The organism is Vineibacter terrae (assembly GCF_008039615.1).
Lineage (GTDB): Bacteria > Pseudomonadota > Alphaproteobacteria > Reyranellales > Reyranellaceae > Vineibacter > Vineibacter terrae.
This window is the reverse complement of the sequence record NZ_VDUZ01000002.1, coordinates 110,788-166,671: the sequence shown is the minus strand read 5'-3', so window position 1 is coordinate 166,671 and position 55,884 is coordinate 110,788. Positions and strand designations below refer to the sequence as shown.

Annotated in this window: 50 protein-coding genes (1 of these 50 only partly in view); 18 read left to right on the top strand and 32 right to left on the bottom strand. The window is 68.3% G+C overall.

Translation table 11 applies throughout. The annotated features are described in order from the left end of the window. Nucleotides 1-41: 41 nt before the first annotated feature. Nucleotides 42-971 (bottom strand): hypothetical protein, encoded by a 930-nt coding sequence (locus FHP25_RS02560; protein ID WP_147845321.1) that lies wholly within the window; start codon nucleotides 969-971, stop codon nucleotides 42-44. A gap of 21 nt (nucleotides 972-992) precedes the next feature. After that, entirely contained in the window at nucleotides 993-2,288 is a 1,296-nt protein-coding gene (locus FHP25_RS02555) for a class I SAM-dependent methyltransferase (RefSeq protein ID WP_147845320.1), read from the bottom strand. 104 nt (nucleotides 2,289-2,392) lie between these two features. Between FHP25_RS02555 and FHP25_RS02550 the strand changes: the two genes are divergently transcribed. From FHP25_RS02550 to rlmN, 3 genes are all read left to right on the top strand, one after another. Beyond that, nucleotides 2,393-2,959, top strand: coding sequence for an RNA methyltransferase (locus tag FHP25_RS02550; protein WP_147845319.1), 567 nt, complete (start codon nucleotides 2,393-2,395; stop codon nucleotides 2,957-2,959). A gap of 49 nt (nucleotides 2,960-3,008) precedes the next feature. Further along, nucleotides 3,009-3,545 (top strand): invasion associated locus B family protein, encoded by a 537-nt coding sequence (locus FHP25_RS02545; protein WP_147845318.1) that lies wholly within the window; start codon nucleotides 3,009-3,011, stop codon nucleotides 3,543-3,545. A gap of 139 nt (nucleotides 3,546-3,684) precedes the next feature. After that, complete coding sequence (gene rlmN / locus FHP25_RS02540; RefSeq protein WP_231712184.1) at nucleotides 3,685-4,839, top strand: 23S rRNA (adenine(2503)-C(2))-methyltransferase RlmN; 1,155 nt, start codon at nucleotides 3,685-3,687, stop codon at nucleotides 4,837-4,839. An 84-nt stretch (nucleotides 4,840-4,923) separates the two neighbouring features. Here rlmN and FHP25_RS02535 read toward each other — a convergent pair whose 3' ends face one another. Continuing rightward, nucleotides 4,924-5,292: a nuclear transport factor 2 family protein gene (locus FHP25_RS02535; RefSeq protein ID WP_147845316.1), complete on the bottom strand. Its 369-nt coding sequence runs from the start codon at nucleotides 5,290-5,292 to the stop codon at nucleotides 4,924-4,926. A 198-nt stretch (nucleotides 5,293-5,490) separates the two neighbouring features. Here FHP25_RS02535 and FHP25_RS02530 point away from each other — a divergent pair, with 198 nt between their 5' ends. From FHP25_RS02530 to FHP25_RS02520, 3 genes are all read left to right on the top strand, one after another. Continuing rightward, nucleotides 5,491-7,713 (top strand): molybdopterin oxidoreductase family protein, encoded by a 2,223-nt coding sequence (locus FHP25_RS02530; protein WP_147845315.1) that lies wholly within the window; start codon nucleotides 5,491-5,493, stop codon nucleotides 7,711-7,713. An 83-nt stretch (nucleotides 7,714-7,796) separates the two neighbouring features. After that, entirely contained in the window at nucleotides 7,797-8,081 is a 285-nt protein-coding gene (locus FHP25_RS02525; protein ID WP_147845314.1) for a CopG family ribbon-helix-helix protein, read from the top strand. After that, nucleotides 8,078-8,359, top strand: a complete 282-nt coding sequence (locus FHP25_RS02520; protein WP_147845313.1) for a type II toxin-antitoxin system RelE/ParE family toxin — start codon at nucleotides 8,078-8,080, stop codon at nucleotides 8,357-8,359. The genes FHP25_RS02525 and FHP25_RS02520 overlap by 4 nt, the downstream gene beginning before the upstream one ends. Here FHP25_RS02520 and FHP25_RS02515 read toward each other — a convergent pair. From FHP25_RS02515 to FHP25_RS02505, 3 genes are all read right to left on the bottom strand, one after another. After that, complete coding sequence (locus tag FHP25_RS02515; RefSeq protein ID WP_147845312.1) at nucleotides 8,356-9,396, bottom strand: class I SAM-dependent methyltransferase; 1,041 nt, start codon at nucleotides 9,394-9,396, stop codon at nucleotides 8,356-8,358. The genes FHP25_RS02520 and FHP25_RS02515 overlap by 4 nt on opposite strands. Before the next feature lie 81 nt (nucleotides 9,397-9,477). Next, a complete protein-coding gene (locus FHP25_RS02510) occupies nucleotides 9,478-10,356 on the bottom strand; it encodes an RNA polymerase sigma-70 factor (RefSeq protein WP_147845311.1) in 879 nt (292 codons plus the stop codon). Then, nucleotides 10,349-10,603 (bottom strand): hypothetical protein, encoded by a 255-nt coding sequence (locus FHP25_RS02505; protein WP_147845310.1) that lies wholly within the window; start codon nucleotides 10,601-10,603, stop codon nucleotides 10,349-10,351. The genes FHP25_RS02510 and FHP25_RS02505 overlap by 8 nt, the downstream gene beginning before the upstream one ends. 217 nt (nucleotides 10,604-10,820) lie before the next feature. On the opposite strand from FHP25_RS02505, the gene FHP25_RS02500 reads away from it, so the two are divergent. After that, entirely contained in the window at nucleotides 10,821-12,083 is a 1,263-nt protein-coding gene (locus tag FHP25_RS02500) for an argininosuccinate synthase (RefSeq protein WP_147845309.1), read from the top strand. A gap of 20 nt (nucleotides 12,084-12,103) precedes the next feature. Beyond that, nucleotides 12,104-12,745 carry a rhomboid family intramembrane serine protease gene (locus FHP25_RS02495; protein WP_147845308.1) on the top strand — a complete coding sequence of 214 codons (642 nt, stop codon included), beginning with the start codon at nucleotides 12,104-12,106 and terminating at the stop codon, nucleotides 12,743-12,745. A gap of 2 nt (nucleotides 12,746-12,747) precedes the next feature. Here the strand turns inward: FHP25_RS02495 and FHP25_RS02490 are convergent, their stop codons facing one another. The 4 genes from FHP25_RS02490 to FHP25_RS02475 all read right to left on the bottom strand — a co-directional run bounded on the left by FHP25_RS02490 (nucleotide 12,748) and on the right by FHP25_RS02475 (nucleotide 20,483). Then, the gene (locus FHP25_RS02490) at nucleotides 12,748-13,746 is read right to left on the bottom strand and encodes an LLM class flavin-dependent oxidoreductase (RefSeq protein ID WP_147845307.1); all 999 of its coding nucleotides are present in this window, start codon (nucleotides 13,744-13,746) and stop codon (nucleotides 12,748-12,750) included. A 207-nt stretch (nucleotides 13,747-13,953) separates the two neighbouring features. Then, a complete protein-coding gene (locus tag FHP25_RS02485) occupies nucleotides 13,954-15,606 on the bottom strand; it encodes a thiamine pyrophosphate-binding protein (RefSeq protein WP_147845306.1) in 1,653 nt (550 codons plus the stop codon). Nucleotides 15,607-15,626: 20 nt separating this feature from the next. Continuing rightward, the gene (locus tag FHP25_RS02480) at nucleotides 15,627-16,859 is read right to left on the bottom strand and encodes a CaiB/BaiF CoA transferase family protein (RefSeq protein WP_178133225.1); all 1,233 of its coding nucleotides are present in this window, start codon (nucleotides 16,857-16,859) and stop codon (nucleotides 15,627-15,629) included. 135 nt (nucleotides 16,860-16,994) lie between these two features. Then, nucleotides 16,995-20,483 (bottom strand): PAS-domain containing protein, encoded by a 3,489-nt coding sequence (locus tag FHP25_RS02475; RefSeq protein WP_178133224.1) that lies wholly within the window; start codon nucleotides 20,481-20,483, stop codon nucleotides 16,995-16,997. 179 nt (nucleotides 20,484-20,662) lie between these two features. Here FHP25_RS02475 and FHP25_RS02470 point away from each other — a divergent pair, with 179 nt between their 5' ends. Next, complete coding sequence (locus tag FHP25_RS02470; RefSeq protein WP_147845303.1) at nucleotides 20,663-21,388, top strand: response regulator; 726 nt, start codon at nucleotides 20,663-20,665, stop codon at nucleotides 21,386-21,388. Here the strand turns inward: FHP25_RS02470 and metE are convergent. From metE to FHP25_RS02450, 4 genes are read right to left on the bottom strand one after another with little or no spacing between them, the layout of a single operon-like run. Next, nucleotides 21,361-23,706: a 5-methyltetrahydropteroyltriglutamate--homocysteine S-methyltransferase gene (metE, locus tag FHP25_RS02465; RefSeq protein WP_147845302.1), complete on the bottom strand. Its 2,346-nt coding sequence runs from the start codon at nucleotides 23,704-23,706 to the stop codon at nucleotides 21,361-21,363. The two genes, FHP25_RS02470 and metE, sit on opposite strands and share 28 nt — an antisense overlap. Before the next feature lie 26 nt (nucleotides 23,707-23,732). Beyond that, nucleotides 23,733-24,662, bottom strand: coding sequence for a methylisocitrate lyase (prpB, locus tag FHP25_RS02460; RefSeq protein ID WP_147845301.1), 930 nt, complete (start codon nucleotides 24,660-24,662; stop codon nucleotides 23,733-23,735). A 23-nt stretch (nucleotides 24,663-24,685) separates the two neighbouring features. Beyond that, entirely contained in the window at nucleotides 24,686-25,849 is a 1,164-nt protein-coding gene (gene prpC, locus FHP25_RS02455) for a bifunctional 2-methylcitrate synthase/citrate synthase (protein WP_147845300.1), read from the bottom strand. Nucleotides 25,850-25,860: 11 nt separating this feature from the next. Next, nucleotides 25,861-27,399, bottom strand: coding sequence for an MmgE/PrpD family protein (locus tag FHP25_RS02450; protein WP_147845299.1), 1,539 nt, complete (start codon nucleotides 27,397-27,399; stop codon nucleotides 25,861-25,863). Nucleotides 27,400-27,561: 162 nt separating this feature from the next. On the opposite strand from FHP25_RS02450, the gene FHP25_RS02445 reads away from it, so the two are divergent. Continuing rightward, the gene (locus FHP25_RS02445; protein WP_147845298.1) at nucleotides 27,562-28,980 is read left to right on the top strand and encodes a short-chain fatty acyl-CoA regulator family protein; all 1,419 of its coding nucleotides are present in this window, start codon (nucleotides 27,562-27,564) and stop codon (nucleotides 28,978-28,980) included. 111 nt (nucleotides 28,981-29,091) lie between these two features. On the opposite strand, the gene FHP25_RS02440 is transcribed toward FHP25_RS02445, so the two are convergent. Continuing rightward, nucleotides 29,092-29,793: an NnrU family protein gene (locus FHP25_RS02440; RefSeq protein WP_147845297.1), complete on the bottom strand. Its 702-nt coding sequence runs from the start codon at nucleotides 29,791-29,793 to the stop codon at nucleotides 29,092-29,094. 63 nt (nucleotides 29,794-29,856) lie between these two features. Here FHP25_RS02440 and nudB point away from each other — a divergent pair, with 63 nt between their 5' ends. After that, nucleotides 29,857-30,297 (top strand): dihydroneopterin triphosphate diphosphatase, encoded by a 441-nt coding sequence (nudB, locus tag FHP25_RS02435; protein WP_147845296.1) that lies wholly within the window; start codon nucleotides 29,857-29,859, stop codon nucleotides 30,295-30,297. Between the two features lie 2 nt (nucleotides 30,298-30,299). Here nudB and FHP25_RS02430 read toward each other — a convergent pair whose 3' ends face one another. Further along, a complete protein-coding gene (locus FHP25_RS02430) occupies nucleotides 30,300-31,190 on the bottom strand; it encodes a hypothetical protein (RefSeq protein WP_147845295.1) in 891 nt (296 codons plus the stop codon). 160 nt (nucleotides 31,191-31,350) lie between these two features. Here FHP25_RS02430 and FHP25_RS02425 point away from each other — a divergent pair, with 160 nt between their 5' ends. Beyond that, nucleotides 31,351-32,748 carry an aspartate aminotransferase family protein gene (locus FHP25_RS02425; protein WP_231712183.1) on the top strand — a complete coding sequence of 466 codons (1,398 nt, stop codon included), beginning with the start codon at nucleotides 31,351-31,353 and terminating at the stop codon, nucleotides 32,746-32,748. Nucleotides 32,749-32,909: 161 nt separating this feature from the next. On the opposite strand, the gene FHP25_RS02420 is transcribed toward FHP25_RS02425, so the two are convergent. Together FHP25_RS02420 and FHP25_RS02415 are read right to left on the bottom strand one after the other, a co-directional pair. Next, nucleotides 32,910-33,689 carry a 2-keto-4-pentenoate hydratase gene (locus tag FHP25_RS02420; RefSeq protein WP_147845294.1) on the bottom strand — a complete coding sequence of 260 codons (780 nt, stop codon included), beginning with the start codon at nucleotides 33,687-33,689 and terminating at the stop codon, nucleotides 32,910-32,912. A 5-nt stretch (nucleotides 33,690-33,694) separates the two neighbouring features. Further along, nucleotides 33,695-35,464, bottom strand: a complete 1,770-nt coding sequence (locus FHP25_RS02415; RefSeq protein WP_147845293.1) for an acyl-CoA dehydrogenase family protein — start codon at nucleotides 35,462-35,464, stop codon at nucleotides 33,695-33,697. Nucleotides 35,465-35,588: 124 nt separating this feature from the next. On the opposite strand from FHP25_RS02415, the gene FHP25_RS02410 reads away from it, so the two are divergent. Continuing rightward, nucleotides 35,589-36,569 (top strand): LysR substrate-binding domain-containing protein, encoded by a 981-nt coding sequence (locus tag FHP25_RS02410; RefSeq protein ID WP_147845292.1) that lies wholly within the window; start codon nucleotides 35,589-35,591, stop codon nucleotides 36,567-36,569. A gap of 19 nt (nucleotides 36,570-36,588) precedes the next feature. Here the strand turns inward: FHP25_RS02410 and FHP25_RS02405 are convergent, their stop codons facing one another. After that, nucleotides 36,589-38,202 carry a YifB family Mg chelatase-like AAA ATPase gene (locus tag FHP25_RS02405; protein ID WP_147845291.1) on the bottom strand — a complete coding sequence of 538 codons (1,614 nt, stop codon included), beginning with the start codon at nucleotides 38,200-38,202 and terminating at the stop codon, nucleotides 36,589-36,591. Nucleotides 38,203-38,284: 82 nt separating this feature from the next. Next, a complete protein-coding gene (locus tag FHP25_RS02400; protein WP_147845290.1) occupies nucleotides 38,285-38,635 on the bottom strand; it encodes a hypothetical protein in 351 nt (116 codons plus the stop codon). Between the two features lie 450 nt (nucleotides 38,636-39,085). Between FHP25_RS02400 and FHP25_RS02395 the strand changes: the two genes are divergently transcribed. After that, nucleotides 39,086-39,733, top strand: a complete 648-nt coding sequence (locus tag FHP25_RS02395) for a YcbK family protein (protein ID WP_178133223.1) — start codon at nucleotides 39,086-39,088, stop codon at nucleotides 39,731-39,733. Between the two features lie 122 nt (nucleotides 39,734-39,855). Next, nucleotides 39,856-40,446 carry a YcbK family protein gene (locus tag FHP25_RS02390; protein WP_147845288.1) on the top strand — a complete coding sequence of 197 codons (591 nt, stop codon included), beginning with the start codon at nucleotides 39,856-39,858 and terminating at the stop codon, nucleotides 40,444-40,446. A 4-nt stretch (nucleotides 40,447-40,450) separates the two neighbouring features. Here FHP25_RS02390 and FHP25_RS02385 read toward each other — a convergent pair whose 3' ends face one another. After that, the gene (locus tag FHP25_RS02385; protein WP_147845287.1) at nucleotides 40,451-41,179 is read right to left on the bottom strand and encodes an MORN repeat-containing protein; all 729 of its coding nucleotides are present in this window, start codon (nucleotides 41,177-41,179) and stop codon (nucleotides 40,451-40,453) included. An 89-nt stretch (nucleotides 41,180-41,268) separates the two neighbouring features. After that, entirely contained in the window at nucleotides 41,269-41,598 is a 330-nt protein-coding gene (locus FHP25_RS02380; protein WP_178133222.1) for a putative quinol monooxygenase, read from the bottom strand. Nucleotides 41,599-41,761: 163 nt separating this feature from the next. Between FHP25_RS02380 and FHP25_RS02375 the strand changes: the two genes are divergently transcribed. Both FHP25_RS02375 and FHP25_RS02370 read left to right on the top strand, forming a co-directional pair. Beyond that, nucleotides 41,762-42,109, top strand: coding sequence for a hypothetical protein (locus tag FHP25_RS02375; protein WP_147845285.1), 348 nt, complete (start codon nucleotides 41,762-41,764; stop codon nucleotides 42,107-42,109). Nucleotides 42,110-42,220: 111 nt separating this feature from the next. Continuing rightward, complete coding sequence (locus FHP25_RS02370; RefSeq protein ID WP_147845284.1) at nucleotides 42,221-43,051, top strand: type I restriction enzyme HsdR N-terminal domain-containing protein; 831 nt, start codon at nucleotides 42,221-42,223, stop codon at nucleotides 43,049-43,051. 457 nt (nucleotides 43,052-43,508) lie between these two features. Here the strand turns inward: FHP25_RS02370 and FHP25_RS02360 are convergent, their stop codons facing one another. The 8 genes from FHP25_RS02360 to FHP25_RS02325 all read right to left on the bottom strand — a co-directional run bounded on the left by FHP25_RS02360 (nucleotide 43,509) and on the right by FHP25_RS02325 (nucleotide 52,314). Next, nucleotides 43,509-43,772 (bottom strand): type II toxin-antitoxin system prevent-host-death family antitoxin, encoded by a 264-nt coding sequence (locus FHP25_RS02360; RefSeq protein WP_147845282.1) that lies wholly within the window; start codon nucleotides 43,770-43,772, stop codon nucleotides 43,509-43,511. A gap of 78 nt (nucleotides 43,773-43,850) precedes the next feature. Further along, a complete protein-coding gene (locus tag FHP25_RS02355) occupies nucleotides 43,851-44,876 on the bottom strand; it encodes an ABC transporter ATP-binding protein (protein WP_147845281.1) in 1,026 nt (341 codons plus the stop codon). Next, on the bottom strand, nucleotides 44,869-45,864 hold the full coding sequence (locus FHP25_RS02350) for an ABC transporter ATP-binding protein (protein WP_147845280.1): 996 nt from the start codon (nucleotides 45,862-45,864) through the stop codon (nucleotides 44,869-44,871). Before FHP25_RS02350 ends, FHP25_RS02355 begins: the two co-directional genes overlap by 8 nt. 165 nt (nucleotides 45,865-46,029) lie before the next feature. Further along, nucleotides 46,030-47,736 carry an ABC transporter substrate-binding protein gene (locus tag FHP25_RS02345; protein ID WP_147845279.1) on the bottom strand — a complete coding sequence of 569 codons (1,707 nt, stop codon included), beginning with the start codon at nucleotides 47,734-47,736 and terminating at the stop codon, nucleotides 46,030-46,032. A gap of 76 nt (nucleotides 47,737-47,812) precedes the next feature. Further along, nucleotides 47,813-49,531, bottom strand: coding sequence for an ABC transporter substrate-binding protein (locus tag FHP25_RS02340; RefSeq protein ID WP_147845278.1), 1,719 nt, complete (start codon nucleotides 49,529-49,531; stop codon nucleotides 47,813-47,815). Nucleotides 49,532-49,596: 65 nt separating this feature from the next. Next, nucleotides 49,597-50,496 (bottom strand): ABC transporter permease, encoded by a 900-nt coding sequence (locus FHP25_RS02335; protein ID WP_147845277.1) that lies wholly within the window; start codon nucleotides 50,494-50,496, stop codon nucleotides 49,597-49,599. Then, complete coding sequence (locus FHP25_RS02330) at nucleotides 50,496-51,452, bottom strand: ABC transporter permease (protein ID WP_147845276.1); 957 nt, start codon at nucleotides 51,450-51,452, stop codon at nucleotides 50,496-50,498. Before FHP25_RS02330 ends, FHP25_RS02335 begins: the two co-directional genes overlap by 1 nt. 1 nt (nucleotide 51,453) lies before the next feature. After that, nucleotides 51,454-52,314, bottom strand: coding sequence for a GntR family transcriptional regulator (locus FHP25_RS02325; RefSeq protein WP_147845275.1), 861 nt, complete (start codon nucleotides 52,312-52,314; stop codon nucleotides 51,454-51,456). Nucleotides 52,315-52,604: 290 nt separating this feature from the next. On the opposite strand from FHP25_RS02325, the gene FHP25_RS02320 reads away from it, so the two are divergent. Continuing rightward, a complete protein-coding gene (locus FHP25_RS02320; protein ID WP_178133221.1) occupies nucleotides 52,605-53,822 on the top strand; it encodes a CaiB/BaiF CoA transferase family protein in 1,218 nt (405 codons plus the stop codon). Here the strand turns inward: FHP25_RS02320 and FHP25_RS02315 are convergent. After that, nucleotides 53,819-55,345, bottom strand: a complete 1,527-nt coding sequence (locus FHP25_RS02315; RefSeq protein ID WP_147845273.1) for an acyl-CoA carboxylase subunit beta — start codon at nucleotides 55,343-55,345, stop codon at nucleotides 53,819-53,821. The two genes, FHP25_RS02320 and FHP25_RS02315, sit on opposite strands and share 4 nt — an antisense overlap. Then, on the bottom strand, nucleotides 55,345-55,884 hold the 3' portion of the coding sequence (locus FHP25_RS02310) for a Bug family tripartite tricarboxylate transporter substrate binding protein (protein ID WP_178133220.1). 423 nt of this gene lie beyond the right edge of the window; only the last 540 of its 963 coding nucleotides appear in the window; its start codon lies off the right edge, out of view; the stop codon is at nucleotides 55,345-55,347. The genes FHP25_RS02315 and FHP25_RS02310 overlap by 1 nt, the downstream gene beginning before the upstream one ends.

Sequence of the window (55,884 nt, the reverse complement as noted above, 5' to 3'; positions counted from 1 at the left end):
GCATCCGACCGGGCCCGCGTCCACGGACGCGGGCCCTTTTCTTATCGCGCTGCCCTCAGTCTTGCCCACATAAGCCACAGCGCTGCGGCCAGGATCAGGGCTGTGCCCACCCACTCGCCGGCGCTGAGGCGTGGCGGGTCGACCCATCCGGCGCGGCTTGCGCCGAGCTCGATGACGATGACGAACACCGGCATCAGCATCAGCGCGATCAGGTAGGCCTGGGTGCCGACATGCCGCAGCGTGTAGAAGGTGAGCCACTGGCCGGGGCCACGGAACACCAGCCCGGTCACGATGCCCCAGGCCCATAGCAGCGGATTGCCGAAGGCATCGCCGCCGGCTGCCCACGGCGAGCGCATGAGGCCCACGGCGCCGGCCAGGCTCCACGCTACGATCAGCACCATCGATGTGATGATGAGCGTCTCGGCGGTGAACCGGCTGCGCTCGGCGACGCTGTCGCTGCGGTTGCGCGGATGCTTCTCGACGGCCAGCGCCGCCACCACGACGCCGATCTCCGACGCCAGCAGCCAGAGCGCGCCGTAGTAGGCCGTGTCCGGCACGAGGCAGAGGATCAGCACGCTCAGGCCCAGCGCCAGCAGGGCCAGCGCCGCGCGCTCGCTGTGCGGCGGCACGATGCGGTGCACGACCAGCGTCGCCAGCGCGCCCATCAGGACGTTGGCGGTCGACAGCAGCGTGCTCTGCGTCGCCATGAGCCAGCCCAGCGCTGCCGACGAGGCGCCCGTGACGCCGACCCGCACGATGCCGTAGCTCACCATCCAGGGCGTGAAGAGCCCGCGCCAGTCGCCCGGCGCCTTGCGGCCCAGCCAGAAGATGACGAGACCGCCGACCAGGAGCTGCACCAGCGTGTAGGCCCACGGGTCAAGACCGGCGCGCGAGATCACGAAGCGCGTGATGACAAGGTAGAGCGCCCACAGGACAGCCGTGGCGAGGGCGATCGTGAAGGCGCGCGGCATCGCGAGGGCGGCGGGTCGCCGTCAGGACCGGAAGCGCAGCAGCAGGTGGTTGATGCCGTTCAGCACGACATAGAGCTGCTCGAACTGCTGATGGAACTCGTCCCACACCGGCAGTCCGCCGCGCATGGCCATGGACGTGTAGATCTCGGCGATGCTCTTGCGGCCGTCGACCTGGGCCACGATCGCGCTCGCCAGCGGCGGCAGTTGCGCGCGCCATGGAAAGCCGTCGAGGTTGGCGACCAGCGGCGTGCCCGGCCGCAGGCCCTGCGCCAGGGCCTGGGCGTCCATCTCGCGCAGAACCGGGATGGCCGACGTGTCCTCCGGGCGTGCCACCGTATCGTAGCCCGCCTTGGTGGCGTAGAAGACATGGATGCGCAGGTTGTTGGCCAGCCGCTCCGCGAAGGTGGCGCGCTCCAGGAAGGGCAGGGCGGCGAGCTCGCGGCCGATCTGCGGATCGCTCATGTAGGTGGTCGGCTCGTAGCGCATCGGCTCCATGAACGCGACCAGCCGCAGGCCCGCCCGGCGGGTCATGTCGGCGATCTGGGGCACCGTGTAGGCCCTGTCCTGGCTGTGCAGCAGCAGGTCGTAGAGCGCCGCATCGTTGCCCGACAGGTGATCGTTGAGGAATGTGTTGCGGCGGAACAGGTTGGTGGGCGGCAAGAAACGGATCAGCCGCTTGGCCAAGGCCAGCCGCTCGGCCGGGGGGGTGCCGACCGGTGCCAGGGTCCGCAGCATGTCCTGCATGGGATAGACGCCGCTGCGGCCATATTCGCCGTACAGCATCATCCCGATTCCACCTTCCGGCGCCAAGGCGGCGGCCAGCGCATCGAGGCCGGCCTGGGGATCGGGCAGGTGATGCAGCACCCCCGTGCAGTCGATGTAGTCGAACGGCCCAAGTCCGAGCGACGGGAGGTCCAGCAGCGAGCCGGTCATGAACCTCACGTTGCGCAGGGCGCGCGCCTGGGCCCGCGCCTCGGCGATGGCGCGCGATGCCTCCGAGATGTCGAGGTAGATGATCTCGGCCGGGCATCTGAGATCCTGGAGCTGCTGCGCCAGCATGATGCAGGCATCGCCCGTGCCACCGCCGGCGATCAGCGCCCGGAACGGCTGCCGATAGTCGCGTCGCCCGGCATAGAGATAATGGTTGATCTCCAGCACGTGGCTGGGGGTGCCTACCACCAGCCGGCGGGCCTCGTCGGCCGGGTCGCGCGGCGGGTACGGCATCGCCTCGTACTGGGCGCGCACCGTTGCGTCGGCCTTCACCGGCGGGGGCGCTGCATTGGCAGGCGGCGCTCCGATGGTGACGTCATTACTCATGATGTGGATCGGCTCGACGAACGTCCAGTGCCTGTCGCGCGCGCCGCGGACGTGCTAAGCGCGCAAGCAAATCTACAACATCTTGTGCCTCAATCTGGCGAGTGATGAAAGGCTATTTCGGCATCGGCGTGGAAGGCGTCAGCAAGGCGATGAACGTGGGAACCCTGTTCCGCACGGCCCACGCCTTCGGGGCCAGCTTCGTCTTCACGATCAATGCCCAATACCGGCGTCGGGACGGCGGCCATGCCGACACGTCCGATACGCCAGGTGCCGTCCCGACCTATCATTTCGCCAGCGTCGAGGAGTTCTGCCTGCCCCAGGGGTGCCGCCTGGTCGGGATCGAGATCACGGATGACGCGATCGAGCTGCCCAGCTTCCGTCATCCGCGGCAGGTCGCCTACGTGCTGGGTGCCGAGCGCGAGGGATTGTCACGATCGGCGCAGTCGTTGTGCGATTTCGTCGTCAGAATTCCAACCCGGTTCTCGGTCAATCTGGGCGTAGCTGCCGCCATCATCATGTATGACCGCCTGATCAGCCTGGGACGCTTCGCTGATCGCCCGGTGGCCGCAGGCGGGCCCGAGGCGCCGCTGCCGCCACCGGTTTTCGGTGAGCCCGTCTGGAAGCGACGGCAGCGCCGCAAGATGCGCGCTGCCGGCGAGAGTGGTTTGTGAAACTGCACCCTTGAGCTATGATTCCGCTATGAAATTTCGAGATTCCTTGATGTTGGCGTTGCTCCTGCCGTCGCTGCTGGCTGGGTCCGCTGCCTGGGGCCAGGCGCCCGCGGCGGCGCCAGCCGAATCGCCGGACCTGCCGCGCAAGCTGGAGGACTACGGCGACTGGCGCGCGCTGGCGGCCGGCGGTGACGATGATCGCACCTGCTATGTGACCCAGAAGGTGATACCGGCGCCGCCCGAGGGCCGTGCCAAGGATCGGCCGCTGCTTTATGTCACCCATCGGCCCGGCAAGAACGCGCTCAACGTTGTTTCCTATTTTGCCGGCTACGCCGTGAAGCCTGACAGCGACGTCGAGCTGGATTTCGGTTTCGCCAAGTTCCGGCTCTTCGCCCAGGAAGGAAGCAACGGCGCCTGGTCGCCCAATCCCGAGGTCGACGGGCGGATCGTCGAGTCCATGCGGGCCGGCGCGACGGTGACGGTGCGCGGCATCGACGAGGCCGGCCGTGACATGGCCGATACGTTTTCCCTGCAGGGCTTCACCGCCGCGTTCTGGCGCGCCACCCAGGAATGCCGGATCCGGTAGAGCCGGCGTCGCCGCGATGTCCGTGTCCTTCCCGCAGTGTCCTTATGGACCGCGTCGATCGATATCCCGCCGACCTTGAAGGCAAGCGCATCGCTGGTCGAGGTTGCGGATGTTCGGCCGGAGGCCTATCTGTCCCGCCATGTCCGCCCTTTCCGCCGAGCCTGTGTCGATTCTGGAGCCGCTGCGCCGCAACGATCTGCGGCCCAACCTGATCGGCTTGAGCCGGGCTGAGCTGAAGGCGCTGCTGGCCGAGCATGGCCTGGAACCGTTCCGGGCCGGCCAGATCTGGCACTGGGTCTATTGGCACGGCGTGCGCCAATTTGCCGCCATGAGCACCATCGCCCGCGCCACGCGCGAACGGCTGGAGGAGCTGTTCGTGATCGAGCGGCCGCAGATCGCGGTCGAGCAGCGGTCGGTCGACGGCACCCGCAAATGGCTGCTGCGGCTGGCCGACGGCAACGAGGTCGAGTGCGTCAACATCCCGGAGGCGGACCGTGGCTCGGTCTGCGTGTCGAGCCAGGTCGGCTGCACGCTGACCTGCAGCTTCTGCCACACCGGCACCCAGCCCCTGGTGCGCAACCTGACCCCGGCGGAGATCGTCGGCCAGTTCATGGTGGCGCGCGACAGCTATGGCGAATGGCCGACGCCGATCGAGACCACGCGCATGCTCAGCAACATCGTCATGATGGGCATGGGCGAGCCGCTCTACAATCTCGACAACGTGGCCAAGGCGCTGCGGATCGTGATGGACGACCAAGGCATCGCGCTCAGCAAGCGGCGCATCACGCTGTCGACGTCGGGCATCGTGCCCCTGATCCCCAGGGTCGGTTCCGAGCTCGACGTGAACCTGGCTGTGTCGCTGCACGCCGTCACCGACGATGTGCGTGACGTGCTGGTGCCGGTGAACAAGAAGTGGCCGATCGCCACGCTGCTCGAGGTCTGCGCTGCCTATCCCGGCGCCAAGAACAGCCGCCGCATCACCTTCGAGTACGTGATGCTCAAGGGAGTCAACGACAGCGATGCCGATGCCCGCGAGCTGGTGCGGCTGCTGAAGCCGATCCATGCCAAGGTGAACCTGATCCCGTTCAATCCCTGGCCCGGGGCGCCTTACGAGTGCAGCTCCAACAACCGCATCCATCGCTTCGCGGAGATCGTCAACGCCGGCGGCCTCTCGGCGCCGGTGCGCACGCCGCGCGGCCGCGACATCCTGGCGGCCTGCGGCCAGCTCAAGAGCGAGAGCACGCGTGACCGGCGCACGCGGGTGCGCGACGTCGAGGCGCGGGCCGGACTCTAGCGAACGCGGCCGCTGCGAGCGGCGCGCTTCGTCCAAAGGTCGTGAGGAGGAGGCGGACCGGGCATCCGCCTCTTCCTCTGTTCGCTAGGCTGCGCCGGCCGGCACCTGGTCCAGGAAGCCGGTGACCTGCTGCAGGCGGCCGCTGTCGACCACGGCGAAATCGGTGCCCTTGACCAGCGCGTCGCCGCCCTCGGGCGCCAGCGCCCACGAGAAGCGCACGCGGTCCTGATAGGCATCGACCTTGCCGGCCAGGCTGAAGCGGTGGCCGGGGAACTTTTCCTGCACCGCGGCGATCATCGCGTCGATGCCGGCATGGCCGTCGCTCTTCATCATCGGGTCGAGATAGCTTGCACCTTCCGTCCAGGTCCGCGCGATCAGCGCGCGGCGGCGTGTGGTATCGGTCTCGTTCCAGATGGCGATGTATCGGTCGACCAGGTCGCTGAAGTCGCTCATGTCAGGCTCCATCGGTTGGGGCACCGCCGCCGTGGCCGTCGGCCGTGCGTGGCGCCTGACCGCAACATCGGCAACCGGCGGCGCCCTCTCAATTCTCTTGCCGGTAATCGGACCGCATCTGCGTCTTGATGATCTCGCACGTAATCGCTTTCGTGCGTCGAAGCGGTCATGCTCGTGGCGCCGCTTGAGGGAGCCCCGATGATGACCACCACCGAGACCGTCGCCCATCGCGTCTGTCCCGTTTGCGAAGCCTGCTGCGGGCTGGAGCTGCGGATCGCGGACGGCAAGGTCACGTCGATCCGCGGACACGACGGCGACGTGTTCAGCCGCGGTTACATCTGCCCCAAGGGGGTGGCGCTAAAGGACCTGCACGAGGATCCCGACCGTCTGCGCACGCCGCTCGTCAAGCGCGATGGGCGTTTCGTCGCCGTGAGTTGGCAGGAGGCGTTCGCCGAGATCGATCGCCGCCTGCCGCCGATCCTGGAGAAGCACGGCCGCAATTCGACCGCGCTGGTGATCGGCAATCCAACCGTGCACCAGGTCGGGCTGATGCTCTATTTCCCCCGCCTGGCCAAGGCGCTGGGCTCGCGCAACATCTACAGCGCCTCGACGCTGGACCAGATGCCCAAGCAGCTGTCGTCAGGGCTGATGTTCGGCCACTGGCTGTCGATTCCGGTGCCGGATATCGAGCGATGCGACTTCCTGCTGATCCTGGGGGCCAATCCGGTCGTGTCGAACGGCAGCCTGTGGACGGTGCCGGACTTCCGCGGCAAGGCCAAGGCGCTGCGCGAGCGCGGCGGCCGCATCGTGGTGGTCGATCCGCGCCGCACCGAGACCGCTGCCATGGCCGACCAGCACTTGTTCATCCGGCCCGGCGGCGACGTCTTCCTGCTGCTGGGGCTGGTGCATACGCTCTTCGACGAGAAGCTGGTGCGGCTCGGCCGGCTGGCGGCGCATGTCGCCGGATTGGATGACGTGGCTGTGGCGGTCGCCGGCTTCGCGCCCGAGCGTGTGGCGGCGCGCTGCGGCATCGATGCCGCGGCGATCCGTGACCTCGCGCGCCGGCTCGCCGCGACCGAACGTGCCGCGGTCTATGGTCGCCTCGGCACCTGCACGCAGTCCTATGGCACGCTGGTCAGCTGGCTGATCGATGTGCTGAATGTCCTCACCGGTCATCTCGACGAGCCGGGTGGCGCCATGTTCCCCAAGGCGCCGGCCTTCGCCGCCAACACCACCGGCAAGCCGGGCAGCGGCCGCGGCATCGCCACGGGGCGCTGGGCCAGCCGCGTTGCCGGCGCGCCGGAAGTGTTCGGCGAGCTGCCGATCACATGTCTCGCGGAGGAGATCGAAACCGGCGGCGACGATCAGGTCCGGGCCTTGATCTCGGTCGCCGGCAATCCGGTCCTGTCGGCGCCCAACGGCGCGCGGCTTGCCGCTGCGCTCGACCGGCTCGAGCTCATGGTCAGCTTCGACATCTATCTCAACGAGACGACGCAGCACGCCGACGTCATCCTGCCCGGGGCCTCGCCGCTGGAGGAGATGCATTACGACATCGCCTTCCCGCAGCTGTCGTATCGTAACCAGGCGCGCTTCAGCGCGCCGGTCTTCGCGCGGCCCGACGGCCAGCTTGCCGAATGGCAGAGCGTGCTGCGCCTGACCGCCATCCTCCAGGGCAAGGGTGCCGATGCCGATATCGGCCAGCTCGATGACGAGCTGGTGGCCGACGATGTTCGCCGCATGGCCGGCCCGCAGGCAGAGATGGTGCTGCGCGCCGTCGCGCACCTGAAGGGGCCGGAGCGGCAGATCGACCTCGCGCTGCGCGGCGGGCCCTACGGGGACCTGTTCGGCCTGAAGCCCGAGGGGATCAACCTGGCCAAGCTCAAGGCGGCGCCCGGAGGCATCGACCTCGGACCCCTGGCGCCGCGCCTGCCGGAGCTGCTGCGCACGCCCTCGGGCAAGATCGAGCTGGCGCCGGGCATGCTGCTGCTCGACCTCCAGCGGCCCGCGGCCGACCTGGCGCGACCGGTGCCCGAGCTGGTGATCATCGGCCGCCGGCAGGTGCGCTCCAACAACAGCTGGATGCACAACCTGCCCATCCTGGCCAAGGGACCCTACCGCTGCACGGCGCTGGTCCATCCGCAGGATGCCAGGCGTTTGGGATTGCGCGCCGGCCAGCCGGCGCGCATCACGAGCGCCAACCGCGCGATCGAGGTGCAGGTCGAGGTCAGCGAGGAGATGATGCCGGGCGTCGTCAGCCTGCCGCATGGCTGGGGCCATGACCGGCCCGGCGCGCGGCTGACGCTGGCGGCCCAGCGCCCGGGCGCCAATCTCAACGCGCTGCTCGACGACAGCCAGCGCGATCCGCTCTCCGGCAACGCGGTGCTGAGCGGCGTGCCGGTGCAGATGATGCCGATAACGTAGCTTTCAGCGGCTCGGATGGCCTCGACAGCGTATTCCGACCATACTAGGATGTACACATCTGAACACAGATGATGTGCGCTCCCATGTCGGATACAACGACGGTCACGGCCCGCCTGCCGAAGGCGCTTGATGTAGAGCTCAAGAAGATCGGCAAGCGTTACCGGCGCAGCCGGTCGTTCCTGATCGCCGAGGCTATCAGTGGCTTCGTTGACATGGAAAAGTTGCGGCAGGCGGCGCTGGAAGAAGGTCGCGTCGCTATTCGGCGCGGCGCCTATGCCGAGCATGATGAGGCCGAAGCATGGGCTCGATCACTCGGGTCAGCCGAGCCGAGACCACGCCCTGATCGCAAGAGAAACCGCGCCGCATGAGGGTGATATGGTCGAGTCCGGCGCTCGACGATATCGAGGCAGCACACCGGTATGTATCCCGCGACAACCCGGTCGCCGCGAAGCGCTTGGTCGAGAGGATTTTCAAGGCCGCTGCCCGGCTCAAGGATCTTTCCGAAATGGGGCGCACCGGTCGAAATCAGGGAACGCGCGAGCTGGTTGTCACCAGGACACCGTATGTCATCATGTATGAGTTCGGTGACGAGCGCGTCGAGGCGCTGCGTGTGATGCACGGCGCACGGCGCTGGCCGGTTGACTAATCGGCGACGTCCTTGCTGAAGACCATCACCCGCGAGAGGAAAGCCAGCTCGGTCGTCACCGTCGTCAAGCCGTGCGCCGCGAACAGGGCGTCGGGGTCCGATGTGACCCAGTCGGTGAAATACGGCTCGTGGAAGTAGTATGGAAAGAGGTCGAACAACCCTTTCCAGGCCGGCAGGTCGGCTTCGAGCGCTGAATCGACGATGATGGCCTGGCCGTCGGGCTTCAGCACGCGGGCGATCTCGGCCACGACGGTGCTGCGCACCTTCTTCGGCAGCTCGTGGAACAGGAACGACGACGTCACGATATCGACGCTGGCGTCGGCGAAAGGCAACGCCTCGGCGGCGCCCTCGACCCATTTCAGCCGGCCGGAGGCGCCGATGGTGCGCCGGGCGTGGTCCAGGTACGGCCGGCTGAGATCGAGTCCGGCGATGCGCAGCCCGGGGAAGGCGTGGTGGATGAACCCGGGCAGCCGGCCGGTGCCCGTCCCGACATCGAGCAGGCGCGCGGCGCGCTGGTCGCGGCCATCGAGGAAGGTGGCGATCGGCTTGAGGGTGCGGCGGCGCATCACGTCGGCGGCACCGGTGAACAGGGTCTCGACCTGGGTGTCATAGACCTCGGCCGACTCACCGGTCAGCCAGCCACCGCTCTGGTAGTGGAAGTTCTGTCGATAGTAGCGGGGCAGGTGGTCATGCGCCGGATCATGGTTCGGCTCGTCGTTGACGCCGGCGTGACGACGCTGGTCGACCTGCCGCAGATCGCGGAAATAGGCGGCGCTGCGGCGCAGCCATGCCACGGGGTCAGGGTCCAGCACGGGGGGCCGCGGGACAAGGCCGGCAGCGATATCGCGCCATTCGCGCTCGAACAGCTGCCGCATGTCGCGCAGCAGCGCCTGCCGGTCGGGAAAGGGGCCCACCGGAAAGTCGGGCCTGGGCATCGGCTTGAGCTGGCGCCTTCCGGCGGCGTAGTGCGCCAGGAACCAGCCGACTCGCGCCGTCTGGCCGGCGGCATACGTGACCCGGTCGAGCAGGGTGGCCATCGCGCCTCCGATGCAAAGCCTCCTTTCTATATAGCGTCGATGGCGCCTGACCGCGATGAGGCTCCGGGCCGCAGCCGACCGTCACGCCATCGGCGGCAGGTGCCGCAGCTTGTCGGGGTTGCGCACGATGTAGACGCCGGCGACGCGGCCATCGACGATGTCAAGCGAGAAGGTGTGGCGCGGCGTGCCGTGCACATAGCCAACCAGGCCTGGCATGCCGTTGATGCGGACAGGCCGGAGCTGAAGATCGGCTGGCTGCTTGCGCATGATACCGAGGATGAAGCGCATGACGCGGTCGGCGCCGACGATGACGTTGAGCGCCGACCGCACCTTGCCGCCGCCATCGGTCCAGGCCTCGGCGTTGAAGGCCAGCAGGTCCATCAGCGCTGCGCGGTCATGGGCGACGCAAGCCTGCAGGAAGCGCCCGGCCAGGCCGTCGGCTGCGGCGCGGTCGGGCGCGAAGCGCGGCCGCGCCTCCTTCAGGTGCTGCCGCGCCCGCGACACCAGCTGCCGGCAGGCGGCTTCGCTCTTGTCGAGCGCGCGGGCGATCTCGGTGTAATCGTGCTCGAACGCCTCGTGCAGCAGCCAGGCAGCGCGTTCCGACGGGCTGAGGCGCTCCAGCACGACCAGGAAGGCCAGCGACAGCGTGTCGTCGAGCGCCGGCGAGTCCTGGGTCTCGACGATCATCGGCTCGGGCAGCCACGGCCCGATATAGGCGGCCCGTTCCGTGCGGACACGACGCAAGCGGTCGATGCAGATGCGGGTGCAGGCCGAGACCAGCCATGCTTGCGGCGTGCGCACGGTGCTGCGGTCGGTCCGGTGCCAGCGCAGGTAGGTGTCCTGCACAGCATCCTCGGCATCACCGAGCGTGCCCAGCATGCGGTAAGCCAGTGCCCGCAGGCGCGGCCGTTCGGCCTCGAATGTGGCGGCCGATTCGTCAGCAGCGGCGAGATCAGGCATCGGCGACCTCCATTGCCGCCGGCAGGCCGAGCATCGCCGCCGTAAGGGCGATGCCCATACCGGCCACGAAATGCGCATCGTACGGCCCCGTCACCACGACGACAGGCATATGGGCATACCACAGCAGACCCGCCGCCAGCATGGCAGGTGCATTGAGCCCGGGCAGGGCTGGCAGGAGGCAGGGCGCGACCCGGCGCCCAGGCGGGGGCGGCATGGGCGGCGCGGCGGGCCGGTCGATCGTGGTCACGGCAGGTCTCCAGATCCTCTGACCGCCAGACGATTCAGGCCGGCCACCTGTGACATCGCCACGGCGGCCGGCCCGGGCCGTCGCAAGGTGTTGATTTCATGTCAGATTTCGCCGCTTGCCCCGATCGGGCCGCCGCCTATACTCCGCCCGCTTCGCCGGCCGGGCCAAAGCGGTCCGGAACCTGCATCATCCGGCACCTGCTGCCGCCCGAGAGGTCATGACCGTGTCTGTCCAGTACGCCGGCCCCCACAAGCGGGGCGACATCAAGAAAGTCGTGCTTGCCTATTCCGGTGGCCTGGACACCTCCGTGATCCTGAAGTGGCTGCAGACGACCTATGGCTGCGAGGTGGTGACCTTCACCGCCGACCTCGGCCAGGGCGAGGAGCTGGCGCCGGCGCGCAAGAAGGCCGAGCTGCTGGGCATCAAGCCCGAGAACATCTTCATCGATGACGTGCGCGAGGAGTTCGTGCGCGACTTCGTCTTCCCGATGTTCCGCGCCAACGCCCTCTACGAAGGCCAGTACCTGCTCGGCACGTCGATCGCGCGGCCGTTGATCGCCAAGCGCCAGATCGAGATCGCGCGAGACGTTGGCGCTGACGCGGTCTGCCATGGCGCCACCGGCAAGGGCAATGACCAGGTGCGCTTCGAGCTGGCGTACTACGCGCTGAAGCCGGACATCAAGGTGATCGCGCCGTGGCGCGAATGGGAGCTGACCAGCCGCACCAAGCTGCTGGAGTTCGCCGAGAAGCACCAGATCCCGATCGCCAAGGACAAGCGCGGCGAGGCACCGTTCTCGGTCGACGCCAACCTGCTGCACTCCTCGTCCGAGGGCAAGATCCTCGAGGATCCCTGGCAGGAAGCCGACGAGATGGTCTACCAGCGCACCATCTCGCCCGAGGCGGCGCCGGACAAGGCCACGTACATCACGATCGATTTCGAGAAGGGCGACGCCGTCGCCATCGACGGCGTCCGGCTGTCGCCGGCGGCGCTGCTGACCAGGCTCAACGAGCTGGGCAAGGCCAACGGCATCGGCCGGCTGGACCTGGTCGAGAACCGCTTCGTGGGCATGAAGAGCCGCGGCATCTACGAGACGCCGGGTGGCACCATCCTGCATGCGGCGCATCGCGGCATCGAGAGCATCACGCTGGATCGCGGGGCGGCGCACCTCAAGGACGAGCTGATGCCGCGCTATGCCGAGCTGATCTACTACGGCTTCTGGTACTCGCCCGAGCGCGAGATGCTGCAGGCGCTGATCGATCGCAGCCAGGAGAACGTCACCGGCACGGTGCGGCTGAAGCTCTACAAGGGCCATGCGGTCGTGGTCGGCCGCAAGTCGCCCCAGTCGCTGTACAGCATGCAGCACGTCACCTTCGAGGAGGACCAGGGCGCCTATGACCAGCGCGACGCCGAGGGCTTCATCAAGCTCAACGCGTTGCGCCTGCGGCTGCGCGCCGTGGGCCAGGGCGGCCCCAAGACCTGAGCGGCGCAGAGGTTCGCTCCGTGCCGTTCGACCAGCGCGACCAGCCGCCGCCACGGGGCGAGCCGGCGATCAACCTGCCGCCGATGACGCTCGGCCTGATCGTCGTCCTGCTCGTCATCCACCTGCTGCGCCAGACCCTGTCGGTCGAGACCGACGAGTCGCTGATCCTCGCCTTCTCGGTCGTGCCGGCCCGCTATTTCGGCGACGCGCCGGCCGACGGGCTGTCGCTGCTGCTGGCGCCGCTGGCGCACATGTTCCTGCATGCTGACTGGGCCCATGTCGGCCTCAACGCCGCGACGCTGGCCGCCTTCGGCGCGCCGGTGGAGCGGTTCCTGGGCAGCGCGCGCTACCTGGCCTTCTACCTGATCACCGGCCTGGCCGGCGCGGCGCTGCATGCCGCGATCTATCCCGACTCGATCGATCCGATGCTGGGCGCGTCGGGCGCCATCAGCGGCCTGTTCGGCGGGCTGCTGCTGCTCATGCGCGAGCGCGGCCGCATGAACGCGCTGATTCCCTTCGCCATCCTGTGGGTCGTCCTGCAGGTCGGGCTGGGCTTCTTCGGCTCGACAGCCGGCGGCGATCGGATCGCCTGGGCCGGCCATGTCGGCGGCTTCGTCGCCGGCCTGCTGCTGATCCGTCCCCTGGCCGGCTGGCGGTGGTGACTTCACGCCAGGCGCGGCACCACCTTGTCGGCCAGCATCATGAACGTGTCGTGGCTGAGCGGGGCGCACATCAGGTAGTTCAGGCCGATCTCGGCCTGTAGCGCCTGGATGCGGTCGACGACCGACTCGGGCGTGCCGTGGATCACCACCTCCTTGAGGTAGAACTCCACCGGGTCGAGGCCGCCGTAGCGGCGCTCGACGTGCATGGTCTTGGCCTTCTGGTGCTGTGGCCCGGCATAGGCGTCGACCAGCCAGGCGGCGCCGCGGCGGGCGATATCGGCGGCCTTCTCGCGCGTGTCGGCCAGCGCGATCAGCCGGGCCATGGGAATGTCGCGGTCACCCAACGTGAAGCCGGCCGCGCCGAGCTGCTCGGCATAGCGGCGGCGCTTGCGTCCCAGGTCGTCGATCGAGGAATGCGGATCCATCAGGATCGACAGGCCGCGGCCGGCGGCCCAATCGATCGCCGGGTCGGAGGTCGCCGCCACCCAGGTCGGCGGATGCGGCTGCTGCAACGGTTTGGGCAGCAGCTCGACATTGTCGAACCGGAAATAGTCGCCTGCGAAGCTGAAGCTGTCTTCGGTCCAGGCCCGCAGCACGATCTCGACGGCTTCCCGGAAGCGTGCCGCGCTCTCTTCCGGCGGGACACCGAAGGCGTTGAACTCGGTGGTCGAGAAGCCACGGCCGGCGCCCCAGTTCACGCGTCCGCCGCTCAGCACGTCGAGCAGCGCCACTTCTTCGGCCAGCCGCAGCGGGTGGTATAGCGCCGCCAGCGACACGGCCGTGCCGATGCGCAGGCGCTTGGTGCGCGCCGCCGCCAGCGTGCCCATCATGTGCACCGATGGGCAGACGCTGAAGGTGCTGAAGTGATGCTCGGCCAGCCACACGGCATCGAAGCCGGTGCGGTCCATGATCTCGATGCGCTCGAGCGCCCGCTTGTACACGGTCGGCAGCGCCACCCGCCGTTCCGGCCAGCTGAAGAACTGCAGGACCCCGATTTTCATGGAAAGCGCTCCTCCATCCCCTCTCCGCCCACGAAGTGGGGGGAGAGGGTGGGGCCCATCGCGAAGCGATGGGAGGGTGAGGTGGGCGCTCGTATCGAACCCGGTCTTTCCAACGAAGACCACGTGGTCCCGCAACCCACCTCACCCTCCCATGCCTTCGGCATGGGCCCCTCCCTCTCCCCCCGCTGCGCGGGTGGAGAGGGGAGTTCACGTCGAATAGTCCGCGAAGCGGGCCGTGTCGGCGCGGGCACGGTAGTCGGTCTTGACGTTGACCACGGCCACCATGCCTGAATCGACCTTCTTCTGCGCGCGCTCCAGCGCCGGCCGGATCTGGTCGGGCTGCTCGACATATTCGCCGTGGCAGCCCAGCGCCTCGGCCATCTTGTCGTAGCGGGTGTAGCCCAGGTCGCGGCCGGGCTTGTCGCGGTTCGGGTCGGCGGTCCAGCCGCCGTTGAGGCTGATCACCACCAGCACCGGGATGCGGTGGCGCACAGCGGTGTCCAGCTCCATGGCGTTCAGCCCGAACGAGCCGTCGCCGTGCACGACGATCACCTGCTTGTCGGGCTTGGCGACCTTGGCGCCCAGCCCGAACGGCAGGCCGACGCCCATGGTGCCGAACGGCCCCGAGTTCAGGCGATGGCCCGGCGCGAAGGTCGGCATCGACTGGCGCCCGAAATTGAGGATCTCCTGGCCGTCGACGACCAGGATCGCGTCGCGCTGCATGAAGTTCTTGATCTCGTCGCACAGGCGCAGGGGATGGATCGGCGCCTCGTCCATCGGCTTATTGGCGCCGGGCGCGCCGCGCTTGGCGGCTTCGCCGTCGGCCAGCTTCTTGCGCCACGGCGCGAAGCGCTCGGCGTCGATGCGCTTGTCGATATCGCCCAGGAGCTGCTGCAGCACCATCTTGCAGTCGCCGACGATGCCGATATGCACCTTGCGCGGCGACGAGGCGATCTCGTCGGCGTCGATGTCGATGCGGGCGATCGTGGCGTTGGCGGCGAAGCGCGGCGGCGCGGCATGACCGATGATGTAGTTCATGCGCGTGCCGATCACGATGATCAGGTCGGCCTCGCGGAAGGCCGCCGACCGCATGGTGAGGAACGACAGCTTGTGGTCGTCGGGCAGCACGCCGCGGCCCTGCGGCGTGGTGTAGAACGGGATGCCGGCCTTCTCGACCAGCTGGCGCAACTCGTCCCAGGCCCGCGACCAGATCACGCCGCTGCCCGACAGGATGATCGGCTGCTTGGCGGTGGCGATCGCCTCGGCCAGCCGCGCCACCTGGCCGGGCTCGCCCATCGGCCGCGCGTTGAGCAGCGGCCGGCCGCTGAGGCTCCAGTCGACCTGCTCCTCGGGGATCTTGCCGTAGAGGATGTCGCCCGGGAAATCGAGGTAGACCGGGCCCGGCTTGCCGCCCATCGCCTTCTGGAAGGCGATGTTCACCTGCTCGGGGATGCGCTTGAGGTTGTGCACGCGGTCGGCCCACTTGGTGCACGGCTTCATCAGCGCCACCTGGTCGATCTCCTGGAACACCTGGCGGCCGAACTGGCCGATCGGGGCGGAGCCGCCGATCGCCACCACCGGCGCGCAGTCGATCAGCGCGTTGGCGATGCCGGTGGTCAGGTTGATGACGCCGGGGCCGCTGGCCGCCATGCACACGCTGGGCTTCTGCAGCAGGCGGCTGTAGGCCTGCCCCATCAGCGCCGCCGCCTGCTCGTGGCGCACGTCGATCGGCCGGATGCCTTCCTTGATGCACGAAGCCTCGGCCAGAAGCATCGGCCCGCCCATGAGGAAGAACAGGTCCTCGGTGCCTTCGTTCCTCAGCGCCTTGGCCAGGATCTCCGATCCGGTCAGCTCGGCCATGTCCGGGTCTCCTCGTCTGGTTAGATCACGCCGTCCCGGCGCAGCCCCTTCACATCGTCGGCGCTCAGGCCCAGCCAGGCGCCCAGCACGTCACCGGTGTGCTCGCCCAGCAGCGGCGCCGGCTTCACCGGCGGCGGCGCGCCGTCATGGCGCACCGGCCAGGCCGGCATCTTGAACGGGCCGCACGCGGGGTGCTGGATCGTCTGCATGATGCCGCGCTTCTCGAAGCTGGGGTCGTTCTGCAGCTCCCCGGTATCGAGCACGGCGCCGGCCGGGATGCCGGCGGCGCCCAGGATGCGCATGGCTTCGTTCTTGTCGCGTTGCCGGGTCCACGCCGAGATCATCTCGTCGATCTGTGGCTCGTGTTCCGTGCGCGCCAGGCCGGTCTCGTATTGCGGGTTGCCGATCAGATCCTCACGGCCGATCACCTGCAGCAGGCGGTGCCAGTGCGCCGGGTTGGCGCGGCTGGTGTAGATGTAGACGTAGTCGTTGGGGCCGCCCGGCTTGCAGGGATAGATGCCGCAGGGCGGATTGCCGCCCGATGCCAGCTTGGCGCCGGCCCGCTCGGCGGGGCGGCCGGACGTGGCCTGCGCGGCGAAGCAGACGCGGATGTAATGCAGCATCGCGTCCTGCATCGCGATCTCCAGGCGCTCGCCCTGGCCGGTGCCCTTGCGGCGGTACAGCGCGCCCAGCACGCTGATGGCCAGCAGCATGCCCGTGCCCGTGTCGCCCAGCGTCGCGCCCGGCTTGACCGGCGGCCCGTCGCGCTCGCCGCTGACGCTCATGATGCCGCCGCAGGCCTGCGCGATCATGTCGAAGGCGAGATTGTCCTCGAACGGGCTGCCGGTGCCGAAGCCCTTCACCTGGGCGTAGATGATGCCGGGATTGACCTTGCGGATGGCGTCGTAGCCCAGCCCCAGCCGCTCGATGGCGCCTGGGGCGAAATTCTCGACGAAGACATCGGCCTTGCGCGCCAGGTCGTTGACCAGCGCGATGCCGCGTGGGCTCTTGAGGTTGAGCGTGATCGATTTCTTGTTGGCGTTGAACAGCAGGAAGTACCAGGAATCCTGGCCCGGGCCGCTGCGGAACGACGTGCGGCCGGGATCGCCGCCCTTCGGGTTCTCGACCTTGACGACCTCGGCGCCGAGCCAGGCCAGGGCCTCGGTGCAGGATGGGCCGGCCTCGAACTGCGTGAGATCCAAAATCCGCACGCCGGCCAGGCAGCCGGTCGTGGCGCTGCGCGCATCAACCATGGGCCGTTCCTCCGTGCGAGGCGCTTGGTGGCCTCTGTCACGGCGCGAGCGTGGCATCGCCGCGCACGCGGCGGCAACCTGTGATTCCGCCTTGCTCGTTCGCAGGGATTGCAGGGCGGAAGGCCGGGTGTTTCGTCAGATGTGTGCCGATTCGCTGGCCAGCGCCGCATGCACGCGCGGCCATTCCGCGGCGATGCTCGCCACCAGGTCGCGGCAATCCTCGCGCCGGCCGGCACGGGCCTCCTGCTCCAGCGCCGCTGCGAGATCGCCCAGCGCCGTGGCGCCGCCGGTGCGCGCCGCGCCCTTCAGCTTGTGCGCCGTCTCGGCGACCGATGCGAGGTCTTCCGCCGACCACTGGGCGTCGATATCGGCGACCAGCCGCGCGGCGCTGTCGCGGAAGCGCGCGGTCATGCGGGCGATCATCACCGGGTTGTCACCGAACAGCCTGCCCAGGGCGGAGCGGTCGATGATCTCCGGCGCGTCATCCGCCGGCGCCGGTGGTGCGCCCCTCATCCAGCGATCCAGCGCCGCGCGCAGCCGCTCGAGCGTGAGCGGCTTGGTGAGATAGTCGTCCATGCCTGCCGCCAGGCACCGCTCGGCCTCGCCCTTGAGCGCGTTGGCGGTCAACGCCACGATCGGCGTGCGTATGCTCTCGCGGCGTCCGGCTTCCTCGGTGCGGATCTGCCGGGTCAGCTCGAAGCCGTCCATGTCGGGCATATGGATGTCGGTCAGCACCAGGGCGTAGTCCCCGCTGCGCCACTGCGTCAGCGCCTCGATGCCGTTGCGCGCCAGGTCGACGCCGACGCCGAGGATGTCGAGCTGGCCCGCCAGCACCTCGAGGTTGACGTCGTAGTCGTCGACCGCCAGCACCCGGCCGACAAGACGGCCGGGTGAAGCGCCCGAGTCCGCATCGGCCGACGGCTCGGCGGCCCGGGAGCGATCCGCGGGCCTGCTGACGTCGGCATCGACCACAAGCGTGGCCGTGAAGGTCGAGCCGTGGCCCGCGACGCTGCTCACTGTCACATCGCCTCCCATCAGTTGTGCCAGCCGGCGCACGATCGAAAGGCCCAGCCCTGTGCCGCCGAAACGGCGTGTGGTGGAGCTGTCGGCCTGGGCGAAAGGCTGGAACAGGCGCGCCACCTGGGCGGCATCCATGCCGATGCCGCTGTCCGTCACCGACAGCGCGAGCGTGACCGGCATGCCGTTGCCGCCATCCGTGCGCGCCGTGACGCGCACGCCGCCGATCTCGGTGAACTTGATGGCATTGCCGATCAGGTTGTACAGGATCTGGCGTACGCGGGTGGGATCGCCGATCAGCCCGTCGCGGCTGCCGGGCTCGATGGCGGAGGTGAGGCTGAGGCCCTTGCGCTGGGCCTGCACGCGCAGCGTGTCGCCGGTGCCCTCGACCAGGGCGCGCAGGCCGAACGGCGTATGCTCCAGCTCCATGCGCCCGGCCTCGATCTTGGAGAAGTCGAGCACGTCGTCGATGATGCGCAGCAGCGCCGTGGCCGAGGTGCGCACCGTGCCCACCAGCCGGCGCTGCCGTTCGCTGAGCGCTTCCCGTTCCAGGAGCTCGGCCGAGCCCAGCACGCCGTTCATCGGCGTTCGGATCTCGTGGCTCATGGTGGCGAGGAAGGTCGACTTCGCCTGGTTGGCCGCCTCGGCCTCGTCGCGGGCATGCTGCGCTTCCAGCTCACTCTGCTTCAGCGCCGTGACGTCGCGCTGCACCATCAGGGTCTCGCCGGTGGCCAGCGGCTTGATCTGGTACTCGATGAAGCGGCCATTGCGCAGCTGGCGCAGCTCGCGGGCACCGCCGGGTGCGTTGAACGCCCGCAGCCGGGCCTCGATGGCGGCCTCGACCTGCTCCGGTGTCATCTCGCCCCAGTCGCCGCGCGCGGCCTGGAAGAGGAACGTGTCGCGCAGCGTCGGCTGGTTGACGATGATCTCGCGCGTCAGGTCGTGGAAGGTGAGGATCGACTCGTTGACGAAGATCCATTTGCCGTCCTGGTCGTACAGGGCGACGCCGTCGGTCATGTTCTTGACGACGGCGTCGACCATCCCGCGGGTGCGCAGGGCATCGGCACGTGCCGCCTCGGCCGCGTCGCGTGCCTGCTCGGCCGTCCCCTTGGCCCGGGCCAGCTCGACCTCGCGGGCCTTGAGCGCCGTGATGTCGCTGACGGCCAGCACGACATTGCCCAAGGGCGTGCGCGACGCCGCGTAGCGCACCCAGCGCCCATCCTGCAGGGCGCCCTCGAACGGCCGCTTCGGATCCGACAGCTCGCGATGCCACCATGCGACCCAGCGGTCGCCGGTCTCGCCTTCGCTGACGCCCGGCGCCACGCCGCGGCGAACGGCTTCCCGCAGCACGTCGGCCAGGGGCGTCCCGGCCTCGCGCACGTTCTCCACGCCCGGCAGCACGGAAGCGAAAGCGTCGTTGACGACCACCATGCGCAACGCCGGATCGAGCACCGCCACGCCGACGGGCAGGGCGGCAATGGCGTCGCCGATCTCGGCGCGCGCGCGCTCCGCCTGGGCGCGCGTGGTGGCCAGCTCGGCCTCGCGCTGCCTGGCGTGGGTCAGGTCGGTGACCAGCGTCACGATGGCGCCGTCGCGTGTGGCGTGCTTCGACACCCGCACCCAGCCGCCGGCGGCGGTCGCCATCTCGCGGTCGCTGTCGCCGCCGCGGTGCAGAGCCAGCATCTGCTCGAACCATGCGGCATCGCGTGCCGGCATCCCGGGCCGGGGCGGCGGCAGGGCGCGCAGCAGGTCGGCATAGGTCATGCCCGGCCGCACGGCGTCGCGCGGCAGCGCCGCCAGGGCCGGGTAGGCGTCGTTGCACGTCACCAGCCGGTCGTCGGCATCGTAGAGCGCGAAGCCCGACGGCAGGGCGCGGATCGCGTCGTCGAGCTGGCGCTGCGCCTTCTCGGCCGCCTCGCGCGCCGCCTCGGCCTCGTTGCGGGCCGCCGTCAGGCTTTCCGCCAGCAGCTCGTAGTTGAAATCGCGGATGATGACGCGCCGTTGCGCGGCCTCGAGGCGGCGCGTGAAGACCGGCAGGGTGAGGATGATCAGCAGGATGCCGCATACCGCGTTGACGTCGCCGACGAAGCTGCGATGGATCACCACGAAGGGCAGCAGCGGCAGCACCAGGGCCAGCATCAGCGACTGGCTCGCCGGCGGGTGGTGCGAGCGGCTTGGAATGTCGGCGATCAGGAACAGCATCGCCATGAGGCTCCAGACGATCTGGGCGCCCTGGTTGCCGAAATGGATGGCGGCGATGCCGACCAGGCTCCAGGCGATGCCGACACTGGCGTTGTACAGCGTGAAGATCCGCCCGAACCGCCAGGCCGCTGTCTCGTCCTTGATCGCCAGGCCCATCACGATCAGTCTGTCCAGCCAGACGGCCACCGTCAGGCGGACCGCGATCAGGCCGGCCGTGACCCAGATCGGCACCGTCGATGCCAGATAGACCACGCCCAGCGCCCACATCACGATGGGGGCATAGCGATAGGGCGCCATCTTGGCGGCGATCCGGCGCTTGAGCTCGATCGTGACGCGCGGATCGTCCGGCGCCAGCGGCTGGGGGGGTGATATGGGGGTCGCGTCGGGCGGAACGGCGCCGTGCATGCTTGATATCCTCGAACGGCCCATCCTGCCGGGGGTGGGTTTCACCAGCGTATCGGCGCGCAGCCGAATTGTTGCGTGTGTTTCGCGGGCACCGCGCCGGACCTCTTTTCCACGGGTGTGCGGCCTTTCCTTGATCGGCGCGCCAGCCCTGCGGCAGGATGCGGACCCGGGGGAACAACATGACAGCACGCGGCAAGGATACCCGCCCACATATCATCGTCGTCGAGGACGAGGCTTTTCAGCGCGAGACGCTGGTCGAGTACCTTGATGCCAACGGCTATCGTGCCTCAGGCGTCGAAGCCGGTGCCGCGCTGCGAAAGCTGGTCGAGAAGGACCCGCCGGCGCTGGTGCTGCTCGACCTGCGGCTGCCGGGCGGCGAGGACGGTTTCGCGCTGGCGCGCTGGCTGCGGGAGCGCAGCGCCAAGGTCGGCATCGTCATGGTGACCGCCAGCGGCGATACGGTCGACCGGGTGGTCGGGCTGGAGACGGGAGCCGACGACTACATCGCCAAGCCGTTCGAGCCGCGCGAGCTTCTGGCGCGCGTGAAGGCGGTGCTGCGGCGGGCGGGCGGCGCCTCGGCCGCGACCGGCTCGCCGCGGGTGCGGATCGGCCGCTGCCTGCTCGACCTGGAGACGCGAACCCTCAAGGCATTGTCGGGCGAGGACATCCCGCTACGCGCCGGCGAGTTCGAGCTGCTGAAGCTGCTGGCGCAGAACCCGAACCGGGCCCTGACACGCGACTGGCTGCTGGAAACCGTCAGCCACCGCGAGATGGATGTATTCGACCGCGCCATCGACATCCGCATCCTGCGGCTGCGCCGCAAGGTCGAGATCGACCCGGCGCGGCCGACCTCGATCCGGACCGTGCGTGGCGCCGGCTACATGTTCGTGCCGCCCGACGACTGAGCTGCCCGCAGGCGGTGGGCGGCGGCGACCATGTTGACGAGCGCCGGCCGCACCTCCTCCCAGCGGCGGGTCTTCAGCCCGCAATCGGGATTCACCCAGATCTGCCCGGCCGACAGGCGCTCCTGGGCCCTGTCGAGCAGAGCGGCCATCTCGTCGACCCCGGGCAGGCGCGGCGAGTGGATGTCGTAGACGCCGGGCCCGATCTCGTTGGGATAGCGATAGCTCGTGAAAGCCTCGAGCAGCTCCATCTTCGAACGCGACGTTTCGATGGAGATGACGTCGGCATCCATCGCCCCGATCGAGTCGATGATGTCGTTGAACTCCGAGTAGCACATGTGCGTGTGGATCTGCGTGGCATCGCCCACGATGGACGCTGCGAGGCGGAAGCACGCCACGGCACTGTCGAGATAAGCCTTCCAGTGCGCCCGGCGCAGCGGCAAACCCTCGCGCAACGCCGGCTCGTCGATCTGGATGACCCGGATGCCGGCCTGCTCCAGGTCGGCGACCTCGTCGCGCAGCGCCAGCGCGATCTGCCGGCAGACCTGGTCGCGTGGCAGGTCGTCGCGCACGAACGACCATTGCAGCATCGTGACCGGCCCCGTCAGCATGCCCTTGACCGGCCTGCGAGTCAGCGACTGGGCGTAGCAGGTCCAGGCGACGGTCATCGGCGCCGGCCGGAACACGTCGCCGAAGATCACCGGTGGCCGTACGCAGCGCGAGCCGTAGCTCTGCACCCAGCCATGCCTGGTGCAGGCATAGCCTGCCAGCCGCTCGCCGAAATACTGCACCATGTCGTTGCGCTCGAATTCACCATGGACCAGGACATCGATGCCGATCTCTTCCTGCCAGCGCACCGCGGCCTCTGTCTCCTGGTGCAGAAACGTGTCGTAGGCGGCATCGCTCATCGTGCCCTTCTGATGCGCCGCGCGCGCCTTGCGCACCGTATCGGTCTGCGGGAAGGAGCCGATCGTCGTCGTCGGGAAGTGCGGCAGGCCCAGCTGGGCCTGCTGCCGGCGGCGGCGTTCGGGATATGGCGAGTGGCGATGCGCCATGTCGGGCGTTGCCTGCGCCAGTCGTGCCGCGGCCGTCCTGTTGTGGATCCTGGGCGAGGCGCGTCGTGCCGCGGCGGCGCGGCCCGATGCCTCCAGGACCTCCCGCACGGCGCCGCGACCCTCGGACAGCGCGCGGCCGATGATGCGCAGCTCATCCATCTTCTGGACCGCGAAGGCGAGCCAGGACTTGAGCTCAGGGTCAAGCGTCGTCTCGAGCTCCAGGTCGACCGGGACATGCAGCAGCGAGCAGGATGGCGCGACGATGACGCGGTCGATGCCGCGCTGGTCCACGATCGGCGCGATCCGGTCGAGGATCGCGGCCAGATCGGCGCGCCAGACGTTGCGGCCATCGATCACGCCCAGGGACAGCACGAGATCCGCCGGCGCCTGGGCGATTGCGCGGTCCAGGTCCTGCGCGCCGCGCACGAGGTCGAGGTGCAGGCCGCTCACCGGCAGGCGCAGCGCCGTATCGAGGTTGCCGTTCAGTCCGCCGAAATAGCTGGTGCACAGGATCCGCAGCGGCGGCGCGGCGCGCGACAACACGTCGTAGGCGCAGCGCAATGCCGCGCGCGTGGCATCGTCGAGATCGAGCGCCAGGCATGGCTCGTCGATCTGGACCCAGTCGGCGCCGCTGGCGGCGAGTAGCCGCAGGACTTCGCTGTAGACCGGCAGCAGGCCGGGCAGCAGCGCGAGTGGATCGAGGCTCGCATCGGCGCTCTTGCCCAGCTTCAGGAACGTCACCGGGCCGATCAGCACCGGGCGCGTGTGGAAGCCGAGCGACTGCGCTTCGCGGAATTCGTCGATCGACTTGGTCGAGGCCAGGGTGAACGCCTGGCCCTTCGAGAACTCGGGCACCATGTAGTGGTAGTTGGTGTCGAACCACTTGGTCATCTCGAGCGCCGCGGCGCCGGCGTGTCCATGTCCACAGGCATCGGCGCTCGCGACCGCGCGGCCGCGGGCCAGGGCGAAATAGGTGTCGAGCGACACGTTGCCGCCGGCCCAGCCGTAGGCAGCCGGGATGGCGCCGACCATGGCGCTGGTGTCGAGCACGTGATCGTACAACGAGAAATCATTGCTCGGGATGTGTGTGATGCCGAGCGCATGCTGGCGTGCCCAGCTTGCGGCCCGCAGGCCCGAAGCGGCATCCAGCAGCGCGGTGGCGCTGGTGCTGCCCGCCCAATAGCTTTCCAGCGCCGCTTTCAGCTCGCGGCGCGGGCCGATGCGCGGCACCCCGAGGGTGCTGACAGGAACGGAAGATGAGGACATCGCTTACCCCTGTTGCGGCGGTGCTTTTATGTCGGCGTGCGTTGCGGCATGCCCAGCGGCACGACCGTCTGGACAATGGACGCATCCAGCGCCTCGTAATCGTGCAGCCCCACCAGCGCATAGAGCTCGGCGCGCGTCTGCATCGCCTCCAGCATCGCCTGCGTACCGCCGTCGCGCCGGATCGCGGCGTAGAGCTTTTCCTGCGCCTTGTTGGCGACGCGCAGCGACGACACCGGCCAGATCACCATGCGGTAGCCCATGGCCTCGAACTCGCCGGCCGTGAAGAAAGGAGTCTTGCCGAACTCGGTCATGTTGGCCAGCAGCGGCACGCCGGGCAGCGCCTGCGCAAACGCCCGGAACATCTCGGCGTTGGTCAGCGCTTCGGGGAAGATCGCGTCGGCGCCAGCCTCGACGTAGAGGCGGGCGCGCGCAATCGCGCCATCCATGCCTTCGCTGGCGACGGCGTCGGTGCGCGCGATGACATGGAGGTGGCGTCGTGCCTTGACCGTGGCGGCGATCTTGGCGGCCATGTCGCGGGCATCGGCCAGCCGCTTGTCGTTGAGGTGCCCGCACTTCTTGGGCAGCAGCTGGTCCTCGATATGGACCGCCGCGGCGCCCGCGTCCTCGAAGCTGCGCACCATGTGCATGGCGTTGAGGGCTTCGCCGTAGCCGGTGTCACCGTCGACCAACAAGGGCAGGCCGCTGGCCCGCACCACCTGCCGGATGAAGAGGCAGACCTCCTCGATGGTGATGATCCCCAGGTCGGGCAGGCCCATCGAGGCGGTCATCGCCGCGCCTGACAGGTACGCGGCCTCGAAGCCGGCAGCTCTCGCCTGCAGCGCCGCCATGCCGTTGTGGGTACCCGGAATCTGGACGATGCCCGGCCGGCCCAGCAGCGCCCGGAAACGCGCGCCCGCGGGTGCATCGGGCAGGTCGGTGGCAACGAGATACGGCATTTGGTGCTCCCTGGTTCTGTTGTTCATGCAGCGCGGTCCTTGCCACGCTCTGCGATCGGCACGAAGGGCCGGTGCTCCGGCCCGACATAGTTGGCGGACGGGCGGATGATCTTGTTGTCTATGCGCTGCTCGACGATGTGGGCACACCAGCCCGATGTGCGGGCGATCACAAAGAGCGGGGTGAACATCGCGGTCGGCACGCCCATCATGTGGTACGAGACGGCGCTGAACCAGTCGAGGTTCGCGAACATCCGCTTGGTCTGGGCCATCACGGCCTCGATGCGATCGGCGATCTCGAACATCCTGGGGGCGCCGGCCTCCAGCGACAATCGCCGCGCCACTGTCTTGATCACCGTGTTGCGTGGGTCGGCGACGGTATAGACCGGATGGCCGAAGCCGATCACGACCTCCTTCGCCGCGATGCGGCGCCGGATATCGCTTTCCGCCGCGTCGGCGTCGTCGTAGCGCTTCTGGATGTCGAACGCGACCTCGTTGGCGCCGCCATGCCTGGGGCCACGCAGCGCGCCGATCGCGCCGGTGACGGCCGAATAGACGTCCGCGCCCGTACCGGCGATGGCGCGCGCCGTGAAGGTCGAGGCGTTGAACTCGTGCTCGGCATAGAGGATCAGGGACGTGTGCATCGCCTGGACCCAGCTTTCGCGGGGACGCTGGCCATGCAGCAGATGCAGGAAGTGGGCCGCGATGCTATCGTCGTCGGTCTCGACGTCGATCGTGCGCCCGTGATGCGCGTAGTGGTGCCAGTAGAGCAGCATCGATCCGAGGCTGGCCATCAGGCGGTCGGCGATGTCGCGCGCGCCGGCATGGCTGTGATCGGGGGCCTCGGGCAGCACGCAGCCCAGCGCCGAGACGCCGCTGCGCATCACGTCCATGGGATGCGCCGCGGCGGGGATCGCCTCCAGTGCCCGCTTCACCGCCGCCGGCAAGCCCCGCAGCGCCCTCAGCTTTGCCTTGTAGGCCGCAAGCTGCGCCTGGGCCGGCAGCGTACCGTGCACCAGCAGATGGGCGATCTCCTCGAACTCGCACCGCTCGGCGATGTCGAGGATGTCGTAGCCGCGATAGTGGAGATCGTTTCCGGACCGCCCGACGGTGCACAGCGCGGTGTTGCCGGCCGCGACGCCCGACAGAGCCACGGATTTCTTCGGGGTGGGGCTCTTATGGTCTGCCATGATCTGCTCCGCTATCCGGTGATGCCGTCCAGCGTGTGCCAGTCGAAGATGCCGCGAGCATGAGCCCGTCCGAGCAGGTCCGGATCGACGATGAAGCTCAGCTCGAGCAGCTCATCGGCTGCCAGGACCGGCAGGCGCGCGACGGCGCCGAGGAAGCGGTCCTGCTCGGCGCTCGAGATGACGCCGGCGGCCAGGGTGCGGAACTTGTCGATGTAGTTCTGGCGCGTGAACGGCCGCGCGCCCAGCGGGTGCGCGTCGGCGACGGCAATCTCGTCCGCGATCACCGACCCGTCGTCCAAGACCACCTCGGCGCGGCCGCCGAACGCCTTCTCGTTCGGGTCGGGGCTGTGGTAGCGCCGCGTCCAGGCCGGATCCTCGACCGTGCGGATCTTGTGCCAGAGCGCCACCGTGTCGGGTCGCGCCGCGCGCTCGCGGGCATACGAACGTTCATGGTGCCAGCCGCCGTCCTGCAGCGCGACCGCGAAGATGTACATGATGGAATGGTCCAGCGTCTCTCGGCTGGCGTTCGGGTCCATCTTCTGCGGGTCGCCCGCGCCTGTGCCGATCACGTTGTGGGTGTGGTGGCTGGTGTGGATCACGATCTCGCGTACCCGCGATAGGTCGCCCAGCCGCGGCCCGAGGCGCCGCGCGAGGTCGATCAGCGCCTGGCTCTGGTACTCGGCCGAATGCTCCTTGGTGTAGGTCTCCAGGATCGCGCGCTTGGGTTCGCCGGGTTCGGGCAGCGGCACCTGGTACGCGGCGCCCGGACCGCTCAGCAGCCAGGCGATGACCCCGTCCTCGCCTTCATAGATCGGCGAAGGTGCGCCTTCGCCGCGCAACGCGCGGTCGACGGCCTCGACCGCCATCTTGCCGGCGAAGGCCGGGGCGTACGCCTTCCAGCTCGAGATCTGACCCTTGCGCGACTGGCGTGTCGTCGTGGTGACATGCAGCGCCTGCTGCACGGCCTGGTAGATCGTCTCGACCGGCAGATCCAGGACAGTGCCGATTCCGGCGGCTGCCGCCGGTCCGAGATGGGCGATGTGGTCGATCTTGTGCTCGTGCAGGCAGATGCCTTTGACGAGGTTGACCTGGATCTCATAGGCCGTCGCGATGCCGCGCAGCAGCGCCGCGCCGCTGCGGCCGCAATGCTGCGCCACAGCCAGCACCGCTGGGATGTTGTCGCCGGGATGGGAGTAGTCGGCGGCGAGGAACGTATCGTGGAAGTCGAGCTCGCGCACGGCCACGCCATTGGCCCATGCCGCCCATTCCGGCGATACGCGGCACGATGCCCGTGGTGAGAGCCCGAACAGCGTCGCGCCGGGGCGGCCAGGATGCGCTGCCGCCTGGGCCCGCGCGCTGGCGACGGGGCGGCGGCTGATCGCCGCTGCCGCAACCGCGGCATTGTCGATGATCCGGTTGCCGATCATGTCGATGACGTCGTCGGCGACCGGCACCGGGTCGGCCGCGACCTCGGCGATCCTCCACGCGAGCTGCGCTTCGCGTTTCAGCTTCTCGACGGATTTGTGTGTGCGGATCGTGTGAAGTTTCACGTCATGCCTCGTCGATCGTGCTGACAGGCTATCTGAGTGATCTTACCTGCCGCTCTGATTTGCAATATCCGCAGCCGGTGGTAGATTGGAACAGGCGGAATGGTGCGAGTTTGCGTACATTTCAGTGTGAGTTTGCGAAGTTTGTGAAATCGGCCGGATGCGATGCGCAAGACGTTCATGGGCGTGCGGCTGCGCCGGTTGCGCGAGGAGCGCGGCCTGACCCAGGTTGCGCTCGCCGACGCGCTCGAGCTGTCGGCGAGCTATCTCAGCCAGCTGGAGAAGAACCAGCGGCCGCTGACCGTGCCTGTGCTGCTGCGCCTCAACGCGGTCTTCGGCGTCGACGTGCAGCTCTTCTCCGAAGGCGAGGAGGCGCGGCTGATCGCCGACCTGCGTGATGCTTTGCCCGACGCCGGCAGCGGCGAGGCCGTCTCGATGGCGGAGACCCGCGAGCTGGCCGCCAACATGCCGGCGGTTGGCCGTGCGCTGCTGTCGCTGCATCGGCGCTACCGTGCGGCCGTGGATCGGGCCGAGGCCATGGCCATGCGCCTGGGCGACGATTGGCAGGCCACGGCGCCACCGCCCATGCCGTACGAAGAGGTACGTGACTTCTTCTATGCCCGACACAACCATATCGCCGAGCTGGACGACGCGGCCGAGCATCTGCATGCCGCCGCGGGACTGGCCGCCGGCGTCGTGAACACAGGCCTTGCCGACTATCTGGCGCGCCGCCACGGGGTACGTGTCGCGATCAATGCCGGCGATGCGGCGGGCGAGGGCGTGCAGCGCCGCTATGATCCGGCCAGCCGGGTGCTGCATCTGTCGGCACACCTGCGGCCGGGCCAGCAGGCCTTCCAGATGGCGACGCAGCTCGCCTTTCTCGAAATGGGCGCCGCATTGCATCGCATCGCCGACGAGGCGGCCTTTTCGGGCGATGAGGCACAGACCCTGGCGCGCATCGGGCTGGCGAATTATTTCGCCGGCGCGTTGATCCTGCCTTATGGCGCCTTCCTGCGTGCTGCCGAGGCGCTGCGCTACGACATCGAGCGCCTCGGGCGGCAGTTCGGTGTCGGCTTCGAGACCATCTGCCATCGGCTGAGCACGCTGCAGCGAGCCGGAGCACGCGGCGTGCCCTTCTTCTTCGTGCGTGTCGATCGTGCCGGCAACATGTCCAAGCGCCAGTCGGCGACGGACTTTCATTTCTCGCGCGTGGGCGGCACGTGTCCGCTGTGGAACGTGTATGAGGCGTTCACACAGCCGGGCCGCGTGTTGACGCAGCTCGCGCGCATGCCCGATGGGCGCACCTATCTCTGGATCGCGCGCACCGTCGCGCGTGGCCATGGCGGCTATGGCGCGCCAGGCAAGACGTTCGCCATCGGCCTGGGCTGCGACGTGCGCCACGCCGCGCGGCTGGTCTACGCCAAGGGCCTCGACCTCAACGACCCCGAGGCGGCCACGCCGATCGGCGTCGGCTGCAAGGTCTGCGAGCGGCCGGCATGTCCGCAACGGGCCTTTCCGCCCATCGGCCGCACACTTGCCATCGACGCGCATCGTAGCCGGTTCGCGCCCTATCCGGTGGCGTGAGGCATTAGCTGTCATCCCGAGCGCAGCGAGGGATCTCCTGCGCAAGGAGCCTCAATCCTCGGGAGATCCCTCGCTGCGCTCGGGATGACACGGTGGCGGCGGGTCGTGCTTTCAAACCGGCAGCGCGCTCAGCCCGATGAACCAGCGGTGGGTGAACAGCAGCACCAGGTAGACCGCCAGCGCCAGGGCAAGGCGCCAGAGGCCGATCTTCGACCAGTCGAGCCGCACCTTGCCGGCGGCCAGCGCCGCGAACGGGATGTTCGACGTGTGCGCCAGGAAACGGCCGTAGATTTCGGGAAACGCGCGGCGCTTGCGGGCATCGATGCCGAGCATGCCGCCGAACGCCAGCAGCGCGATGCCGCCGGCAAGGATCACGGTGGCGACGTCGCCGTTGGCGATCAGGTGGCCGACGCCCCACAGCGCGAAGCCCCACAGGCCGGGATGCCGCACGATGGCGTGGATGCCCAGGCCGCCATCGTAGGACATCGGGCGTGTCTCGGCCCCGACCACGCCCGGACTCGGCGTGGTCATGCCGAGCATGAAGAAGAACACCGCCACCAGCATGATCAGCACCAGCAGGTGGCGCGCCCACAGGGGATTGCCCCACAGCGCGACGTAGGGCGCCGTCTTGTGCGCCCAGATCATCCATCCCAGCCCAATGAAGGCGACGACCGTGTAGAGGCCGCGGAAGCCGCCTTCGCCCAGCGCCGCCACCAGCGGCCGGCGCAGCCCATGCGAGAGCAGGAAATGGCCGCCGACGAACAGCGTCGCCGATAGCGCCATGGCGGTGATGGAATGACTCAAGACGCTCATGCAATCCTCTCTTCGCCACGGTGCGCCGATCTATATTAACATCGTTCATGTTTCGGAGAACCCATGACCTTCGCCTTGCCTGAATCGGTGCTGGTCATCGTGCACACGTCCGACCTGCAGGTGCTGCTGCTGCTGCGCGTGGGGCGCCGCGGATGGTGGCAGTCGGTCACGGGCGCCCGTGAAGCCTGCGACGCCACGCTGCGCGACACGGCCCATCGCGAGCTGCTCGAGGAGACCGGCATCGATGCCGGCTCGCTGCAGGCGTGGCATTGGGTCAACCGCTACACGATCTGGCCGGCATGGCGGCACCGCTATGCGCCCGACGTCACCCACAACGTCGAGCACACGTTCTCGGCGCTGGTGCCGGCGCGGTGCGCGGTGCGCCTGTCGCCGGCCGAGCACGAGCGCTATGTCTGGATGCCTTGGCGGGATGCGATCGCGCGCTGCCTGTCGCCCACCAACCGCGAAGCCCTGCGGCTGCTGCCGCGCCGGGCGGCGCGATAGGCCTACGGCGCCGGCCGCAGCCGGCGGGCGGCCACCATGCCGATGGCGATCAGCAAGGCGCCGCCGACCACCAGGCCGAGTGCGATGTAGCCGCCATTGTGGTCGAAGAAGCCCGGGGTGCGCTCCCGCGGCGTGCGGGTCTTGCGCGTCGCCACATCGCCCGGCAGCGGGTCTTGCGCCCGCGGCGCGCGGCCCTGGAAGCGCTGCGAATCCTCACCGTTGGCGCTGAGCAGCCGGTCGACGTGCTCATGGGCGTCGCGCAGCATCCAGTCGAGCTCGGACCCGTCCTCATACGGCGTCAGCACCTGGGCGATGACCGGCACCGGGCCGACCGCCGTGATGGCCGTCACGGCGATCAGCCGCTGGCTGTCACCGTTGACGCGGGCCATGGCTGCCTGCGCCTGGATCGCTGCCCGCTCGGTGCGCTCGATCAGGCCGATGGTGCTGAAGTCGCCTTCGGTCAGGCCGGAGGGGAAGCCCTGGGCGGCCTGCTTGAGCACCTGGGCCTTGCCCGCGGCATCGCCCGGCACAGCGTGATGCAGGAATTCTTCCCGGTCGTCGTCGACGTCGCCCAGACGGGCGGCGTGCAGGAACTGAACGACCTCGACCGCGTCGCGCCGGGCCTTGTCCGCACGCCAGGCTTTCAGCTCGTCGCACGGCGACAAGCGCCGCAGGACGCGATCCTGGCGGGTGAGCCGGTCGAGCCCATCGATCAGCAGCTTGTCGCGCGGCTCGGCCGGATCGAGGTCGCAATAGCCGAACGGCGTCGGGATCGCGACCGTCTCGCCGTCGATCTCGACCTTCAGGGTGGGCGCCTGTTGCCGGTCCTGCGCCAGGGCGGTCAGCGGCAGCAGGGACGCGGCAGCAACGGCGATGGCAAGCAGGAAGCGCATGACGGCATCATAGCCTGCCTCGGCCGGCATCTCCACCGTGGCCGCGCGTCGCGCCCGGTGCCCGGCGCCTCAACGCAGGCGTGCGCCGAGGCCGCTTGTCGGTTGCCGAGGCCAGGCCGTAGTCTCCTGCCGGTATTTCAGCCCATCCGGAGACTGACCCATGGCGATGCCTGCCGACGCGCCGACCAACTCGACGATCGTCGCCGACTACCGTGCCCGCACGCCCGCCTCGGCGGCCTTGTTCGACCGGGCGCGCACCTTGTTTCCCAGCGGCATCACCCACGACACGCGCAATCTCGACCCCTATCCGCTCTATGTGCAGCGGGCCCAGGGCTCGCGCAAATGGTGCGTCGACGGCCATGAGTACGTCGACTATTTCGGCGGCCACGGCGCGCTGCTGCTGGGGCACGGCCACCCGGCGATGGTCGAGGCGGTGCAGCGGCAGGCGGCGCTGGGCACACATCTGGGCGCCTCGCACGAGCTGGAGGTGCGCTGGGCCGAGCTGGTGACCCAGCTCGTGCCCTGCGCCGAGAAGGTGCGGTTCACGTCCTCGGGCACCGAGGCCTCGCACATGGTGCTGCGGCTGGCGCGCGCCTTCACCGGCAAGCTGAAGATCGTGCGGTTCATGGGGCATTTCCACGGCTGGCACGATCAGGTCGTGGCCGGCGCCGTGTCGCACTACGACGGCGGCGTGCCGGTAGGCGTGCTGCCTTCGATCGTCGACCTGTCGATCGTGATGCCGACCGATGACGTGGCGCCCACGGTGCAGCTCCTGGAGGAGCGCGACGACATCGCCGCGGTGATCCTCGAGCCATCGGGCGCCTCCTGGGGGCAGGTGCCGCTGCCACCCGGCTTCATTCAGGCCCTGCGCGAGGTCACGGCGCGGCGCGGCGTGCTGCTGATCTTCGACGAGGTGATCACCGGCTTCCGCTGGTCCTCGGGCGGCGCCCAGGGCGCGCTGGGCATCACGCCCGATCTCTGCATCCTCGCCAAGATCGTCGCGGGTGGACTGCCCGGCGGCGCCGTCGCCGGCCGTCGGGACATCATGGACCTGCTCGACTTCGCCGCCACGCGCGCCAGCAAGCGCGAGAAGGTCGGGCATCAGGGCACCTACAACGCCAACCCGCTGTCGGCCGCCGCGGCGGTGGCGGCGCTGCAGATCGTCGCCTCCTCGGATGCCTGCGCGCGCGCCAGCGCCACGACCGCGCGCCTGCGCGATGCCATGCGCCAGGTGCTGGTCGAGGAGGGCGTGCCCTGGGGCGTCTACGGCGACGCCTCGTCGTTCCACATCTTCGCCAATCCCAACGGCGTGCCGGTCGACCCGGCGACGTTCGACCCCCACAAGCTCGGCTTCAGGGGGCTGAAGGGGGCGCGCGACAACGCGCTGGTCGGCAAGATCCGCATGGCGCTGATGACCGAGGGTGTCGACGTGATGCCCAGCCCCGGCGGGCTGGTGTCGGCGGTGCATGACGGCGCCGATATCGACCGCACCGCCGAAGGCCTGCGCCGGGCGTTGCGGGCATTGAAAGCGGAGCGCGAGATCAAAGGGCTGCAGTAGCCCAATCCTCTCCTGCGGCTGCAATACAGGTGTCATCCCGAGCGCAGCGAGGGATCTCCTGAAAGCCGAGACTCCATTCGCGGGAGATCCCTCGCTGCGCTCGGGATGACGGTGAGAAGTCGACGGTCGCTCCCGGAAGCGGTGCCGGGGATCATCGCCGATCAGGTGTAGCGGGCCGTGACGCTGCCGAAGGGACCGAAATCGGCGGCATAGGTCTCGCCGGCCTTGGGGCGGAGCATGCCGGTGAGGGTTCCGGTGCTGACCATCTGGCCGGCCTTGAGGCCGATGCCGGTGCGCGACAACTCGTTGGCAAGCCAGGTCAGCGGCACCATGGGGTGGTCCAGGGCTGCGCCTGCCGTGCCCCGGCGGCGCGGCTGCCCGTCGCAGGAAAGCACGACCTCCTGGCCCGCGATGTCGCGTGTCCGCCAGTCCAGGATCGGCGGCCCGTAGACGATGGTGCCCGAGCCTGCGCCATCGGCCAGGATGGCGGGCAGCGGCGGGAAGCTGGCGTCGTGGATGAAGCTGCATTGCGCCAGCTCGAGCCCCGGGTGCAGCGAGGCCACGGCTTCGGTCACCTCGGCGCGCGTGTAGGGCTTGGTGCGCGGCGGCAGGTCGGCGCCCAGCAGCGCCTGGTACTCGGCCTCCGGGATGGGGCTGCATTGCCGCGCGTGCTCGACGCTGGCGGGCGATGTCTTGCGGGCATAGACGCGGCCATAGATAGGCGAGTCGGTCCGCAGCTGCCGCTGCAGCTCCTCCTTCATGGCCGCGATCTTCCAGCCGACCACCGGCAAGGCGAGCTCTTCCTCGACCAGGCGCGCCACCCGGTAGGCCGTGTCCTTGTCCGGCGGCACCAGGCGCGTCTCGAGCCCGCTCTGCTGGCGGCCGTCGCGGCGCATGGTGGCGATCAGCCGCGCCAGCTCGCGTTCCAGCTTCACATCCATGCCCATCACCTCATCAGCAGCGCCGCCGCCTGCGCCAGCGGCACCGGCGCATCTGCCAGCAGCAGGTCGGTGGCTTCGTCCTCCCAGCGCTGCGCCTCGAGCGAGGCCGGCTGGTCGGGCTGCAGGCGATGCTCCAGCACGAAGCGTGACAGCAGCAGGCGCCTGGCATCGCCGCCCGCCGCTCCCAGCCGCTGGCCTTCGCTGGCCAGCACGGCGGCCGTCGTGGCGTGATAGAGCCTGCCCGCGGCCATGCGGCAGAAGCGTTCGTGCGCGGGGTGGGCCGCCACCTCCTCGGCCAGGCGGAAAGCCTGGGCGATGGCGCCCTCAAGCCGGGTGCGGAACTGGCCCGGCAAACCGGACGCCTTTTCCAGCCGGTCCGCCAGGTCGTCACGCAGGGCGACATGCGCCTTCGCCTTGCCGACGGCACGCTGCACGGCATCGAGCGCGTTGATGTTACTGGTGCCCTCCCAGATCAGGCCGAGATGGGCGTCGCGCACCAGCCGCGCATTGGGCCAGTCCTCGATGTAGCCGTTGCCGCCTCTCGCCTCCATGGCGCCGGTCGCCACCGTGACATTGTCGCGGCAGGCGCGGTACTTGGCGATCGGCGTGATCAGCCGCAACGCCGCCTCGGGCGCGGTCGCGGCGTGCAGCAGGGCCGACAGCGCCTGCTCGGTCGGCACCATGAGCTTCAGCAGCTGGCGGCGCATCAGCGGATGGTCGACGACGGCCTTGCCGAAGGCATTGCGGTGGCGTGCCGCCTGCAGCGCTTCGTTCAGGCACCGGCGCATCATGCCGGCGGCGCGCGCCAGGTGCGAGACGCGGCTGGAGTTCACCATGACCAGCATCTGCTTCAGGCCCTGGTCCAGCGCGCCGAGCTGGTATGCCACGGCGCCTTCGAACACGATCTCGCCGCTCGCCATGGTGCGGCTGCCGAGCTTGTCCTTCAGCCGCACGATGCGATAGGCGTTGCGCGTGCCGTCCGCCAGCGTCTTGGGCATGAGGAAGAGGCCCAGCCCGCGGCCGCCGGCGGGCGCGCCCTCGGGCCGGGCCAGCAGCACAGCGAGCTCGGCATCGACGTTGGAGCAGAACCACTTCTCGCCCCACAGCCGCCAGTGGTCGCCCTCGCGAGCGGCCAGGAGGTCGCCGGCACCGACATCGGAGCCGCCCGCCTTCTCGGTCATGAACTGCGCGCAGCGGTGGAGGCGGGAGAGATCCTGGCTCCACATCAGGTCGAGGTAGCGCGCGCGCACGGCCTCGCTGCCGAACCGGCGCACCAGCTCGGAGGAGCTGTCGGTGAGATTGACGGGGCAGAGCAGGCCGAACTCGGCTTGGGCGAAAAGATAGTGGAAGACATACTTGGCCAGCGGCGGCATGGGCTCGGGCCAGCCCATCACGCCGCCGCGGTGGGTCAGCGCATGCATGCCGAAGCGGCCGAAGGCGATCGCCTCCATCTCGCGGTAGGCGGGGTGGTACTCGAGCCACTCCTCGTCGCGCCCGTAGCTGTCGCGTCCGTGCAGGACCGGCGGGTGGCGCTCGCACGCGTCTGAAAGATCGTGCAGCCGGTTGCCGGCAAGCTCGCCCATCTCGCGAAGATGTGGCGTCAGGTGCGCCAGCAGCGGCTCGTCCATGTAGAGCGGCAGCAGATCGCGCAGGCTGCCGTCGATCGTGTAGTAGTTCAGTCCACGGCAGGTCGGCGCCAGCGCCCCGGCACGCGCCGCCGAAGCGCGGCGCGAGGCAAGCGGTGCGAAATCGGCGGTCGGTCGGACGTCATTCATGATAGGCGCTCATCGTCGCAAAGCCTGGTCGAGGTCTCACGCAGTTGATGGCGGAAGCCTTAGGCTTGCGCTGCAGGCCTGGCAAACGACTTGTTCGCCCTGAGCTTTGAGTCATACTCAACGGATGTCCTGGCGCCGCCTGCCGCCGCTTCACGCCGTCCGCGCCTTCGAGGCCGCGGCCCGCCATCTCTCGGTGACGCGCGCGGCCGGCGAGCTTGGCGTCACGCCGGGCGCCGTGAGCCGTCATGTGCGCGCGCTGGAAGCCGAGCTCGGCAAGCCGCTCTTCCTGCGCCGCGCGACGGGGCTGGAGCTGACGACGGCCGGCGCCGCCTTGGCGCAAGCGACGCGCGAAGGGCTCGACCGTATCGCCGATGCCACCAGCGGCGTGAAGCTGCGCCGCCTGCGGCGGCTCTCGGTCGGAGTCTACGGCTTCTTCGCCTCCCGGCTTCTGCTGCCGCTGTGGCCGGCCCTGCGCGCGGCGCATCCCACGCTCGAGATCGACCTGCACACCAGCCTCAATCCGCTGGATCTGCTGCCGGGCCGCTACGACGCCGTCATCGCGGTGGCGGACGCGGCACCGCGTGCCGGCCTCGTGACGCAGGCCCTGGTGCCGATCGCCACGGTGCCGGTCTGCGCGCCGAGGTGGATGAAGCAGGGCGCGCCCGACTTTGGCGCCGTGCCGCTGCTGCATGCGCGCCCGCGGCCCGATGACTGGCGGCGCTGGCTCGACCATATCGGCATGGCCTCGATCCCGGCGCAGGGTGGCAGCAGCTTCGAGAGCATCGGGCTTGCGATCGAGGCCGCCGAGGCGGGGCTGGGCTTTGCCATGGCGATCGAGGCGCTGCTGGGGCCGGATCTCGCCCGACGCATGATCGTTGTCGCCGATCCACGGGCCCGGCCGACGCGACGTCACTTCGTTCTGCAGTATGAAGCCCGCCTGGATGACGATCCGGCGTTGACGGCCTTCGCTGCCTGGCTGCGCGCGCAGCTCAACCCGGAAGGCGGGCGCGTCGCGACGGGTGAGGTCGGCAGGGGGAGGAGACCAGAAAAACCCCATCCGGTCATGGTTGACCTCGATCGGAAAAGTAGTCGTTCGCGTTCCTGATCGCTGCCGCTCGCGCACCTCAGGCCGCGGCCGCTGCACGGGGCTGCATGCGGCGCCAGGATAGCGCTTCGGCGATGTGCAGGCGGCGCACACTGTCGCTGGCGTCGAGGTCGGCAAGCGTGCGGGCGACACGCAGCACGCGGTGATAGCCGCGTGCCGACAGGTTCAGGCGCTCGACGGCGCGGGCGAGCAGCGCGCGGCCGTCGGCATCGGGCGTGGCGATGGCGGTCAGCAGCTCGCCGTCGGCCTGGCCGTTGGCGTGCGGCCGAACGCCGGCCATCAATGAAGGGTTGCTGCGGGCGAGCTCGGCGAAGCGCTGACGCTGGCGGGCGCGCGCCGCCAGGACGCGCGCCGCGACGTCGGCCGTCGACTCGGCGGGCGGCGGCAGCGCGAGATCGGCGGGCGCCACCGGCGGCACGTCGATGGCAAGATCGATGCGGTCATAGAGCGGCCCCGAGATGCGGCCCTGATAGTCGGCGCCGCAGCGTGGGGCGCGGCCGCAGGCGCGCGTGGCATCGGCGAGATGACCGCAGCGGCAGGGGTTCATGGCGGCGACCAGCAGGAAGCGCGCCGGGTATGTGACATGCGCGTTGGCGCGCGCCACCGTCACACGGCCGGTCTCCAGCGGCTGGCGCAGCGCCTCGATCGCCGAGGGGTTGAACTCCGGCAGCTCATCCAGGAACAGCACGCCGTGATGCGCCAGCGACACCTCGCCGGGACGCGGCCGCATGCCGCCGCCGACCAGCGCCACCAGGCTCGCCGAGTGATGCGGATCGCGAAAGGGGCGGCGGCGCGTCAGCTTGCCTTCACCAAGCTGGCCGGCCATCGACTGGACCATGCTCACCTCCAGCGCCTCGTCGGGCTCCAGCGGCGGCAGCAGGCCCGGCAGGCGGGCCGCCAGCATCGACTTGCCGGCACCCGGTGGCCCGGTCAACAGCAGGTTGTGCGCACCGGCAGCCACCACCTCCAGCGCGCGCTTGGCGCTCTCCTGGCCCTTCACGTCGCGCAGGTCGGGATAGCGGCCATCGTCGGCGGCCAGCATGGCCTGCGGCGCCGCCAGCACCTGCGTGCCCTTGAAATGGTTGATCAGCGCCAGCAGCGAGGGCGCCGCCACGACCTCGCCGCAGCGCGCGGCGCGCCGCCCGGCAGCTGTATCGTCCTCGCCGGCTGGGTCGACGGACTCGAAGCCGCCCCATGCCGCCTCGCCGCCGCACGCCGCCGGGCAGACGATGCCGCGGCCATGACTGGCGGCATGCATGGCGGCCGGCAGCACGCCGGCCACCGGTGTCAGCGCGCCATCCAGCGCCAGCTCGCCCAGCGCCACGTAGCTCTCGACCAGATCGGTCGGGATGATGCCGATGGCGGCCATCAGGCCGAGCGCGATCGGCAGGTCGTAGTGGCTGCCTTCCTTGGCCAGATCGGCGGGCGAGAGGTTCACGGTGATGCGCCGCGGCGGCAGGGCGAGGCCGAGCGCCGCCAGCGCGGCGCGGATGCGCTCGCGGCTCTCGCCGACCGCCTTGTCGGGCAGGCCGACCAGCATGAAGTTGGGCGAGCCGCCCGCGATCTGGACCTGCACGTCGATCGGCACCACGTCGATGCCCTGGAACGCCACCGTGCGCACACGCGCGACCATCACCGATCTCCGCCCGTTTGAGTGGAGAACGACTATAGAACGAATTATGGTATGGAAAATAAACCGAAAGTTGTATTCTGGTTCAACCCTTGAGCTTGATCGCCAGCTTGGTGGCGAAGGCCGCAACCGGTGTCGAGATCTCGCCGTCGGTCTTGATGGCGATCACGGTGCCGCTGTTGGACAGCGCCGAGATGGATACCGACCATTTGCCCGCGGCAGCCGTCGCTTCCAGGACATAGTCGGTGATCGACTGGCCGGCCTGATACGGCTCCAGCAGCCACCAGCCTGACCAGCGGAAGCGGGCGAAGCGGATGGCCGAGCGGTCGTTGGCATCGACCGGGTTGCCGTCGGAATCGAAGACGGTCATCGGCAGCGGATCGTCGGCGCTGCCGCCGTATTTCTGCACCAGGGCCCGGGCGACGGGGGCGAACATCGAAAGCCTCCTGCACGAAAGGACCGCGAGTCCTATCCGGAATCATCCGTCTACGGAACGGCGGTCGTGCGATCGGGCCGCATCTAGCATCGCTGCAGATGTGACGTTTCTTCGGTGACGCAAATCCCGGCTGCGGGCGAGGCTATCGCAAGTATCGTCGCTGTCATCCCGAGCGAAGCGAGGGATCTCCTGCGGGAAGGCGCACAGTGCGCTATTCCCGGGAGATCCCTCGCTGCGCTCGGGATGACGGCAGGTGCGGCAGCGGCGCCCTGCAATATGCAATAGTCCCGCGGCCGCGCTGGACGCGTGATATCGGTCTGACGTCGTTCGAGGCCTGCAGCGAGAAGCGTCTCGACATGGCGTGTGCGGTTGCGGTGTCTCGGCCACGCCATGTAAAATCGCGACGTCTCCAGCAGGATCACCATGCACATGCCGGAGCCGAGCGCCCCGATGCCCAGCCGACCGGCCGCCGATATCCGCCTCGATGCGGACACGCGGTGGCGGCCGTCGACTCGGGCCGCGCCGGCCGGCGGCCTGATCCGGCGGCGTGCCGCTTTGTCGGGCCTGGCGGGCGCAGCGGCCTTCTCGGCGACGATCGGGCTGTCGACTGCGTTGCGCGATCCCGCCGTCGACGACGGAACGCGGGCAGACGCTGCGCCCAGGTCTCTGAATCTCATCGCCGCGCAGACGGGCGAGACGTTCTCGGACGTTTTTGCCGAGGGCAGCCGCTACGACAAAGCCAAGCTGGCGCGCCTCAACAGGCTGCTGCGCGACTATCAGAGCGGCGAGGTCAAGCCGATCGATCCGGCCCTGCTCGATCTGATGGCGCGCGTGCAATCCTATATCGACCAGCCGCTGCGCGTGCTGAGCGGCTATCGCTCCTGGCGCACGAACCGCTTCATGTACCTGGTCGGCTTCGACGTGGCCGAGAACAGCCAGCATGTCGCGGCGAAGGCGGTCGACTTCACGGTGCCCGGCATGGCGGCCGCGAGGCTCGGCGAGATCGCCCAGCAATGCGGCGCCGGCGGCATCGGCATCTACCGCTCCGGCTTCGTGCATATCGATACAGGCCCGCCGCGACACTGGACCGGCGCCTGACGCACCACCGCAGGGATCACTGCTTTATCACTGGCGGGTCTCACACGCGCCACACTCCGCCGCTTGGATGCTGAGCCGGTTCCTTTCCGGCAGCTCGTTGACCCGGCTGCGGTAGGCCTTCGATGACGACACGATCAGCAAACGGTGCGGTGCGGCGGCGAGCCGCCCTGGCGGGCCTCGGTGGCGCCGCGCTCGCTCTGGCGATGGCATCGCCATCGGCCCATGCGCGCGGACCGTCGGTGCGGTCCGAGAGCCTGTCGGTGAGCCTAAAGCCCAAGCATCTGAACCTGGTGGTGGCGCAGACCGGCGAGTCGTTCTCGGATGTCTTCGCCGATGGCGAGCGCTACCACGACGATGGGTTGGCCCGGCTCAACCGGCTGCTGCGCGACTTTCGCACCGGCGAGATAAAGCCGATCGATCCTGCCCTGTTCGATCTGTTGGCGCGCGTGCAGTCGCAGATCGGCCAACCGCTGCGCGTGCTGAGCGGCTACCGCTCCTGGCAGACGAACCACATGCTTCACCTGGCGGGCTTCGACGTTGCCGAGAACAGCCTTCATATCGCGGCCAAGGCGGTCGACTTCACGGTCGCGGGCATTGCGGTCTCGGCATTGGGCGAGATCGCGCGGCAATGCGGCGCCGGCGGCATCGGGCTCTATCGCTCAGGCTTCATCCACATCGACACCGGCCCGGTACGCAACTGGACCGGCGACTGAGGACTCAGCGGAAGCCGCATGCCTGACGCGTGACGCCCGCCGTGGCCCAGCGGGCGCCGTCACGGAAGCAGCCGTCGGCCCATTCTCCCGAGAACACGCGGCCCTGGCGCGCCGTCTTGGTGCCGGTGCCGTGGGCCTTGCCGTCGCGCCATTCGCCTTCGTAGCGTTCGCCGTTGGCCCAGGTGTAGACGCCGTGGCCGTTCTCCTTGCCGTCGCGGAACGCGCCTTCATAGCGATCGCCGTTGGGCCAGGTGCGCACGCCCTGGCCATTGAAGCGGCTGTCGCGGAACTCGCCTTCGTAGCGGCCGCCGTCGCGCCACGTGTACACCCCGCGGCCGCTCAGGTTGCCGTTGCGGTATTCGCCGTCGTAGCGCGCGCCATCCATCCAGGTCTGCACGCCCCGGCCGGTGCGGTAGCCGTCGCGGAACTCGCCTTCATAGCGCGAGCCGTCGGGCCATGTGTAGACGCCGCGGCCGTTGGGGCGCCCGCGTTCCATGCCGCCGTCGAACCGCTCGGTGGGGCGCTGGTTCTCCAGCCACTGCAGCGTGCCGACGCCTTGCGCATAACTGTCGCGGCAGGCGCCGCTCCACGTGACCGACTCGTTGGGCTGCGGCTCGGCGTTCCACACCCGGCAGCGCGTGCGGGGATCGGCGATCCAATCGACGGCCGGCCGGCCTTGCGCGCAGGCGGCGCCGACCCCGGCCAGGAGCGGGACCGACGCCAGAAGAGCCATCGCGATATGGGCACGGACAACCACAGCGTAGTTGATAGCGCACGCGACGGAACAGCGGCGCGTCCTTTTCGTGACCGGGCCGGCGCATCTCAGGCGGCGGCCAGCGGCGTGAAGGGGGTCCGTTCGCGCCGCGCCAGCTTCGGCAGGCCCTGCTCGACGACGAGGCTCTTGAAGTGCTCGGTCTGCTGATGCGCTTCGAATGCCGCCTGGTCGACGAAGAGCTCGTACAGGAAGAACACGTGATCGTCGGCCGGCGAGCGATGCGGCTCGAAGCGCAGCACGCCGGGCTCCTTCTGCCGGACGGCGCTGGCCATGCGGCGCAGGATGTCGGCCACGGCGTCGGCTTCGCCGCGCCGCGCCTCCCAGGTGACGGCCAGGGCGAGGCTGCCGGTCGCGGCGGTGGTGGAGGTGCCGGGCATCATCGTCTCCATGCAGTGTCGGTTGATGAACGCGGCGACCCTATCATCATGCCTTGCGCCCGGGCGGTGCATTGCTTCGATGGCGGTCGAACCGTCGTAGGTGACGTGGACGCAGAACCGGATAGACTGGGCGCGGTCCTCACCGCGGTCGACGGAGGGCGCGATGATGCTCAATCATGGTGCTGTGGTCGTGGGATTGACGATGCTGGCGATGGTCGCGCCGCCGGATGGCTGGCTCGGCTCATGCGCGCAGGCGCATGATGACCATGACTGGATCGCTAAAGGCGGCTACCGCAGTCCGCTGACCAATGAATGGTGCTGCGGCAAGGAAGATTGCGTGCCGATCCCCGCCAACCAGGTCGAGCCGACGGCGCCGGGCTGGCTGATCGCACCCACCGGCGAGGTCGTGCCCTATGTCGACACGCTGCCCAGCGAGGACGGCCGCTTCTGGCGCTGCCACCAGCCCAACGGCGTGCGCCGCTGCTTCTTCGCGCCGCCGGGCATGAGTTGAGCTGGTTGAAATGGCTTCTATCATCTGGGGTCGTTCCAGTTTCGAATGTTGCGGGTTCAACCTCGGCTCAGATAGTGTCTGCCCAACGAACTACACGTTGGGGGAGCGGTCATGAGTGTGCCCAAGCGCGTGCACGATCGGGTGGTTGCAGGGATCAGGCGGTATCAGCAGATATTTGCCGCGGCGAAAAGGCGCGATGTCAGCGAGTCCGATACCGCCGTCATCATTGCGGATTTTCTAGCCGACGTCCTGGGCTATGAAAAATATGTCGAGATCACAACAGAGTTTGCCATACGAGGCACGTACTGTGATCTCGCCATCAAGCTTGGTGGCACGCTGTGTTGCTTGATCGAAGTCAAGGCCATCGGTGTCGAGCTCAAGGATCAACATGTCAAGCAAGCGGTAGACTATGCCGCAAACCAGGGCAGTGAATGGATTGCCCTGACCAATGGAGCGGTCTGGCGCATATATCGAGTCGAGTTTTCCCAGCCAATCGGCTTTACTCTTGTCGCGGAAATGGAGTTGCTGAACACGCCATCACGAGATGCGGCCTTGATCGAATGTTTCGAGAGTCTCAGCCGTGAAGGCTTCGCGAAGGATAGGCTTACTGAGTTCTTTGAGCAGAGGCAGGCTACAAGCCGGTATGCTCTTGCAGCTACTCTCCTCAGCGAGCCAATGCTTAAGCTGCTACGTCGCGAGCTGCGGCGTGTATTCCCTGGCGTGAAAGTGACGGAAGATTTCCTGGAGAAGCAGCTCAAGACCGAAGTGTTGAAGAGAGAGCTGGTCGAGGGTGATCACGCAGCGGTGGCCGCATCGATGCTGAGAAAGTTGGCGCGCCGGATGGAGCGTCAACGTGAAAGGGCACGAACCGACGAAGCGGCCGGTACTGGAGGGGATGCCTCCGCGGGCAGCCAGATTGAGCAACAAACCGGCACACACTGAACGAGCCGTCGTGGTCAGCGCGTCCACTCGTCTCGAACAGTGAGCTTTGCGCGGCGAGCACGCGCACAGTCGACGAAGCGATCTCGTACGACCCTGAAGAATCTTGGCGGCAGGAATCCATAGGCGACGCTTGCAGGTCCATGGCCCGCCAATGGGCGCAGGTCTGGGCCGGGCCACGTGAAGACATTGCCCTCTGTCACGATGATCCACGAGCGCTCTTCGTCGAGACGGAGGCGTGTCTTTACCGGCCCAGGGATTTCCATGCCCTCCTGAGGAGGGCGTGGTTCTGCATGCGTGATTGGCAGGACGTACACGCGCTCAGTCGCATTGTCGTCGCGAGCGGCAAGCACGACTGCACAGGGCCTATCCTTCGTTCCTTCCTGCTGTCGGACAAGAGCTTGGTGCTGCCACAGATAGGCGTAGCGAATGACCAAGCCTGGCTGCGGCGCCGGCCAATTCACGGACGCCAGTCTTTCAGCTCATCATCGAGCGGTCCGTGCTCGGCAGGAACCTCGGCTCGGGCGATCGCGTCGAGCTCGGCTTCATTGAGCTCCTCCGCAGCAAACGCACGCTGGTCGCGCCGCCTCAGGCGCTCGTACTCGTTGGCTGAGAGCAATACCAGCCGGTCGCGACCGTTCTTGGTTATCGTCACCGGCTCAATGAGCGCGTGATCCGCCAGGGAGCCATAATTTTTGATGAACTCTGCAGTGGATACCCGCATAGGAATTCCTCATCGCACTATGCGAAATATATGTATCATTCAAACCTCAGACAAGACTCGCAGGATATGAATTATTCATTATCCGTGCAGATGACATGCCACGGCGCGGCCGTCGCCGCGGTCGCGCAGGTCGGGATCCTGCGTGCGGCAGGCGTCCATGGCGCGCGGGCAGCGCGGATGAAAGCGGCAGCCGGGCGGCGGGCGCAGGGCGCTGGGCACCTCGCCTGATATGATCTGCTGCGGCCGGGTGGCCTCCAGTGCCGGGTCGGGGATCGGGACCGCTGCCATCAGCGCCTGAGTGTAGGGATGCATCGGCTCCCTGTAGAGCTGGTCGCGGGTGGCGATCTCGACGATGCGGCCCAGATACATCACGGCGATGCGGTTGCTGATGTGACGCACCACGGAAAGGTCGTGGGCGATGAACAGGTAGGCCAGCCCCAGCCGCTCCTGCAGCTCCATAAACAGGTTCACGACCTGGGCCTGGATCGAGACGTCGAGCGCCGATACCGGCTCGTCGCAGATGATCAGGCTGGGGTTCAGCGCCAGCGCGCGCGCGATGCCGATGCGCTGGCGCTGGCCGCCGGAGAACTCGTGCGGGTAGCGCTCGGCCATGTCGGGCAGCAGGCCGACCATGCGGATCAGCTCGGCGATGCGGGCGCGATAGGCCGCCCTGTCGCCGGCCACGCCGTGCACCACCAGCGGCTCGCCCACGATGTCGCCCACCTTCATGCGCGGATCGAGCGAGCCGTAGGGGTCCTGGTAGACCATCTGCATGCGCCGGCGCACCTTGCGCATGCGGCCCTTGTCGTGGGTCGCGATGTCCTCGCCCTCGAAGACGATGCGGCCGGCCGTCGGCGTCAGCATGCGCAGGATGGCGAGCCCGGTCGTCGACTTGCCGCAGCCGCTCTCGCCCACCAGGCCCAGGGTCTCGCCGCGGTCGAGCGTGAAGGAGACGCCGTCGACGGCCTTGACCGTGGCGACCTGCTTCTGGATCACCACACCCTTCATCACCGGGAAGTGGACCTTCAAACCCTCGACCCGCAGCAGCGGGCCGTCGGTGGCGGCCGCGCGGGCAGCGGCCTCGGTCGTGAGCGAGTCAGGCATCGAGGAAACAGGCCTTGTAGTGTCGGTCGCTGACGGCCTGCAGCGGCGGCCGCTCCTGCCGGCAGCGATCGGTGGCTTGCTGGCAGCGCGGTGCGAAGGCGCAGCCAGGCGGCAGGTTGGCGAGATCGGGCGGCTGGCCCTCGATCGGGACCAGACGACTGCCGGTATCGCCGTCCAGGCGAGGGATCGAGGCCATCAGGCCGCGCGTGTAGGGATGACGCGGCCGGGCATAGAGATCGAGCGACGGCGCCGTCTCCACGATGCGTCCGCCATACATCACCACGACACGGTCGGCGTAGCGCGCCACCACGCCCAGGTCGTGCGTGATCAGGATCAGTGCCGAGCTGGACTCGCGCGTGAGCTGCTTGAGCAGCGCCAGGATCTGCGCCTGCACCGTCACGTCGAGCGCCGTCGTCGGCTCGTCGGCGACGATCAGCTTGGGATTGCAGGCCAGCGCCATCGCGATCATCACGCGCTGGCGCATGCCGCCGGAGTATTGATGCGGATACGAGTTCAGCCGGCTGCCGGCGTCGGGGATGGCAACCTTCGACAGCAGCTCCTTGGCGCGCTCGAAGGCGCGGGCCCACGATACCTTGCGGTGCAGGTTGACCGGCTCGCCGACCTGCATGCCGACCGTCAGTGCCGGGTTCAGCGACGACATCGGCTCCTGGAAGATCATGGCGATGCTGTCGCCGCGCACGGCGCGGATCGCGGCATCGTCGAGCTTCAGGAGGTCGCGGCCGTCGAACAGCACCTCGCCCTGCTCGATGCGGCCGGGCGGATTGGGTATCAGGCGCAGGATGGAAAGCGCCGTCACGCTCTTGCCCGAGCCCGATTCGCCCACGATCGCCACGGTCTCGCCGGCGGCGACGTCGAACGACACGTGATCGACCGCCACCACCTTGCCGCGCTCGGTGCGGAAGGTGGTGACCAGGTCGCGCACCTGCAGCAGCGGCGTGCCCGCCGCTGCTTGGGTATGCTGGGGCATGGTCAACGTTCGCTCAGACACGACAGGCACGCTCGATACCCCATGTTGTTGTCGGGCGCGCCAGTGGCGCACCCGCATGCAGCGCCGGATCATCCAGCGGCATCAGAGGAGCCGGCCCTTCGGGCCGGTGCGCCACCGCAGTGGCGCGCGCCCGGCTGATCACGCTCAGTATCCCATCTTTTTCTTCAGCTCCTGGTCGAGCCAGATGCGGGCATAGATCGGCCCGGGCCGGACCGCGCCGGCCCGCAGCTCGCCGCCGTAGTTCTTCACCCACGGCCACCACGCCGTGTAGACGTAGGGCGTCGGCAGCCAGAGATACGGCGCCTTGTCGAGCATCTCGCGCGTCATCTCCTTGAGCATCTCCTGGCGCTTCTCCTCGTCGCGCGTGCGGTAGACCTCGTCCATCTTCTTGTCGAAGGCCGGATCGGACCAGCCCGACGGGTTCCACTGCTGGCCGGTGGTGAAGCTCTTGCGGATGGTGGTCGTCGGATTGGTGTGGCCGTTGTTCATGAAGTAGCCGGCGGTCATGGTGCGCGAGGTCATCGCCGACAGGAACGCGGCATACTCCATGGGCTGGATCTCGATCTTGACGCCGATCTGCTCGAGATAGGCTGCCACCAGCGGCAGCAGCTCCATGTGGTCGGGGTTGCAGGAGCAGACCTGCACCTTGAAGCTGAAGCTCTTCGGCATGCCCGCCTCGTCGAGCAGCTTGCGCGCCTTCTTCGGATCGTAGGTGAACAGCTCCTTGATCGATTCGGGCATGCTGTCGAGCGGCTCATAGTACCCGATGTAGTCGGGGTGCATCGGATAGGCGAACAGCTCGGCATGCCCGTTGTAGTAGGCCTTGACGATCTCCTGCTTGTTGACCGCCATGTTCAGCGCTCGGCGCACGCGCACGTCGTCAAATGGCTTCTGGTCGACCAGGAAGGACAGGAATGTGCCGCTCATGTTCAGCCATCGCGACCATTGCAGCTGCGGCGCGCTCTTCTTCAGGCTCTCGACGTTCTGCCAGCGGATGTTCTCGAGCATGTCGAGCTTGCCGGTACGCAGGGCCGTGATGTAGGTCGCCTCGTCCTTGATCGTGCGGTACACGACCTTGTCCAGGAACGGCAGCTTGTACTCGGTTCCGTCGAGCTTGACCTTGTCCCAGTAGATCGGGTTCTTCGTGTAGGTATTGGAGTTGCCGGCCACGAAATCGCTCAACATGAAGGGGCCGGTGCCGTTGGCGTTCTTCCAGTTGGCGATACCGGCCTCGGCGACCTCGCGCGGGTAGATGCCGGAGAAATAGCCCCAGCCGAAGCGGTAGTCCCATTCGGCGAAGAAGTCCTTGAAGGTGATGACCACGGTGTGGCTGTCGGTGGCCTCGACCTTCTCGACATGATCGAAGTAGCCCACGATCTTCTTGGGGCTCCTATCCAGGCGATTGTAGGCATAGACCACGTCATCGGCCACAAGCTCGCGGCTCTTCATCACGCCGGCTTTCTCCGGGAACATGATGCCCTTGCGCAGCTTGATCTCGATGCGCAGCGGCTTGTCCTTCCATTGCCAGCTCTCGGCCAGCTCGCCGCGTATGGCGTCGCTGGGCAGCCAGGCGTCGGCGTAGAACGCATGCTTGCCGCCGTGCTTCTTGCTCTTGGACAGATCGGCGGCGAAGAGCTGCTCGTAGAACTGGCCGCTGTCATGGTTGGATTTCCAGTTCCAGTCGGCCGGATCCCACGACAGCGCCGACAGCGTCACGTAGACCGTGCCGACCTCCAGGGTGCCGCCGTATTGCGGCTTGCCGCTGCTCTGCGCCTGCGCCGCGGATTGGCCGCCCAGCAGCCCGATACCCAATGCGATCGCGCCCAGCGATCGGCCCCAGCCTCTCTTCATGTCACCCTCCCTTGTTCATTCATCGGCTCGATCGTCGCGTCGAGCGCAACGGCGCTCGACGCGACGCGCCGGCCGGTCAGTATCCCATCTTCTTCTTCAGCTCCTGGTCGATCCAGATGCGCGCATAGATGGGGCCCGGCCGCAGGGAGCCGACATTGAGCTCGCCAGCGTAGTTCTTCACCCACGGCCACCAGGCGGCGAACGCGTAGGGAGTCGGCAGCCAGATATAAGGTGCCTGAGCCACGATGTCGGCCGTCAGCTCGCGCAGGATCTCCATGCGCTTCTCTTCGTCCTGCGTCAGGTAGGCCTCGGCCATCCTGTCGTCGACCTTGGGGTCGGCATAGATCGACGGGTTCCAGGTCTGGCCGCTGACGAAGCTCTTGCGGATGCTGGTCGTCGGGTTGGTGTGGCTGCTGCTCATCAGATAGCCGGCGGCGTGCTTCTTGGTCGTCATGGCCGACAGGAAGGCGGCATATTCCATCGGCTGTAGCTCGGCCTTGACCCCGACCTGCTCCAGGTAGGCCACCAGCAGCGGCGCCAGCTCGGTGTGGTCCGGCGAGCAGGCGCAGTATTGCATCTTGAAGCTGAAGCCTTTGGGGTAGCCGGCCTCGGCCAGCAGCTTCTTGGCCTTGGCCGGGTCGTACTCGAACAATTCGCGTGCCGCCGGCGGCAGCTTGTCGAGCGGCTCGAAGTAGCCCGACCAGTCCGGATGCATCGGGTAGGCGTAGAGCTCGGCCTGCCCGACATAGTGCGCGGCGATGATCTCCTTCTTGTTGATCGCCATGTTGAGCGCGCGACGCACGCGCACGTCGTCGAAAGGCTTGGTGTCGGTGCGCAGCGCCACGAACGAGCCCAGGAAAGACAGCCGCTTGCTCCACTTGAGCTGTGGCACGCTCTTCTTGAGCTCGTCGACATGGCGCACGTTGATCGATTCGAGCATGTCGACCTTGCCGGTGCGCAAGGCGGCGTTCATGGTCGCCTCGTCCCTGATCGTGCGATAAATCATCTTGTCGACGAACGGGATCTTGTAGGCCTGCCCGCCGATCGTCTCCTTGTCCCAATAGATGGGGTTCTTGGTGTAGGTGTTGGAGTTGCCCTGCACGAAGTCCGTCAGCATGAACGGGCCGGTGCCGTTGACATTCTTCCAGTTGTTGGCGCCGGCGTCGACCACCTCCTTCGGGGTCACCACTGAATAGAAACCCCAGGCGAGGCGATAATCCCACTCGGCGTTGTATTCCTTGAAGTGGTAGACGACGGTGTGCTTGTCACGGGCTTCCACCCGATCGACGAAGTCGAAGTAGGTGGGCACCATCTTGGGGCTGGACCGCAGCCGGTTGAAGCTGAACACGACGTCCTCGGCGGTCAGCTCGCGTTCCTGCATCACGCCCGGCTTGGCGGGGAACATCACGCCCTTGCGCAGCGTGAACACCACCGACAGCGGATTCTGGACCAGCTCCCACTTCTCGGCCAGCTCGCCGCGCTGGGCGCCCGGCGGCAGGAAGGCGTCGATCGTGAACGGATACTTGCCGCCCTTGCGCACGCTCTTGTCGAGGTCGCCGGCGACGAGCTGCTCGTAGAACTGGCCGGTGTCATGGTTCAGCTTCCAGTTCCAGTCGTGCGGGTCCCATGACAGCGCCGACAGCGTGTAGAACATGGTGCCCACTTCGAGCGTGCCGCCGTATTGCGGCTTCTCGGCTGGAGCCTGGGCCGCGGCACCGCCGCTCAATGCCAGGGCCAGAGCGCCTGCCAGCCACCCTTTGCCCAATCGCCGTTTGCCAAGATCTCGGAAGCGCATCGCCTTCTCCCTCACTTCATGGACGTACCCCTGGTGCGCGACGTTGGCCGTCGCTTGTCCGGGTTTCAGCGGCTGCCGCGCATGCGCGGATCGAGCAGGTCGCGCAGGGCGTCGCCGAACATGTTGGTAGCGTAGACCACGATGGTCAGGCACAGGCCGGGCGCCAGCGCCAGCCATGGCCCCTGGTACATGAAGGTGCGGCCGGCGCCCGACAGCATGCCGCCCCAGGTCGGCGCCGGCGGCGGCACGCCCAGCCCCAGGAACGCCAGGCCCGACTCGACCAGGATCACGACGCCCACGCGCGTGGTGAACAGCACGATGACCGGCGGCATCACATTGGGCAGGATGTGGCGCCACAGGATGCGGAACGTCGAGGCGCCGGTCGACTGCGCGGCATGCACGTACATGTTCTCGCGCACCGTGACGACGGCGCTGCGGATGATGCGCGAGCCGGCGATGCCGAACAGCAGGGCCAGCGTGCCGATGATCTGCGGCATGCCCGGGCCGAGCACGGAGACCACGACGATCAGGATGATCAGGTCGGGGAAGCTCATCCAGGCATCGACGAAGCGCTGCGTCACCATGTCGAACTTGCCGCCGAGATAGCCGGTGAGGATGCCGAGCACGACGGAAATGATCGTCGCGAGCCCGGCGGCGCAGAAGCCGATGATGACCGACAGCTGTGCGCCGTAGAGGCAGCGCGAGAGCATGTCGCGGCCCAGATTGTCGGTGCCGAACGGGAACTGCAGCGACGGCGGCTTCAGCCGGTTGAGCGGGCTGATCTGGTTCATGCCGTAGGGAGCCAGCACGTCGGCGAAGATGCCGCAGAACAGGAACAGCATGAAGACGACGGCGCCGGCCGCGCCCAGCGGCTTCTCGCGGAACAGGCGGATGACGAAGCGGACGAAGGCACTGCGCTGGCGGCGCGGCGGGGCAATGGCCGCAGTATCGGCGACGCTGGTCATCAGCGGTACCTCACCTTGGGATCCAGGACGCCGTAGCTGAGATCGACGATCAGGTTGATCAGCATCACCGCCACGCCGACGATCAGGAACACGCCGGTGATGATCGGGTAGTCGCGCTGGCTCACTGCGTCGATCAGCAGCAGCCCCATGCCGGGAATGACGAAGATCTGCTCCAGGATCACGGCGCCACCGATCAGCAGCGGCGCCTGCAGGCCGATCAGCGTCACGACCGGGATCAGCGCGTTGCGCAGCGCGTGGCGCATGACGACCAGCTTCTCGTCCAGGCCCTTGGCCCAGGCCGTGCGCACATAGTCCTGGCGCAGCACCTCCAGCATCATGGTGCGCGTGAGCCGCATGGTGACGGCCGAGAGCGCGCAGCCGAGGATGACCGCCGGGATCGCCATCTGGCCGAGATTGCGCAGCGGGTCCTCGCTGAACGGCACGAACTTCACGTCGGGCGACCAGCCCCACCAGATCGACGGGAACACCATCACCATCGTGCCCATCCAGAAGCTGGGCACCGCCAGCATCAGGATCGAGAACGAGCGCGCGATATAGTCGCCGAGGGTATCCTGGCGAATGGCCGAGTAGACGCCGATCGGGATCGCCACGGCCAGCGCCACCAGCAATGCCAGGAAGCCGAGCTCGAAGGTGATCGGCAGACGCACCAGTAGCTGCTCGGCCACCGGCGTATTCTGCCACAGCGATTTGCCGAAATCGCCTTCGACCACGATGGCGTAGATCCAGCGGAAATACTGGATGTACATCGGCTGGTCTAGGCCCAGCGCCGCCTCGAGCTGGTCGCGCGATTTCTTGCCGGCGCTGATGTCGTTGGACGACAGCATCAGGTCGATGATGTCGCCGGGGATCAGGCGCACCGTCACAAACACGATGACGCTGGCGAAGAACAGGGTCGGCAGCAGGGCGAAAAGCCGCCGGGCGATATAGGCCTGCATGTCAGTCGCCTTCTGCCGCTGGCACGTTTGCTCCATTCATGCTTTTGCCTGACGCCCGGCGCCGCGCCGGCCGCGACGCGGGTGTATGATCGTCGGACGCTTGATCACGGTGCTGCGCCTTCATCGCCGACAGCATGCAATCGCGCGACGCTTCCAGCAGCGTCCGCCCGATGCGTTCGGCGCCCGCCGCGTCGCCGCTCTTCATGGCTCGCAGCAGGTCGCTCCAGAACCGGGCCGATTGCTGGCGCCGCACCCTCGTGTTCAGGTCGAGCGGCGTCTCGCACCACGCCATGCGCCACAGCGCCCGGCTGGTCAGCTCCTCCAGCATGCGCGCGAGCGGCCGGTTGCCGCTGAACTCGGCGATGACGTGCTGGGCCTCGCCGGCCGTCGTCGCATGCTCGCGCGCGCTGATGTCCATTGTCTCGGCCGAGCGGCGCAGGCGGTCGACCAGCGTCGCCACGCGCTCGAGCATCTCCGGCCGTGCCTGCTCGGTGGCCTGGCGCGCCGCCAGCCCCAACAGCACGGCCCGCACGCTGAACAGCGAGCCCAGGTCGGCCGGGTCGAAGACGCGGGCTCGCGCGCCATGGCGCGGCACGATCTCCACGAGGCCGCTGCGCTCCAGGATGCGGAAAGCTTCGCGCACCGGGCCGCGGCTGACTTGGTAGCGTTCGGCGAGCAGTTCTTCCTTCAGGCGGCTGTCGGGCGCGCACGCGCCATTCATGATCTGATGGCCGAGGTGGTCGGCGATCTGCTGCGGCAGTGGCAGGGCGCAGATCCGCGGGGCCATGCCTGTCGATGGGCGGGCCTTGTGCGGGCGCGTCGTGCAACGCGCCGAAGCCCTGCGGGCCGGCGGTGCGTCCATGTTTCCTCCCGACGCACGCTCTTGTCGGCGCGCTGTTTTGGGTCATTGCAATGTGAAGTTGCCGAGGAGCTTGTCAACAAAAAACAAAAACCCATGCGGCGGCGGACAGAAGCGGCATACCGTTTGATGCTCGGGACGATCGCCCACGCGTGTGCGGACCGCCGCCGCGGGTGCACCGGTTCCGCCTGACGGCGGGTGCAGGGAAGCTCTTCTCCCATGTCGATTGACCCTGCGCACGATCGCCGTAATTCTCGCGGCGACGTTCGACCCTGCGACGCGGAGACCTTGCCGTGGCTGATCCTGGCGCTGTGCCTGACGCAACCTTGCCGCTGTCGGGCGTGCGGGTGCTCGACATCAGCTCGTTCATCGCCGCCCCGGCGGCGGCCACGGTGCTGGGTGACTGGGGCGCCGACGTCATCAAGGTCGAAGGCCCCGAAGGCGATCCCAACCGGCAGATGGTGCGCGACACGCCCAGCTATCCCAAGAGCCCGATCAACTATGCCTGGCACCTCGACGGCCGCAACAAGCGCTCGCTGGTGCTGGACCTGAAGCAGCCCCAGGCACGTGCCGCGCTCGATCGCCTGATCGCCGTGTCGGATGTGCTGATCTGCAATTTTCCGCCCGTCGTGCGCGAGCGCCTGCGGTTGCGCTACGAGGACGTCAAGGCCGTCAACCCGCGGCTGATCTATGCCTCGCTCACGGGCTACGGCGAGACCGGCCCCGACCGCGACCGGCCCGGCTTCGACGCCACGGCCTATTTCGCGCGCTCCGGCCTGTTCGATGCGCAGCGCTACGAAGGCGGTCCGCCGGGCACCGCCGTGCCGGCGCAGGGCGACCGCGCCACCGCCATGGGGCTGGTGTCAGCCATCCTGATGGCCCTGATGCGCCGCATGAGGACCGGCGAGGGCAGCTGGGTCGGCACCTCGCTGCTGGCCAACGGCATCTGGTCCTGCGGGGTGATGGCGCAAGCGGCGCTTGTCGGCGCCTTCCTGCCGCCGCGTCCGCCGCGCGACCGGCCGCGCAGCGCGTTGGCCAACATCTATCGCACCCGCGACGATCGCTGGATCCAGCTCGTGATGGTGCGCGAGGACAAGCTGTGGCCCGCCCTGTGCCAGGCCATCGAGCAGCCGGCGCTGGCGCAGGATGCGCGCTTCACCACCATCGAGGCCCGGCGGGCCCGCGCCGCCGAGCTGGCGGCCATCCTTGCCGATGCCTTCGTCACCCGCGACTACGCGTACTGGAGTGACATCCTGGCCGCGGCGGACATCACCTTCGGCGTCATCAGCCGGGTGCAGGACCTGCCCGACGACGAGCAGGCGGTCCATGCCGGCGCCATCGTGGCTTCGGCCAATCCCGAGATGCCGCGCACCATCGCCAACCCGATCCATCTCGACTTCGCGCAGCCGCGCGCCGCCACCCCCGGCCCGGCGCTGGGACAGCACACCGTCGAAGTGCTGCGCGAGGCCGGTCTGTCCGATGACGAGATCGCCGCGCTCGATCCGGGCTAGTAGGGCTCGACCGTCCTCTTGCGCAAGGCGCGCGGCGGCGTCGTCGGCAAGGTCGACAGCGTGTTCAGCAAGATGGCGCGTGTGTCGGCCGGATCGATCACGTCGTCGTAGCCGAAGCGCCCCGCCACCTCGAGAGCGGTATTGTATTGCTTGAGCTCTTCTGTACGTCTGTGGTGGCGTGCCGTGCGCGCTTCTTCATCATCGATGCCGTCCAGCTCGCGGCGGTAAATGATGCTGGCCGCCCCCTCGAGGCCCATGCCGCCGAACTCGGCGGTCGGCCAGGCGAGCAGGATCGAGGGCTCGAACGGACGGGAGCCCATGATGTAGTAGCCCAGGCCATAAGCCTTGCGCAGCACGACGGTCAGGATCGGCACGGTGGCATTGGCCATCGCCGAGAGGAGGCGGCCGCTGCGCCGGACGAGGCCGGTTTGCTCGATCTCCGGTCCCACCATCAGGCCCGGCGTATCGCACAGCACCAGCAGGGGCAGATCGAAGGCATCGCAAAGCTGGACGAACCGCGCTGCCTTCTCGCATGCGGGGCCATCCATCGCGCCAGCAAGAAACATCGGCTGGTTGGCGATCACGCCTACCGCCCTGCCATCGAGCCGAGCCAGGGCCGTCACCATGGCTCGACCGAAGCCGCCACGGAGCTCCATCACGCTGTCGATGTCGGCGATGCCTCGGATCGCCTTGCGCACGTCGTAGGCCCGGCGGGGATTGTCCGGCACGAGGCTGCGCAGGCTCGTCGGATCCGGCGCCTCACCCGATGGCCGCGGCGGACCAAAGTATGAGAGGTAGCGCTTCGCCTTCTCGACCGCTTCAGCCTCGTCCTCGACCAGGATATCGATCGCGCCGGAGGCGTGGTGAACGTCGGACGGGCCGATTTCCTCGGGCTTCAGCCTGACCCCGAGGGCCGCTTCGACGAGTGGCGGTCCCGCCATGCCCATCGTGCTGTTGCGCGTCGCGATCAGCACGTCGCACATGCCGGCCAGGTTGGCGTGGCCCGCGAAGGCACGACCCGGCAGGATGCCGACGGTGGGCACCAGCCCCGACAGGCGGGCGAAGATCACAAAGGTGTGGGAGGCTCCGCGTCCCTCGACCTTCATGTCGTGCGGCCGCGCTCCGCCGCCGTCCAGCCAGCAGACCACCGGCAGCCGATGCTGCAACGCATGGCTGAGCATGCGGCTGATCTTGGCGTGGTTGTTGGCGCTCTGCGTGCCGGCGTAGACGGTGTAGTCGTAGGCCACGATGTCGACAGCGCGACCCTCGATCCGCGCCGTTCCCATCACCAGGCCGTCGGCCGCGCCCTGCATGCCCGGCATCGCCGGCCGCACCAGCCCGCCGTACTCGACGAAGGAGCCCGCATCGGCGAGGGCGGCGATGCCCTCGCGCGTCGTCCATCGCCCGCGCCGGCGCTGGTGGGCTGCGGCGTCCGGGCGGGCGGCGTCCTCGAGCGCCGCCCGCGCTGTCTGCACTTGCTCGAGCGTGAGGCGCGGGCCCGATTGCTGGTCGCCCTGGGGCATTAGTCGACCCTGATGTTGGCGGCGCGGATCACCTCGCGATAGTCGCGTCGGTTCTTCTCCATGGTCTGTGCCAGCGCGGCGGCGTCCGTGAACGCCGGCACCATGCCGTTGTTGAGGAGCTTCTCGCTGACGGCAGGATCTTCGACGGCGGCCTTGATTGCCTCTTCCCAGCGCTTGACGACCGCGGCGGGCATTCCCGTCGGACCGCACAGCCCGAACCAGGCGTAGGTCTCGAAGCCCGGTGCCACGTCGGAGATCATGGGGGCATCGGGGAAGAAGCGTTTCCCGAGCGGATCGCCGAGCGCGAGCAGACGCAGCGATCCCGAGCGGACGTGGCTGATGATATCGCCGAGGTTGGTGAGCGAGAAATCCACCCGCCCGCTGACCAGGTCGTGCAGCGCAGCCTGCGAGCCCCGGTAGGGAACGTGGACCATCTTGATGTTCAGCTTCTGGCTCAGGATCTCGTTCGACAGATGCTGGACCGAGCCGACGCCAGGGGTGGCGTAGCTGATCTTGCCGGGATTGGCGCGTGCGGCGGC

Coding starts and splice junctions, on each gene's coding strand:
- FHP25_RS02560 (WP_147845321.1), bottom strand. CDS start 971: ATGCCGCGCGCCTTCACGATCGCCCTCGCCACGGCTGTCCTGTGGGCG.
- FHP25_RS02555 (WP_147845320.1), bottom strand. CDS start 2,288: ATGAGTAATGACGTCACCATCGGAGCGCCGCCTGCCAATGCAGCGCCC.
- FHP25_RS02550 (WP_147845319.1), top strand. CDS start 2,393: ATGAAAGGCTATTTCGGCATCGGCGTGGAAGGCGTCAGCAAGGCGATG.
- FHP25_RS02545 (WP_147845318.1), top strand. CDS start 3,009: ATGTTGGCGTTGCTCCTGCCGTCGCTGCTGGCTGGGTCCGCTGCCTGG.
- rlmN (WP_231712184.1), top strand. CDS start 3,685: ATGTCCGCCCTTTCCGCCGAGCCTGTGTCGATTCTGGAGCCGCTGCGC.
- FHP25_RS02535 (WP_147845316.1), bottom strand. CDS start 5,292: ATGAGCGACTTCAGCGACCTGGTCGACCGATACATCGCCATCTGGAAC.
- FHP25_RS02530 (WP_147845315.1), top strand. CDS start 5,491: ATGATGACCACCACCGAGACCGTCGCCCATCGCGTCTGTCCCGTTTGC.
- FHP25_RS02525 (WP_147845314.1), top strand. CDS start 7,797: ATGTCGGATACAACGACGGTCACGGCCCGCCTGCCGAAGGCGCTTGAT.
- FHP25_RS02520 (WP_147845313.1), top strand. CDS start 8,078: ATGAGGGTGATATGGTCGAGTCCGGCGCTCGACGATATCGAGGCAGCA.
- FHP25_RS02515 (WP_147845312.1), bottom strand. CDS start 9,396: ATGGCCACCCTGCTCGACCGGGTCACGTATGCCGCCGGCCAGACGGCG.
- FHP25_RS02510 (WP_147845311.1), bottom strand. CDS start 10,356: ATGCCTGATCTCGCCGCTGCTGACGAATCGGCCGCCACATTCGAGGCC.
- FHP25_RS02500 (WP_147845309.1), top strand. CDS start 10,821: ATGACCGTGTCTGTCCAGTACGCCGGCCCCCACAAGCGGGGCGACATC.
- FHP25_RS02490 (WP_147845307.1), bottom strand. CDS start 13,746: ATGAAAATCGGGGTCCTGCAGTTCTTCAGCTGGCCGGAACGGCGGGTG.
- FHP25_RS02485 (WP_147845306.1), bottom strand. CDS start 15,606: ATGGCCGAGCTGACCGGATCGGAGATCCTGGCCAAGGCGCTGAGGAAC.
- FHP25_RS02480 (WP_178133225.1), bottom strand. CDS start 16,859: ATGGTTGATGCGCGCAGCGCCACGACCGGCTGCCTGGCCGGCGTGCGG.
- FHP25_RS02475 (WP_178133224.1), bottom strand. CDS start 20,483: ATGCACGGCGCCGTTCCGCCCGACGCGACCCCCATATCACCCCCCCAG.
- FHP25_RS02470 (WP_147845303.1), top strand. CDS start 20,663: ATGACAGCACGCGGCAAGGATACCCGCCCACATATCATCGTCGTCGAG.
- metE (WP_147845302.1), bottom strand. CDS start 23,706: ATGTCCTCATCTTCCGTTCCTGTCAGCACCCTCGGGGTGCCGCGCATC.
- prpB (WP_147845301.1), bottom strand. CDS start 24,662: ATGCCGTATCTCGTTGCCACCGACCTGCCCGATGCACCCGCGGGCGCG.
- prpC (WP_147845300.1), bottom strand. CDS start 25,849: ATGGCAGACCATAAGAGCCCCACCCCGAAGAAATCCGTGGCTCTGTCG.
- FHP25_RS02445 (WP_147845298.1), top strand. CDS start 27,562: ATGCGCAAGACGTTCATGGGCGTGCGGCTGCGCCGGTTGCGCGAGGAG.
- FHP25_RS02440 (WP_147845297.1), bottom strand. CDS start 29,793: ATGAGCGTCTTGAGTCATTCCATCACCGCCATGGCGCTATCGGCGACG.
- nudB (WP_147845296.1), top strand. CDS start 29,857: ATGACCTTCGCCTTGCCTGAATCGGTGCTGGTCATCGTGCACACGTCC.
- FHP25_RS02430 (WP_147845295.1), bottom strand. CDS start 31,190: ATGCGCTTCCTGCTTGCCATCGCCGTTGCTGCCGCGTCCCTGCTGCCG.
- FHP25_RS02425 (WP_231712183.1), top strand. CDS start 31,351: ATGGCGATGCCTGCCGACGCGCCGACCAACTCGACGATCGTCGCCGAC.
- FHP25_RS02420 (WP_147845294.1), bottom strand. CDS start 33,689: ATGGATGTGAAGCTGGAACGCGAGCTGGCGCGGCTGATCGCCACCATG.
- FHP25_RS02415 (WP_147845293.1), bottom strand. CDS start 35,464: ATGAATGACGTCCGACCGACCGCCGATTTCGCACCGCTTGCCTCGCGC.
- FHP25_RS02410 (WP_147845292.1), top strand. CDS start 35,589: ATGTCCTGGCGCCGCCTGCCGCCGCTTCACGCCGTCCGCGCCTTCGAG.
- FHP25_RS02405 (WP_147845291.1), bottom strand. CDS start 38,202: ATGGTCGCGCGTGTGCGCACGGTGGCGTTCCAGGGCATCGACGTGGTG.
- FHP25_RS02400 (WP_147845290.1), bottom strand. CDS start 38,635: ATGTTCGCCCCCGTCGCCCGGGCCCTGGTGCAGAAATACGGCGGCAGC.
- FHP25_RS02395 (WP_178133223.1), top strand. CDS start 39,086: ATGCCCAGCCGACCGGCCGCCGATATCCGCCTCGATGCGGACACGCGG.
- FHP25_RS02390 (WP_147845288.1), top strand. CDS start 39,856: ATGACGACACGATCAGCAAACGGTGCGGTGCGGCGGCGAGCCGCCCTG.
- FHP25_RS02385 (WP_147845287.1), bottom strand. CDS start 41,179: ATGGCTCTTCTGGCGTCGGTCCCGCTCCTGGCCGGGGTCGGCGCCGCC.
- FHP25_RS02380 (WP_178133222.1), bottom strand. CDS start 41,598: ATGCCCGGCACCTCCACCACCGCCGCGACCGGCAGCCTCGCCCTGGCC.
- FHP25_RS02375 (WP_147845285.1), top strand. CDS start 41,762: ATGATGCTCAATCATGGTGCTGTGGTCGTGGGATTGACGATGCTGGCG.
- FHP25_RS02370 (WP_147845284.1), top strand. CDS start 42,221: ATGAGTGTGCCCAAGCGCGTGCACGATCGGGTGGTTGCAGGGATCAGG.
- FHP25_RS02360 (WP_147845282.1), bottom strand. CDS start 43,772: ATGCGGGTATCCACTGCAGAGTTCATCAAAAATTATGGCTCCCTGGCG.
- FHP25_RS02355 (WP_147845281.1), bottom strand. CDS start 44,876: ATGCCTGACTCGCTCACGACCGAGGCCGCTGCCCGCGCGGCCGCCACC.
- FHP25_RS02350 (WP_147845280.1), bottom strand. CDS start 45,864: ATGCCCCAGCATACCCAAGCAGCGGCGGGCACGCCGCTGCTGCAGGTG.
- FHP25_RS02345 (WP_147845279.1), bottom strand. CDS start 47,736: ATGAAGAGAGGCTGGGGCCGATCGCTGGGCGCGATCGCATTGGGTATC.
- FHP25_RS02340 (WP_147845278.1), bottom strand. CDS start 49,531: ATGCGCTTCCGAGATCTTGGCAAACGGCGATTGGGCAAAGGGTGGCTG.
- FHP25_RS02335 (WP_147845277.1), bottom strand. CDS start 50,496: ATGACCAGCGTCGCCGATACTGCGGCCATTGCCCCGCCGCGCCGCCAG.
- FHP25_RS02330 (WP_147845276.1), bottom strand. CDS start 51,452: ATGCAGGCCTATATCGCCCGGCGGCTTTTCGCCCTGCTGCCGACCCTG.
- FHP25_RS02325 (WP_147845275.1), bottom strand. CDS start 52,314: ATGGACGCACCGCCGGCCCGCAGGGCTTCGGCGCGTTGCACGACGCGC.
- FHP25_RS02315 (WP_147845273.1), bottom strand. CDS start 55,345: ATGCCCCAGGGCGACCAGCAATCGGGCCCGCGCCTCACGCTCGAGCAA.